This window comes from Bacillus sp. GM2 (assembly GCF_056155945.1).
Genome location: NZ_JBRKSZ010000008.1, coordinates 927,501 through 985,171, shown reverse-complemented (window position 1 = coordinate 985,171; position 57,671 = coordinate 927,501). Strand labels below are relative to the sequence as shown.

Annotated in this window: 54 protein-coding genes, 3 tRNA genes, 3 rRNA genes, 1 other RNA gene and 1 other annotated feature (2 of these 62 cut by a window edge); of the genes, 29 read left to right on the top strand and 32 right to left on the bottom strand. The window is 45.8% G+C overall.

Annotated elements, in window-relative coordinates; translation table 11 throughout:
* The 3 genes from ACVC9U_RS19715 to ACVC9U_RS19705 all read right to left on the bottom strand — a co-directional run.
* Window positions 1-1,545, bottom strand: partial view of a DHH family phosphoesterase gene (locus ACVC9U_RS19715; RefSeq protein ID WP_020453634.1) — the 5' portion only. It extends 438 nt beyond the left edge of the window; 1,545 of the gene's 1,983 nt are visible here — the first part of the coding sequence; its start codon is at window positions 1,543-1,545; its stop codon lies beyond the left edge, outside the window.
* A 35-nt stretch (window positions 1,546-1,580) separates the two neighbouring features.
* Window positions 1,581-2,510, bottom strand: a complete 930-nt coding sequence (locus ACVC9U_RS19710; protein ID WP_020453635.1) for a YybS family protein — start codon at window positions 2,508-2,510, stop codon at window positions 1,581-1,583.
* 216 nt (window positions 2,511-2,726) lie between these two features.
* Entirely contained in the window at window positions 2,727-2,867 is a 141-nt protein-coding gene (locus ACVC9U_RS19705; RefSeq protein ID WP_020453636.1) for a hypothetical protein, read from the bottom strand.
* Between the two features lie 159 nt (window positions 2,868-3,026).
* Between ACVC9U_RS19705 and ACVC9U_RS19700 the strand changes: the two genes are divergently transcribed.
* Window positions 3,027-3,503 (top strand): spore coat protein, encoded by a 477-nt coding sequence (locus tag ACVC9U_RS19700; RefSeq protein WP_144497491.1) that lies wholly within the window; start codon window positions 3,027-3,029, stop codon window positions 3,501-3,503.
* Between the two features lie 42 nt (window positions 3,504-3,545).
* Here the strand turns inward: ACVC9U_RS19700 and ACVC9U_RS19695 are convergent, their stop codons facing one another.
* Window positions 3,546-3,965, bottom strand: a complete 420-nt coding sequence (locus ACVC9U_RS19695; RefSeq protein ID WP_020453638.1) for a universal stress protein — start codon at window positions 3,963-3,965, stop codon at window positions 3,546-3,548.
* 17 nt (window positions 3,966-3,982) lie between these two features.
* Window positions 3,983-5,449, bottom strand: coding sequence for a SulP family inorganic anion transporter (locus tag ACVC9U_RS19690; protein ID WP_020453639.1), 1,467 nt, complete (start codon window positions 5,447-5,449; stop codon window positions 3,983-3,985).
* Between the two features lie 214 nt (window positions 5,450-5,663).
* On the opposite strand from ACVC9U_RS19690, the gene ACVC9U_RS19685 reads away from it, so the two are divergent.
* Window positions 5,664-6,965, top strand: coding sequence for an MFS transporter (locus ACVC9U_RS19685; RefSeq protein ID WP_025810494.1), 1,302 nt, complete (start codon window positions 5,664-5,666; stop codon window positions 6,963-6,965).
* Between the two features lie 77 nt (window positions 6,966-7,042).
* On the opposite strand, the gene rpsR is transcribed toward ACVC9U_RS19685, so the two are convergent.
* From rpsR to ACVC9U_RS19655, 6 genes are all read right to left on the bottom strand, one after another.
* Window positions 7,043-7,282 (bottom strand): 30S ribosomal protein S18, encoded by a 240-nt coding sequence (gene rpsR, locus ACVC9U_RS19680; protein WP_003178022.1) that lies wholly within the window; start codon window positions 7,280-7,282, stop codon window positions 7,043-7,045.
* Window positions 7,283-7,333: 51 nt separating this feature from the next.
* Window positions 7,334-7,846, bottom strand: a complete 513-nt coding sequence (gene ssbA, locus ACVC9U_RS19675; RefSeq protein ID WP_441391408.1) for a single-stranded DNA-binding protein SsbA — start codon at window positions 7,844-7,846, stop codon at window positions 7,334-7,336.
* A 46-nt stretch (window positions 7,847-7,892) separates the two neighbouring features.
* Window positions 7,893-8,180 (bottom strand): 30S ribosomal protein S6, encoded by a 288-nt coding sequence (gene rpsF, locus ACVC9U_RS19670; protein WP_020453642.1) that lies wholly within the window; start codon window positions 8,178-8,180, stop codon window positions 7,893-7,895.
* Between the two features lie 113 nt (window positions 8,181-8,293).
* Entirely contained in the window at window positions 8,294-9,394 is a 1,101-nt protein-coding gene (gene ychF, locus ACVC9U_RS19665; protein WP_145929910.1) for a redox-regulated ATPase YchF, read from the bottom strand.
* Between the two features lie 179 nt (window positions 9,395-9,573).
* Window positions 9,574-9,780 (bottom strand): DUF951 domain-containing protein, encoded by a 207-nt coding sequence (locus ACVC9U_RS19660; RefSeq protein WP_011201785.1) that lies wholly within the window; start codon window positions 9,778-9,780, stop codon window positions 9,574-9,576.
* An 87-nt stretch (window positions 9,781-9,867) separates the two neighbouring features.
* Window positions 9,868-10,881 (bottom strand): YkvI family membrane protein, encoded by a 1,014-nt coding sequence (locus ACVC9U_RS19655; RefSeq protein WP_023856802.1) that lies wholly within the window; start codon window positions 10,879-10,881, stop codon window positions 9,868-9,870.
* 303 nt (window positions 10,882-11,184) lie between these two features.
* On the opposite strand from ACVC9U_RS19655, the gene yyaC reads away from it, so the two are divergent.
* The gene (gene yyaC, locus ACVC9U_RS19650) at window positions 11,185-11,802 is read left to right on the top strand and encodes a spore protease YyaC (protein WP_441391407.1); all 618 of its coding nucleotides are present in this window, start codon (window positions 11,185-11,187) and stop codon (window positions 11,800-11,802) included.
* A gap of 36 nt (window positions 11,803-11,838) precedes the next feature.
* Here the strand turns inward: yyaC and ACVC9U_RS19645 are convergent, their stop codons facing one another.
* From ACVC9U_RS19645 to rpmH, 12 genes are all read right to left on the bottom strand, one after another.
* Entirely contained in the window at window positions 11,839-12,687 is an 849-nt protein-coding gene (locus tag ACVC9U_RS19645; protein WP_441391406.1) for a ParB/RepB/Spo0J family partition protein, read from the bottom strand.
* Window positions 12,680-13,441: a sporulation initiation inhibitor protein Soj gene (gene soj / locus ACVC9U_RS19640; RefSeq protein WP_011201786.1), complete on the bottom strand. Its 762-nt coding sequence runs from the start codon at window positions 13,439-13,441 to the stop codon at window positions 12,680-12,682. The genes ACVC9U_RS19645 and soj overlap by 8 nt, the downstream gene beginning before the upstream one ends.
* A 241-nt stretch (window positions 13,442-13,682) precedes the next feature.
* Complete coding sequence (locus tag ACVC9U_RS19635) at window positions 13,683-14,126, bottom strand: carboxymuconolactone decarboxylase family protein (protein ID WP_441391405.1); 444 nt, start codon at window positions 14,124-14,126, stop codon at window positions 13,683-13,685.
* A 66-nt stretch (window positions 14,127-14,192) separates the two neighbouring features.
* A complete protein-coding gene (locus tag ACVC9U_RS19630; RefSeq protein ID WP_441391404.1) occupies window positions 14,193-15,050 on the bottom strand; it encodes an RNA polymerase sigma-70 factor in 858 nt (285 codons plus the stop codon).
* A gap of 55 nt (window positions 15,051-15,105) precedes the next feature.
* Window positions 15,106-15,957 carry a nucleoid occlusion protein gene (gene noc / locus ACVC9U_RS19625; protein WP_145653701.1) on the bottom strand — a complete coding sequence of 284 codons (852 nt, stop codon included), beginning with the start codon at window positions 15,955-15,957 and terminating at the stop codon, window positions 15,106-15,108.
* Window positions 15,958-16,054: 97 nt separating this feature from the next.
* On the bottom strand, window positions 16,055-16,774 hold the full coding sequence (gene rsmG, locus ACVC9U_RS19620; protein ID WP_165428567.1) for a 16S rRNA (guanine(527)-N(7))-methyltransferase RsmG: 720 nt from the start codon (window positions 16,772-16,774) through the stop codon (window positions 16,055-16,057).
* A 13-nt stretch (window positions 16,775-16,787) separates the two neighbouring features.
* Window positions 16,788-18,674 (bottom strand): tRNA uridine-5-carboxymethylaminomethyl(34) synthesis enzyme MnmG, encoded by a 1,887-nt coding sequence (gene mnmG, locus ACVC9U_RS19615; RefSeq protein ID WP_035338138.1) that lies wholly within the window; start codon window positions 18,672-18,674, stop codon window positions 16,788-16,790.
* Window positions 18,675-18,690: 16 nt separating this feature from the next.
* A complete protein-coding gene (mnmE, locus tag ACVC9U_RS19610) occupies window positions 18,691-20,070 on the bottom strand; it encodes a tRNA uridine-5-carboxymethylaminomethyl(34) synthesis GTPase MnmE (protein WP_075751812.1) in 1,380 nt (459 codons plus the stop codon).
* 335 nt (window positions 20,071-20,405) lie between these two features.
* Window positions 20,406-21,029, bottom strand: a complete 624-nt coding sequence (jag, locus tag ACVC9U_RS19605) for an RNA-binding cell elongation regulator Jag/EloR (protein ID WP_075751813.1) — start codon at window positions 21,027-21,029, stop codon at window positions 20,406-20,408.
* On the bottom strand, window positions 21,026-21,826 hold the full coding sequence (gene spoIIIJ / locus ACVC9U_RS19600; RefSeq protein WP_142238580.1) for a YidC family membrane integrase SpoIIIJ: 801 nt from the start codon (window positions 21,824-21,826) through the stop codon (window positions 21,026-21,028). The genes jag and spoIIIJ overlap by 4 nt, the downstream gene beginning before the upstream one ends.
* Window positions 21,827-21,990: 164 nt before the next feature.
* Entirely contained in the window at window positions 21,991-22,350 is a 360-nt protein-coding gene (gene rnpA, locus ACVC9U_RS19595) for a ribonuclease P protein component (protein WP_075751853.1), read from the bottom strand.
* A gap of 84 nt (window positions 22,351-22,434) precedes the next feature.
* Window positions 22,435-22,569 (bottom strand): 50S ribosomal protein L34, encoded by a 135-nt coding sequence (rpmH, locus tag ACVC9U_RS19590; RefSeq protein WP_003178075.1) that lies wholly within the window; start codon window positions 22,567-22,569, stop codon window positions 22,435-22,437.
* A 639-nt stretch (window positions 22,570-23,208) separates the two neighbouring features.
* Here rpmH and dnaA point away from each other — a divergent pair.
* From dnaA to rrf, 12 genes are all read left to right on the top strand, one after another.
* A complete protein-coding gene (gene dnaA, locus ACVC9U_RS19585; protein WP_075751815.1) occupies window positions 23,209-24,549 on the top strand; it encodes a chromosomal replication initiator protein DnaA in 1,341 nt (446 codons plus the stop codon).
* A 177-nt stretch (window positions 24,550-24,726) separates the two neighbouring features.
* Window positions 24,727-25,863 carry a DNA polymerase III subunit beta gene (gene dnaN, locus ACVC9U_RS19580; protein WP_441391403.1) on the top strand — a complete coding sequence of 379 codons (1,137 nt, stop codon included), beginning with the start codon at window positions 24,727-24,729 and terminating at the stop codon, window positions 25,861-25,863.
* Between the two features lie 167 nt (window positions 25,864-26,030).
* The gene (gene yaaA / locus ACVC9U_RS19575) at window positions 26,031-26,246 is read left to right on the top strand and encodes a S4 domain-containing protein YaaA (protein ID WP_003178084.1); all 216 of its coding nucleotides are present in this window, start codon (window positions 26,031-26,033) and stop codon (window positions 26,244-26,246) included.
* A 16-nt stretch (window positions 26,247-26,262) separates the two neighbouring features.
* The gene (gene recF / locus ACVC9U_RS19570; RefSeq protein WP_003178089.1) at window positions 26,263-27,375 is read left to right on the top strand and encodes a DNA replication/repair protein RecF; all 1,113 of its coding nucleotides are present in this window, start codon (window positions 26,263-26,265) and stop codon (window positions 27,373-27,375) included.
* 17 nt (window positions 27,376-27,392) lie between these two features.
* Entirely contained in the window at window positions 27,393-27,635 is a 243-nt protein-coding gene (gene remB / locus ACVC9U_RS19565; protein ID WP_020449765.1) for an extracellular matrix regulator RemB, read from the top strand.
* Between the two features lie 60 nt (window positions 27,636-27,695).
* A complete protein-coding gene (gene gyrB, locus ACVC9U_RS19560) occupies window positions 27,696-29,609 on the top strand; it encodes a DNA topoisomerase (ATP-hydrolyzing) subunit B (protein WP_075751817.1) in 1,914 nt (637 codons plus the stop codon).
* A gap of 190 nt (window positions 29,610-29,799) precedes the next feature.
* On the top strand, window positions 29,800-32,274 hold the full coding sequence (gene gyrA, locus ACVC9U_RS19555; RefSeq protein WP_441391402.1) for a DNA gyrase subunit A: 2,475 nt from the start codon (window positions 29,800-29,802) through the stop codon (window positions 32,272-32,274).
* Between the two features lie 277 nt (window positions 32,275-32,551).
* Window positions 32,552-34,101: ribosomal RNA gene (locus ACVC9U_RS19550) — 16S ribosomal RNA — on the top strand.
* Window positions 34,102-34,203: 102 nt separating this feature from the next.
* Window positions 34,204-34,280, top strand: a tRNA-Ile gene (locus ACVC9U_RS19545).
* An 11-nt stretch (window positions 34,281-34,291) separates the two neighbouring features.
* A tRNA-Ala gene (locus tag ACVC9U_RS19540) sits at window positions 34,292-34,367 on the top strand.
* Window positions 34,368-34,448: 81 nt separating this feature from the next.
* A 23S ribosomal RNA gene (locus ACVC9U_RS19535) occupies window positions 34,449-37,378 on the top strand.
* 133 nt (window positions 37,379-37,511) lie between these two features.
* Window positions 37,512-37,627, top strand: a 5S ribosomal RNA gene (gene rrf, locus ACVC9U_RS19530).
* Together the 16S, 23S and 5S rRNA genes with 2 tRNA genes alongside form the textbook arrangement of a ribosomal RNA operon.
* A 16-nt stretch (window positions 37,628-37,643) precedes the next feature.
* Here rrf and ACVC9U_RS19525 read toward each other — a convergent pair.
* Window positions 37,644-38,621: a YaaC family protein gene (locus ACVC9U_RS19525; RefSeq protein ID WP_075752678.1), complete on the bottom strand. Its 978-nt coding sequence runs from the start codon at window positions 38,619-38,621 to the stop codon at window positions 37,644-37,646.
* Between the two features lie 121 nt (window positions 38,622-38,742).
* On the opposite strand from ACVC9U_RS19525, the gene guaB reads away from it, so the two are divergent.
* From guaB to serS, 5 genes are all read left to right on the top strand, one after another.
* On the top strand, window positions 38,743-40,209 hold the full coding sequence (guaB, locus tag ACVC9U_RS19520) for an IMP dehydrogenase (protein WP_075752680.1): 1,467 nt from the start codon (window positions 38,743-38,745) through the stop codon (window positions 40,207-40,209).
* 184 nt (window positions 40,210-40,393) lie between these two features.
* Window positions 40,394-41,689, top strand: coding sequence for a D-alanyl-D-alanine carboxypeptidase family protein (locus ACVC9U_RS19515; RefSeq protein ID WP_391509453.1), 1,296 nt, complete (start codon window positions 40,394-40,396; stop codon window positions 41,687-41,689).
* Window positions 41,690-41,875: 186 nt separating this feature from the next.
* Window positions 41,876-42,760, top strand: coding sequence for a pyridoxal 5'-phosphate synthase lyase subunit PdxS (gene pdxS / locus ACVC9U_RS19510; protein ID WP_020449771.1), 885 nt, complete (start codon window positions 41,876-41,878; stop codon window positions 42,758-42,760).
* Window positions 42,761-42,781: 21 nt separating this feature from the next.
* On the top strand, window positions 42,782-43,372 hold the full coding sequence (gene pdxT, locus ACVC9U_RS19505) for a pyridoxal 5'-phosphate synthase glutaminase subunit PdxT (RefSeq protein ID WP_441391401.1): 591 nt from the start codon (window positions 42,782-42,784) through the stop codon (window positions 43,370-43,372).
* A gap of 51 nt (window positions 43,373-43,423) precedes the next feature.
* Window positions 43,424-43,643: a binding site (T-box leader), on the top strand.
* Between the two features lie 57 nt (window positions 43,644-43,700).
* Window positions 43,701-44,978, top strand: coding sequence for a serine--tRNA ligase (gene serS / locus ACVC9U_RS19500; RefSeq protein WP_026579009.1), 1,278 nt, complete (start codon window positions 43,701-43,703; stop codon window positions 44,976-44,978).
* 228 nt (window positions 44,979-45,206) lie between these two features.
* On the opposite strand, the gene ACVC9U_RS19495 is transcribed toward serS, so the two are convergent.
* The 4 genes from ACVC9U_RS19495 to ACVC9U_RS19480 all read right to left on the bottom strand — a co-directional run bounded on the left by ACVC9U_RS19495 (window position 45,207) and on the right by ACVC9U_RS19480 (window position 49,290).
* Complete coding sequence (locus ACVC9U_RS19495) at window positions 45,207-46,337, bottom strand: glycerate kinase (protein ID WP_075752688.1); 1,131 nt, start codon at window positions 46,335-46,337, stop codon at window positions 45,207-45,209.
* Window positions 46,338-46,352: 15 nt separating this feature from the next.
* Window positions 46,353-47,621: a GntP family permease gene (locus ACVC9U_RS19490; protein ID WP_075752689.1), complete on the bottom strand. Its 1,269-nt coding sequence runs from the start codon at window positions 47,619-47,621 to the stop codon at window positions 46,353-46,355.
* Window positions 47,622-47,710: 89 nt separating this feature from the next.
* A complete protein-coding gene (locus tag ACVC9U_RS19485) occupies window positions 47,711-48,829 on the bottom strand; it encodes a CdaR family transcriptional regulator (RefSeq protein WP_441391400.1) in 1,119 nt (372 codons plus the stop codon).
* A gap of 29 nt (window positions 48,830-48,858) precedes the next feature.
* A complete protein-coding gene (locus tag ACVC9U_RS19480) occupies window positions 48,859-49,290 on the bottom strand; it encodes an SMI1/KNR4 family protein (protein ID WP_339327597.1) in 432 nt (143 codons plus the stop codon).
* Between the two features lie 120 nt (window positions 49,291-49,410).
* Between ACVC9U_RS19480 and ACVC9U_RS19475 the strand changes: the two genes are divergently transcribed.
* Together ACVC9U_RS19475 and comI are read left to right on the top strand one after the other, a co-directional pair.
* Window positions 49,411-49,503 (top strand) — tRNA-Ser (locus ACVC9U_RS19475).
* A gap of 274 nt (window positions 49,504-49,777) precedes the next feature.
* Window positions 49,778-49,873: a competence inhibitor ComI gene (gene comI, locus ACVC9U_RS19470; protein WP_222427441.1), complete on the top strand. Its 96-nt coding sequence runs from the start codon at window positions 49,778-49,780 to the stop codon at window positions 49,871-49,873.
* Window positions 49,874-50,234: 361 nt separating this feature from the next.
* Here the strand turns inward: comI and ACVC9U_RS19465 are convergent, their stop codons facing one another.
* The 4 genes from ACVC9U_RS19465 to ACVC9U_RS19450 all read right to left on the bottom strand — a co-directional run bounded on the left by ACVC9U_RS19465 (window position 50,235) and on the right by ACVC9U_RS19450 (window position 53,488).
* On the bottom strand, window positions 50,235-50,876 hold the full coding sequence (locus tag ACVC9U_RS19465) for a deoxynucleoside kinase (RefSeq protein ID WP_075752695.1): 642 nt from the start codon (window positions 50,874-50,876) through the stop codon (window positions 50,235-50,237).
* Window positions 50,873-51,496 (bottom strand): deoxynucleoside kinase, encoded by a 624-nt coding sequence (locus ACVC9U_RS19460; RefSeq protein ID WP_441391399.1) that lies wholly within the window; start codon window positions 51,494-51,496, stop codon window positions 50,873-50,875. Before ACVC9U_RS19460 ends, ACVC9U_RS19465 begins: the two co-directional genes overlap by 4 nt.
* An 86-nt stretch (window positions 51,497-51,582) precedes the next feature.
* Window positions 51,583-52,902 carry a glycoside hydrolase family 18 protein gene (locus ACVC9U_RS19455; protein WP_003178129.1) on the bottom strand — a complete coding sequence of 440 codons (1,320 nt, stop codon included), beginning with the start codon at window positions 52,900-52,902 and terminating at the stop codon, window positions 51,583-51,585.
* 37 nt (window positions 52,903-52,939) lie between these two features.
* Complete coding sequence (locus ACVC9U_RS19450; RefSeq protein WP_025805850.1) at window positions 52,940-53,488, bottom strand: cysteine hydrolase family protein; 549 nt, start codon at window positions 53,486-53,488, stop codon at window positions 52,940-52,942.
* Window positions 53,489-53,570: 82 nt separating this feature from the next.
* Here ACVC9U_RS19450 and tadA point away from each other — a divergent pair, with 82 nt between their 5' ends.
* The 7 genes from tadA to ACVC9U_RS19415 form a co-directional block, all read left to right on the top strand.
* Window positions 53,571-54,053 (top strand): tRNA adenosine(34) deaminase TadA, encoded by a 483-nt coding sequence (gene tadA, locus ACVC9U_RS19445; protein WP_009330054.1) that lies wholly within the window; start codon window positions 53,571-53,573, stop codon window positions 54,051-54,053.
* Window positions 54,054-54,143: 90 nt separating this feature from the next.
* Window positions 54,144-54,409, top strand: an RNA gene (ffs, locus tag ACVC9U_RS19440) — signal recognition particle sRNA large type.
* 129 nt (window positions 54,410-54,538) lie between these two features.
* Entirely contained in the window at window positions 54,539-56,239 is a 1,701-nt protein-coding gene (gene dnaX / locus ACVC9U_RS19435) for a DNA polymerase III subunit gamma/tau (RefSeq protein WP_003178135.1), read from the top strand.
* 26 nt (window positions 56,240-56,265) lie between these two features.
* Window positions 56,266-56,589, top strand: a complete 324-nt coding sequence (locus tag ACVC9U_RS19430) for a YbaB/EbfC family nucleoid-associated protein (protein ID WP_023856408.1) — start codon at window positions 56,266-56,268, stop codon at window positions 56,587-56,589.
* 13 nt (window positions 56,590-56,602) lie between these two features.
* Window positions 56,603-57,199, top strand: a complete 597-nt coding sequence (gene recR / locus ACVC9U_RS19425; protein ID WP_003178140.1) for a recombination protein RecR — start codon at window positions 56,603-56,605, stop codon at window positions 57,197-57,199.
* Window positions 57,200-57,219: 20 nt separating this feature from the next.
* A complete protein-coding gene (locus ACVC9U_RS19420; RefSeq protein WP_035337520.1) occupies window positions 57,220-57,444 on the top strand; it encodes a YaaL family protein in 225 nt (74 codons plus the stop codon).
* A gap of 64 nt (window positions 57,445-57,508) precedes the next feature.
* Window positions 57,509-57,671 carry the 5' portion of a pro-sigmaK processing inhibitor BofA family protein gene (locus ACVC9U_RS19415; protein WP_075752707.1) on the top strand. It continues 104 nt past the right edge of the window, so the window shows 163 of its 267 coding nt (coding positions 1-163); its start codon is at window positions 57,509-57,511; its stop codon lies off the right edge, out of view.

Below are 57,671 nucleotides of genomic sequence, written 5' to 3'. Positions count from 1 at the left end.
CGCCGCATCGAACGTACGGGAGCCGGTGCGCAGCGAGAAGCTCTTCGTATCGACAATAATCCCGGCCAAAAGAGCTGTTGCTTCGATCATGTTGATTTTTAAGCGCTTCGGCTGGTATTCGAGCAGCTCTGTCACAAGCTCCGCTGTAGATGAAGCGTACGGCTCCATATAGACAAGCAGCGGGTCTTTAATAAACTCTTCCCCTCTTCTATGATGATCGATAACGACGATATTTTCAATTTTATTGACCAGCCTTTCTTCAATGACAAAAGAAGGCTTATGCGTATCAACGATCACGAGCAGCGTGTCGTCTTTTGCGATCTCAAGCGCCTCTTCCGGCGTAATAAACCTGGACCACAGTTCTTCGTATTTTTTAATCTCCCCGATCAGTCTTTGAACACTTGAACCGATCTGATTGGAGTCGATCACGACAAAGCCGTCTTTGCCGTTTGCCTGTGCGACCTTCAAAATCCCGATGGCTGATCCGATCGAATCCATATCGGGAAACTTATGACCCATGATTATCACATTGCTGCTTTCAGAGACAATCTCCTTGAGCGCGTGTGAAATGACCCGGGCTCTGACGCGCGTCCGTTTTTCCATAGGATTCGTCTTACCGCCGTAAAACTTCACTTTCCCGTTCGGCTGCTTGATTGCCACCTGATCTCCTCCGCGTCCCAGCGCCAAGTCAAGGCTGGATTGCGCCAAATCGCCGAGCTCTTTCAAAGAGGCAACAGATGCACCGATTCCGATGCTTAACGTCAAGGAAATGGTATGAACGGATGTCTTCTCCCGAACTTCATCAAGAATCGAAAACTTTGATGCTTCTAGCTCGCTTAAAATATGTTCGTTTAATACGCCGATGAACCGCTCAGAGGAAACCCGTTTTAAGAAAATGCCGTACTCTTGGGCCCACTGGTTCAAAAGCGATGTTACTTCACTGTTTATCGAGCTTCTGGTCTGGTCATCAAGCCCTTGCGTCACATCGTCGTAATTATCGAGAAAGATGTAGGCAAGGACCGTTCTTTCATTTTCGTATTGTCTCTCAATCTGCGTCTGCTCTGTGACATCGAAGAAATAAAGCAGCTTTTCTTCCCGTTTGATAACCACATTAAATTTCCGCTCATTCAGCGTAATCGTTTCTGTGTCCACTTCCTGCTTAATCAAAGGGACGACAGATTCACAAGTATCATAAAGCGACCGGCCGACGAGCGTATTTTCATTAAAGCATGACGCCATAAAAGGATTGGCCCACTCGATATAGTACTGATCGTTAAACAGCATGATCCCGATCGGCATTTCGAGCAGCGCCTCTTCCCCGACTTTTTTCAGACGGTAAGACAGCGTCGATATATAATCGTCCAGCTCTTTTCTGATTTGGGAGTCCGCCCGTCTCAAAAAGTACAATATGACACCCAGAATCAGAACGCCGGCCGCTCCTGCCACCCAATTAAAATAAATGTTGATGAGGACAGAAATGATTGTGACGACGATTAAAGAATATATGGGGTATCGAAATAACGGTTTTTCATAAAAACTTGGCACTCAAATCAACTCCTCACCATTGGAGAACATCGTGGCTACGATTTTTTTACTCTTTCTCTCAAGTTAAAGCCTATGTCAATTATACCTAAGATGCGAACAAGGTACATCAGGGGCGAAAACAACCCGATAATTAAAAAAAGAACCGGCAGGACAGTTGGCAGTTTCTTGGCATGGCAAAAGTAAAACACAAATGAAAACCCTTGAATGATCAAGACAAAGCCCATGATGAGACTCGCATTTAGCAGAATGGAGTAATATATGCTGCCCTCTTCAACGGGAGCCAGCGACAGAAGAATCGTCAATAAATAGATCCAAATCATGCTTTGCGGAAGCCTCATATCCCTGAACGGTTTCAAAGACGGTATTTGGATGATGCGCCGAAGCACCGGCTTGGCGAGCAGGTGATTCAAAAACGCGGTGATTCCGGAAAATATCACAATGGCTGTCGGATATAAATATTGCGCCTGTTTGAATTGTTCATTCAGCAATTCGATCTGTTTAGCCGCTTCTTTATCATTTCCAAACTGTTTGATACTTGATTCAAAGGTTTTGATTGTTTCATTATATGCTTGATTGGCCGTCTCTATTAAGTTTAACCCGAGAAACTGAATGCTGATGAAAAGCAGCAGCACGATCGAAATCATGTATGTAACAGCTGATGCAGCAATCGCTTGGGCTGGCTCTTTTCTTCTGTAGAAAAAGCCCATGATCACACCCGCAGCACTTACTGGAATAGCAAACATCAGCCCGCCTAAGGAACCGGCAATCAACGAAACGGGTAAACTGACCAACCCTACCGAAATCCCGGGCTTTGGACCGTGCCTGATTGTTTGAACCATGGCAGGCAGCGGCAGCGTCAATAAAAGAATGGTTCCGATAAAAGGCATATAGAGGCTGATCATCAGCAAAACGGCAAAAATACTGACCATGATAGCGCCTTCTACTAAAGCTCTTGTTTGTTTCACTTGTTCACCTCGTATGTTTAAATGTCATGAATCAAAAAGAGCAGCATAGACGACTGCTCTTTTCTAACGCCGAAAATTTCATTTTCAAATAAAGACGATGAGATGAGCAGGTCTCGGCCTTCTCTCATTGTTTCTTTATTCTAACATAAGGTCAAATCGCAAGTAAAACGATCATAAGGCTTGAGAAAACGAGTAAATGTTCCATGTGAAACACTGTCAGTCGAGAAACCCCGACTTCTCTTTATTTTTCTTTCTCGCTTTTCTGATCAACAACAATATAATCAAAATTGCGATCAGAAGCGTCACGCGAAGCCCGCCACTCAAGAATAGAAAAAAGTCCTTCAACACATCCAACACATTGATCACCTCTCATTGTTGTCACTTAGATGCAAAAATCCCGTATTATTTGATTTCCCCTTTCCAAAACGGTCTAAAACGTCCCTCCGATTCTTCTATTAACCTTTTGACGGCAATGGGCATATGCTGACTAAGAAAAAGCAATAAAGGAGAATCTGCATGACAACAAAAACATTGGCTTGGCATGAAACGATGGAGTTGCATGAACTGATCGCGGCCCAGTCTGTCGGATTGGTCAAGATCAAAAAAAGCATAAAAAAAATCAGCGATCCTCAGTTAAGACAGCTTTACAGTGTTTCAGCGAAGGCATTGGAGCAAAATTTAAGGGAGCTTCTTCCCTTTTTGCCAAAAGCCCCGGCATTTCATCGGGAGGAAGAACGGGCCGACCTGTATTTTGATGCGGGTGATCTGTTGGTATTGGCGAAAACGACCGTTCGAAACTATGCGATTGCGATCACGGAAACGGCGACGCCTGAACTCAGGAGAGTGTTTGTTAAACAAATCAATGCGGCTATTAAATTGCATGAGCAAATTTTTTATTTTATGTACCAAAAAGGCTTATATCCCGCCTATAATCTCGTTGACCTGCTAAAAGGCGACGCCATGCACGCGCAAAAAGCGATATCGATGAGATAAAAAAGCCAGCAAGGATAGGATCCTTACTGGCTCTGTTTTAGGCTATTTTACAATTAAAACCGGACACTTCACTCTTTTCGCCACTTTATGGCTGACACTTCCCAGCACCATTTCCTGCAAAGTGTTCAGCCCCCTGCTTCCGATAATCACGATATCAACATCATGATGGTTGGCGTACGATACTATCGTCGGGCCCGGCTCCCCGTGCTGCATCGTCATTTGATAGGGAACGGCCGATTGTTTTAATTTATTTTCTATCGACAGCAGCCTGCTGCGCCGTTCACGTTCGAGTTCTGCACGGTTTTCGCTATGCAGAACTTCATGTTTTGCTTTCGCATAATCCAATACATAAATAACGTCAACGACCGCCTGCTTTGACATGGAAGCCAAATGAATCGCATGATCGGCCGCTCTTTCAGAATGCTTTGAGCCGTCAGCAGCCAGCAATATATTTCTATACACCCTTCATCACCCGTTTCTTAGTGATTTGACACTGAACGATGAGGCTGATCATAAGTTGCCAGTTTTTCGACCAGCTTCCAGCTGGACTCATTTAAACCAATCAAGTCAACGTCTATTCCCTGATCTTTCATTTTCAAAACGACTTTATCGATAGCCGCCACAGCGGAATCATCCCATATATGGGCCTCTGAAAAATCAAGAATGACCTTTTTCGTTTGCTCATCCGTTTTAAAAGACTTTACGAAATCTTGAACAGATGCAAAGAAAACTTGTCCTTTGATGATGTACTTGATCGCATGTTCTTCTGACGTTTCTTCAATCTTCAATTTAGAAATTTTCGCCACGAAGAAGATCGCGCTCAAAATAACACCGGCGAAAACCCCTTTTGATAAATCGTGGGTCGCCACAACGGTAATAACGGTCACAAGCATGACAATGGAATCCGTTAGCGGCACCTTTCTTAACATGCTGAACGAAGACCAGTCAAACGTACCGATCGATACCATAATCATCACACCGGCTAAGGCCGCCATCGGAATCTGTACGACCCAGTCGCCCAGCACCATGATCAAAAACATTAAGAAAACGCCGGCAACCAAAGTGGACAAGCGGCCTCTTCCTCCTGATTTCACATTGATCACAGACTGGCCGATCATCGCGCATCCCGCCATGCCTCCGAAAAACCCGGCGACAATGTTGGCGATGCCCTGTCCGCGGCTTTCCTTGTTTTTATCGCTTTCCGTATCCGTCATATCATCAACAATAGAAGAGGTTAATAATGACTCAAGCAAGCCGACGATGGAAAGCGCAAATGCTGTTGGAAAAATAATGGCCAACGTCTCAAAATTGAAAGGAATATTGGGGATCATAAAAGCAGGCAATGATTGCTTTATTTCTCCCAAATCACCGACAGTGCGCAAATCAAAATGGCCAAAAATAGCAAATGCAGTCATCGCAATAATAGCAACAAGTGCAGATGGAACGGCTTTTGTAAAGCGGGGAAGAACATAGATAATCAACAACGTAATCCCGACCACAACATACGTCATATTCGAAACTCCAACAAAATGAGGAACCTGCGCCATAAAGATTAAAATGGCGAGCGCATTTACGAAACCTACCATAACCGACCGCGGAATAAATTTCATAAAGCGCGCAATCTTCAGCACCCCAAATATCAATTGGATGATTCCCGTTAAAATCGTAGCAGCAAATAAATAATCAAGCCCGTGATCCCTGACCAAAGATCCCATCAAAAGAGCCATCGCCCCGGTCGCGGCTGATATCATCGCCGGACGGCCGCCCGTAAAGGAAATGACAACAGCAATACAAAAAGATGCGTACAAACCGACCATCGGGTCTACACCCGCAATGATGGAAAACGCTATGGCTTCAGGAATGAGAGCAAGCGCTACGACGATACCCGAAAGGATATCCCCCCGTACATTAGAAAACCATTCGCTATTTAATTGTTTAACATTCAAAGATTCAACACCTCGTTCGTAATCATTTGCTTCTAACTCTCATAGAAGCCATCTGTTTTTAACATGTTTCACTTTAGCAGACCTGTATCAAAATGTCTATATGGTTTTTTTTCCGCGGCCGTTTACTCCCCGCAATCCCGTGGAAATGAACACGAAGAAATTAAGAATGTAATTTTGAAAAGAGTCCAATCTAATCATTAGAGGAGGTTTCAATATGGCGCAAGAGCTGGAAAAACGACCGGGGCATACAAGATGGTATATTTCTTCTTTATTAAGCAGCATGATCATTTTAAATTACTTTGACCGTGTTGCTATTTCAGTCGCGGCTCCTGCGATACAGGATTCCTTTCAATTGACGGCAACCCAATTAGGCATTGTCTTTTCTATCTATACCTATTCATACACGCTGATGCAGATTCCGGTCGGGAGTCTCTTGGACAAGTACGGCGTTGCCTGGGTAACAAGGGTCGGAATGACCGTATGGAGTTTTCTAACCATTATATTGGCTTTTTTACAGGGGAAATTGCTTCTTTATATTGTCAGATTTTTAATCGGGCTGACGAGTGCTTCAGCATTTCCTGCCGCTTCCAAAGCCACGGCCTTATGGTTTCCGCAAAATGAGCGCGGTCTTGCCAATTCCCTGTTCGACTCAGCGGCCAAGTTCGCAAATGTCATCGGTGCGCCTCTCGTTGCCTTTTTAGTCACGACATTTGACTGGCGAGCCGCTTTTTTAACGATTGGAATCATCAATGTACTATTTACCGTATTTTTCTGGATGTACTATGAACAACCCGATCGGCACAAACGAATCTCAAAAGAGGAGCTCCATTACATTCAAAAGCATAATGCCGTATCAGAGGAAGACATCTCGGAACGGACGCTCATTGCTTTAAAAGCAATGCTTGCAAACCGCAAAGCATGGGGGCTGATGATCGGATTCACGGGTTATGGCTATACATTCAACCTGCTCTTAACCTGGCTCCCGACTTTCTTTAAAGAAACATACGGAATGGATATTATGTCATCGGGGCTGTTTACTGCGGTTCCCTGGCTGATATCGACGATTTCCGGAATCGTTGTGGGCGGATGGCTCGTCGATTTTTTAATTCAAAAGGGGCATTCGAATACAAAAGTATACCAGACCATTATCGCAATCGGCATGAGCCTTGGATTTGCCTTTTTGGGAGCTGTCTTCACGCACAACATCACGATCGCGATCATCTGCATTTCCGTCGGCTTAGCCGGAATATCTGCGACTGCGCCCGTTGGCTGGTCGATATCAGCTGATATTGCACCGGCTGGTTCCATCTCTCTGCTTAGCTCAATGGTCAATTTGGCAAATAACTTATTCGGAGGGATTATCGCGGTTTCTTTAACGGGTTATCTGGTCGATGTGACCGGTTCATTTACGCTCAGCTTTCTAGTAGCCGGGTTTGTTTTACTGCTTGGACTCGTGTTCTACCTTGCAGTCCTCGGCGACATCAAACGGATACAGATTGGTAAGCAGGAAACCTGAATACTGCAGGAAACGACCCGGTTTTTGATGAATAAAAAAAGAACAAGACCGTATTGGGTCTTGTTCCTTTTATCGGCTTACTCGCCTGCTACGTATGGAAGTAAAGCCATTTGACGAGCGCGTTTGATTGCAACAGTCAATTTACGTTGGTATTTCGCGCTTGTTCCTGTTACACGGCGTGGTAAGATTTTACCGCGCTCAGAGATAAATTTTCTAAGAAGATCTACATCTTTGTAGTCGATGTGCGTAATGCCGTTAGAAGTGAAATAACACACTTTACGGCGTTTCGCACGACCGCCTCTGCGTCCTCCTGCCATCGTTATTTCCCTCCTTTCTATTCTGGTTTTGTTTTATTCGTCCGTCATCCATTAAAATGGCAAGTCGTCATCAGAGATGTCAATCGGCTTTCCATCGTTTGCGAATGGATCGTCATTGAAGCTGTTGCCTTGATTGCGATTCTGATTGTTTTGACTGCCGCCGAATGGAGCCGGTTCATTCTGTCCGCCGCCAAAGTGTTGGCCTCCCTGGCCTCCGCTGTAACCGCCTGAACCAGAACCGCCGCCTTTAGGCTCCAGAAATTGAACACTTTCAGCTTGAACTTCCGTAACGTATACACGCTGTCCTTGCTGATTTTCATAGCTGCGCGTTTGCAAACGTCCATCTACACCCGTAAGACTTCCCTTTTTAAGGAAATTCGCAACGTTTTCGGCTTGTCTTCTCCAGACAACACAGTTGATGAAATCAGCTTCACGTTCACCCTGCTGATTCGTAAACGTACGATTGACAGCAAGCGTAAAGGTGGCAACAGCTGCACCGCTTGGAGTATAACGAAGCTCTGGGTCCTTTGTCAGTCTGCCGACTAAAACAACTCGGTTAAGCATATTGAGAGACCATCCTTTTGCTTTAGAGTATATAATTCAATTCTGTTTATTCTTCTTCTTTAACCACGATGTGGCGAATGATGTCATCACTGATTTTAGCTAAACGGTCAAATTCTTGAACTGCTTCAGCTCCAGCTTGAACGTTTAAGATTTGGTAGAATCCGTCGCGGAAATCGTTGATTTCGTACGCAAGACGGCGTTTTCCCCAATCTTTTGTTTCAGTGACCTCCGCACCGTTAGTTGTTAAAATGTTGTTAAAACGCTCAACAACAGCCTTTTTAGACTCTTCATCAACGTCTGGGCGGATGATGTACATGATTTCGTACTTTCTCATTTGTATTTGCACCTCCTTTTGGACTAAGCGGCCCATTATATTGGGCAAGGAGCAATAATCCTATTACTCACAATTTTATATTATATCAAAGCTCTTGTCCTATTTCAACCGTGTTATACATTAAAACGGAAATGAATGACATCGCCGTCTTTCACAATGTATTCTTTCCCTTCAAGGCGGACTTTTCCGGCCTCTTTTGCTGAGGCCATGCTTCCCGCCTCCAGCAGATCGTCGTAAGCAACAGTTTCCGCACGGATAAATCCGCGTTCAAAGTCTGTATGGATGATGCTCGCACATTCAGGGGCTTTCATTCCTTTTTTAAATGTCCAGGCTCTGACTTCCTGTTCTCCCGCTGTAAAATAAGTGGCTAGTCCAAGGAGGGAGTAAGACGCTTTAATCAGCTGATCCAGACCGGATTCTTCGATGCCGAGTTCTTCAAGGAACATCGCCTTCTCTTCGCCTTCAAGCTCTGCGATTTCGGACTCAATTTTGGCGCAGACGACGATGACTTCCGCTTTTTCAGCAGCAGCAAATTCCCGGACCTTCTGGACGTACTCGTTTCCTGAAGGATCAGCCACTTCATCCTCGCTGACATTCGCTACATATAAGACAGGTTTTGTCGTCAGCAGATGAAGCTGCTTCAACACCTTTTGCTGCTCTTCCGAGAACTCGACAGAACGGGCCGGCTTTTCCTGTTCAAATGCCTCTTTTAACTTTGTCAAAATCTCAAATTCAAACACGGCTTCTTTGTCTTTTTGCTTGGCCATCTTTCCGACCCGGCCGATCCGCTTCTCAACGGTTTCAAGGTCAGCCAGTATCAGCTCAAGGTTGATCGTCTCGATATCCGAAATCGGGTCTACTTTCCCGGACACGTGCGTGATATTGTCGTCGGCAAAACAGCGGACAACATGGCAGATTGCGTCCACTTGGCGGATGTGGGACAGGAACTTGTTTCCGAGCCCTTCTCCTTTTGATGCTCCTTTTACAATGCCGGCGATATCGGTGAATTCAAATGCGGTAGGGACCGTCTTCTTCGGATTGACGAGTTCTGTCAGCTTTTGCAGACGCTCATCAGGAACCTCTACGATTCCGACGTTTGGATCAATCGTACAAAACGGGTAGTTGGCCGATTCTGCCCCGGCCTGAGTAATTGCATTAAATAAGGTTGATTTCCCAACGTTAGGCAAACCAACAATCCCAGCTGTTAAAGCCATTGTTTCATCTCCTCTATAATAAACATCCATGTGTAGTCGTAAATGTTAAACCTGCAACAATTATAAGGATGATTACAGTAAAAGACAAGCTGACAAAACTTGCTTTTCAATCATACAAACTAGGTGAAAATTCATTTTTCGTTGTAATCGAAAAAAAAGCATGAGGGGGTCCGCTAAGATTAAGATTCGGACTCCTCATGCTTAACTAATATCTTTTTCAGCTTTCTTTGAAACTCTTTACGCGGGATCATGACACTGTGTGAACAGCCCTCGCACTTAATCCGGATATCCATTCCCATCCGAATGATCTTCCAGCGGTTCGTCCCGCAAGGATGCGGCTTTTTCATTTCGACCACGTCATTCAGGCCAAATTCTTTATCGGCCAACATCTTTCACCTCTTTGCTTCCTTGTTGTGATCTTATTGTACAAAAAACCACAGCGAAAGAGCAATTCTTCATAACCATAAATATATTTATTTCCATTTACTTAAAATTGGATAAAGTAAAATATTTACCAATAAATACAAATTTAATAACCCGTAAATTGGATATAAAAAAGCGATTAAATTTGAAAAGCCGATTGATGTAAAAGGCACCATGATCGAGAGGAGCAGGAGGACGATTACCCATCTCGGCCAGTTCACAAGTGACAGAAAACGGCTGGACAGCCCGAGAATGCTCGAGATCGTCGTTGTGTAGATCGCGACGCAAAGAACAGCCGTCATAAAAATAAAAATCGGAAAAGGCGCGCCCTCCAAAACCGCGAATAAAGGAATTTCATAATGGGCCAGTTCACCTGCAAGCTCTACAAGGGTCTCATTGTACATGTATGAAATAGCGCCAAACACCAGGCCGCTTAATATGCTGGCAATCTTCGCTTCTCCGACTCCCTTCATCTCTTTGCCGACCGCAGACAATACAGCGACAACAGATAATATGTTCAGCGAAGTGAATGCGATGCCGGCAGGCCAGTTGTATTGATGAGTCAAATTGAGCAGCCACGGCTGATGATGAGCGGTTTGAAAAGAAATCAGCGCATACAGCAGCCCAGCCACCAAAATCGGGATTAAGTAGCTGTTAACGGACAATATGCCATTAAGCCCCCAGAAAAACAACAACCCTGTGCATAAACAAAACAAGATGACGCCAGTCCAAAACGGGATATGAAAAATTTGCAGCGTTACCCCGCCACCTGCAATCATCACAATCGTCGTCGTAAACAAGTACAGGATGATCAGCACATCGTATACTTTAGCCAGCAGCGGACCGATTAATGTTTCGAGCACAGGCAGAAAATGCTCTGATTTTTGTTCGTAGCTGATCTTCATCACAATATAGGTTGACAGGCTGAACATGATCGTAAACAACAGGATAGCCAGTCCGCTTTCATCACCAAAAAACTGCCATATTTCCTGGCCGGACGCATATCCCGCACCTATTAAGCTTCCTAAAATAAGAAGCATCCACTTCATCCCGGCTCTCCACACGATTTGCTCACCCCAGCAATATAGTTTTTAAGCTTGTTTCTCCGCTTATGACACTATATTGCCGGTCCTCTATAAAAATTCATGAATCCCCTTTCGACTTTTCTCATTCAAATGAATTAATTATATCAATATAATAAAATGAATTATCATATCTTCTTTTAGTAAAGTATTTTTTCCAACTGACCAAATCGTTTCATCCAAAGCATAAAAAAAGAGACAGCTGGATATACTGTAAACAACCATTCATACTCGAAAAACACACCAAGGCACTGCTGTTACCATGATGACAAGGATGTGAAGCCTATGAATCGAAAAGGCGGAATTTTTTCTCAAGAACCAATAAATGAATATATTTCTCATTCGGATCCGCTAGCTGTGAAACAAATAGAGAAAGTTCTTTCCGTCTATTTAAAGGAAGCCGAAGACCGGCCCATCGTGATCGTTTGCATCGGTACAGACCGCTCCACAGGAGATTCGCTCGGTCCCCTCGTAGGAATGAAACTCTCCGCAAAACAGCTGACACGTTTTCATGTCTATGGAACGCTTGCCGACCCGGTTCACGCCGTAAACTTAAATGAAAAGATTGATCATATTCATCAGCAGCATCAAAATCCATTTATGATCGCGATCGATGCCTGTCTTGGACGAACCAAAAGCGTGGGATCTTTTCAAATCGGCAAAGGACCTTTGAAGCCGGGAGCAGGCGTTCAGAAAAGCTTGCCTGAAGTCGGCCACGTGCATATTAACGGAATTGTCAATGTCAGCGGCTTTATGGAGTATTTTGTCCTGCAAAATACAAGGCTCAACCTTGTCATGCGCATGGCGGATGTGCTCGCTGACGGGCTGTCGCACCTGGAGAAAGCCGGGTGGCAGCGGCGCCATGTGTCACCAATTCAAAGAATGACCGGAAGGATGTCATAAAAAAACCATCTGCACATGATCAGATGGTTTTTAAGCTTATGCGTCTTCTTGGGCCAGCAATTCGAGAATACGCTCCAAGTCTTCATTTGAGTAGAATTCGATTTCGATTCTGCCTTTTTTCTTTTGCTTTTTAATGGTCACCGGTGTTCCAAAATAGTTTCGCAAATACGACTCTCGTTCTTTGATCACTGCATCCTTTACTTGTTTCGGCTTCTTTGTTTCACGTGGAACATCAGCATTCAACTGTTGAATTAACTTTTCAAGCTGCCGGACGTTCAGCTGTTCAGACACGACCTTTTGAACAAGCGGCTCAAGCTTTTGCTTGTTTTTCAATCCAAGCAATGTTCGGCCATGGCCCATCGATAACGTGCCGTTGTCAATTAGCTTTTGAACGTCTTCAGGAAGTGTCAGCAGCCGTAAGTGGTTGGCGATGTGAGGCCTGCTTTTTCCAAGCCTTTTTGCCAGCTGTTCCTGGGTCATATCGAGATGTTCGAGCAAAGATTCATAGGCTTTTGCTTCTTCAAGCGGAGACAGGTCTTCTCGTTGAAGATTTTCCAATAGGGCAATCTCCATCATCAGGGATTCCGACAGCTCGCGCACAATCGCAGGAATGGTTTCCAATCCGGCTTTTTCAGCAGCCCGGTAACGGCGTTCTCCGGCCACAATGTCATAGCCTTTAATTGACTTTCTGACGATGATGGGCTGCAAAACACCGTGCTGCAAAATGGACTCCTTCAAATCTTTTAACGATTGGTCATCAAACGTTTTTCTTGGCTGATAAGGGTTGGGCCGCAAGTCTTGCAGCTTGATTTCCTCAACCGTTTCTTCGGATAAATCAACATTTGAAAACAATGCATTAATCCCTTTTCCGAGACCTTTAGGCATTCGCAGCCACTTCCTTTGCTAATTCTAAATAGACTTCCGCTCCTCTGGAACGGGGATCATATAAAATGATCGGCTTTCCATGACTCGGCGCTTCACTGAGCCGGACATTCCGGGGGATAACCGTTTTGTATACTTTATCGCGGAAGTACTTTTTCACTTCTTCGATGACCTGTATGCCTAAATTCGTTCTTGCATCAAGCATTGTCAGCAATACGCCGTCGATCATCAGATCCGTATTTAAATGTTTTTGCACGAGCCGGACAGAGTTGAGCAGCTGGCTCAGCCCTTCCAGCGCATAATACTCGCACTGGACCGGAATCACGACGGAATCGGAAGCCGTAAGCGCATTGATTGTAAGCAGCCCTAATGACGGCGGGCAGTCAATAATCATGAAATCATAGTTTTGTTTGACCGATTCCAAAGCCCTTTTCAGCCGGACTTCTCGGGAGATGGTCGGAACAAGTTCAATTTCCGCCCCCGCAAGCTGGATCGTTGCAGGAATGACATCCAAGTTTTCTACGGATGTTGTTTTGATGACATCTTTCACATCTGCATCATCTACTAATATATCGTACACACATTGATCAACATCAGCCTTTTCAACGCCGATACCGCTTGTTGCGTTTCCTTGCGGGTCTATGTCGACTAACAAAACCCTTTTCCCGATGTAAGCTAAGCAAGCTCCCAGGTTAACAGAGGTTGTCGTTTTACCAACGCCACCTTTTTGGTTTGTGATCGCAATAATTTTCCCCACAATGTCACCTACTTTCACATTGAACAAGTTTCTCTCATTTCTCTATTTTAACAAAAAAAGAATCGGCCGTTTGCTTTTTTTGAATTTTTGTTTTTTCAATGAGATCCGTTTTTTCTATTTTTCGACATAAAGAAACTATTTTTTTATCTCAGAAAAAAGAGAAGAGATATTCAAGTGAAATGAAAGATAGTTTCATTATTATATTAATATAAAAAATCCCCCTGTCTTACGGGGATTTTAATCAATCTGCTGCGGGCATTTTCCGGGTGGCGATGGCAATTCTGTTCCAGGCATTTATTGTGACGGCTGCCATGATCAGTTCGGCTGTTTCAGCTTCTGTAAAATGGGTCCTGACTTCGTTGTATACTTCATCCGGCAGCCCGTGCTCGCCGATTCGCGTAACGGCTTCAGTCAGCGCCAATACCGCCCGCTCTTTTTCCGTGAAAAAAGGCGCTTCCCGCCATGCATTGAGCGCATAGATCCGCTGTTCCGTCTCACCGTTCTGCCTTGCATCTTTCGTATGCATATTTAAGCAGAAAGCACATCCGTTCAGCTGTGAAGCCCGGATTTTGATCAGTTCCTTTAAAATGGGATCAATGCTTGAGGAAGCCTGCGCTTTTTCAAGCTCCAGCATTCCTCTGTAGCCCTCAGGGTTTACTTTTTCCATTAGAAATCTCGTTTCCATGTCTATTCCTCCTTTAAATGTTTCACTTATATAACAAGTGAGGAACGATGTTTGTGACAGAAAACGTTATATTTTAATGTTCTTCAGTTTATCGGGATTTGAAACGATAAACACATTTTTGACGGAATCGCCTTCCGGGTTCCAAGCAAAGCAAACAGCGTAAGCCGGGCGGTTGTTTTTTATGATCAAAACGCCCTTTTGGCCGTTGATATCGACAGGCATAAAGCGGCCGGAAAAGCTTCCCTTTGAAACAACTCCCGTAAAAAAAGCATAAATGCGGCTCTTTCCATAGATCGGTCTCAACGCGCTGCGTACTTTTCCGCCGCCATCCGTATACAATACGGCATCTTCAATCAATATTTTGGAAAACGCCTCAAAGTCACCGGTTTTCGCTGATTCGATAAACAGCCGGGCCAGTTGCTGTTCTTCGACCGGCTGTGATAATACCGAAATATCCCCATTTAGCTTCTGTTTCAGCCGGCTGTGGATTTTACGACAGTTCGCTTCCGACTTCCCGATTATGGACGATATTTCCTTATAGTGATATCCAAATACTTCCCTAAACATCAATACGGCTCTTTCCACAGGATTTAACCGGCTCATAACTACCAAAAATGCATAGGAAACCTTTTCTTTTTCTTCAACGTATTCCGCCGGACTTTGAGCTGAAAGCGCCACCTGCGGTTCCGGAAGCCATTCCCCGATATACACCTCTCGCTTCTTGCGGGCAGACTGGAGTTCATTTATGCAGCGGTTTGTGATAGATTTCGTCAAATAGGATTGAATATGGTCAATTTGACTGATATCTTTTTCCTGGAGGTCTGCGAACAATTCCTGGACGATGTCCTCTGCATCCTGCAGAGACCCGAGCATACGGTAAGCAATTGAAAAAAGCAAAGAATGATATTGTCGATAATATTCCATAGATGCTCCTCCATTGATATTTTGCCTAAAAAAATAAAAGCTCTAGAGGGAGCTTTTATTTCGGTATCCGGATCGTAAACTGAATATATTCTTCAAATTCCTCTTCTTCGGTATTCAGTTTGACGCCGCTGTCTTCCACCATTGATAAGGACTGGCGAATCGTATTCATCGCGATTCTCGCGTCTCTGCTGTACGCTTTTCTCTTCGGTTTCGGCTTGCGTTTATCCTGCTCAAGCATTTTGACGACACGGTCTTCGGTTTGCTTTACATTTAAATTCTTTTCAATGACTTCATGTAACAGCTTGACCTGAAGGTCGGGCTGTTTCAACGGTATGAGCGCTCTTGCGTGGCGCTCTGAAATTTCTTTTTTCAAGATCGCTTCCTGCACCTCTTCCGGAAGCTTCAACAGTCTGAGCTTATTGGCGATTGTTGACTGGCCCTTTCCAAGCCTTTGTGCAAGGGCTTCCTGCGTCAAATCGTGAAGCTCTAAAAGCCTTGCATAAGCATGCGCTTCTTCAATCGAAGATAATTCTTCCCTCTGAAGGTTTTCGATAAGAGCGACGGAAGCGGTCTCCGTATCTGAAAAATCCTTAATAATAGCGGGGACCTTCTCCCAATCGAGCGTTTGAACCGCCCGCCAGCGCCGCTCTCCGGCTATGAGTTCATATTGGCCTTCCCGCTCTGTTTTTCTGACGACAATCGGCTGGATAATGCCGTGTGTATGAATGGTTGCAGCTAATTCTTTAATTTTTTCTTCTGAGAAAATGGTGCGCGGCTGAAAACGGTTAGGAATTATATCGCCTACTGGAATCTCTTGAATTTCTTCTTTATTCGTATCATGTTCAGCAATCTCTGCTTCTTCTTCCTTGTCGCCAAGTCCGAAGAGACGAGAGAATGAATGCTTCATGTACCTACACCACCTTTAAACACTGCCATTTTTATAATTCTATTTTCTCATGAATTTTCCTTCTGTGACATCACGAAATTTGAAGAAAACGAATAATTTAACCTTCTATAGGAGATTTATTAGGTGTTCCAGGCTTTCTTGGAAATTTCTTCGGTGTCTGCGATTGTTTTTTGATGACAATGATGTTTCTGTCGCTTTCTTCAATTGGCAGCTGAAAAGAATGTACGGTTTCAATTTTGCCTCCAAGCATTTTGATGGCTTTTTTGCCCGTTTCAATTTCTTCATCAGCCGAAGCTGCTTTTAATGCTACGAATAAACCGTCTTTTTTCACAAGCGGAAGGCAGAGCTCGCTGAGAACCGAAAGGCGGGCGACAGCGCGTGCCGTCACGATGTCATAGCTTTCTCTATGGTCTTTCGATCTTCCGAATGTTTCCGCGCGGTCATGGTAAAAAGCTGTGTTTTCCAGCTTCAAAGCATCTGACAGCTGATTCAAAAAGTGAATCCGTTTGTTCAGCGAGTCAACAATTGTGACGTGAAGGTGAGGAAAACAGATTTTTATCGGAAGGCTTGGAAATCCGGCGCCCGCTCCAACATCACAGAGACTGTTCATCTTTTTGAAATCGACATAAAAAGAAGCGGCGATGGAGTCGTAAAAATGCTTTAAATACACTTCTTTTTTCTCGGTAATCGAGGTTAAATTCATTTTTTCGTTCCATTCAACAAGCCATTCGTAATAGGTCTCAAATTGCTCCAGCTGGAAGGAGGAAAGGGAGATGCCTTTCTCCTCCAAACCGGCTGTAAATTGCTCAATGTTCATGCCGTCACCCTTTCTATTCCGCAACCTTGGCAATCCGTCCCTGCTCTAAGTAGACGAGCAGAATGGAAATATCAGCAGGATTGACGCCGGAAATCCGTGAGGCCTGTGCGACCGACAGCGGTCTGACCTCTTTCAATTTTTGGCGCGCTTCCGTTGCTATGCCTTTGATCGCGTCATAGTCGATTCTGTCAGGAATCTTTTTGTTTTCCATTTTCTTTAGTTTTTCGACCTGCTGCAAGGACTTTTCAATATATCCTTCATACTTAATTTGAATTTCAACCTGTTCAGCAACGTCGCCGGCGACTTTTTGTTCAGGCGGCGCAAGAGCAGTAACGGTTTCATAATTCATTTCCGGCCGCTTCATCAGGTCGGTCGCGCGAATGCCGTCTTTGAGCTCGCTGCCGCCCAATGAACGGATATATTCCTGATTTTCCTTTGTCGGTTTGATAATAACAGAATGAAGGCGTTTTTTCTCTGCTTCAATGGCCGCTTTTTTCTCTTGGAACTTTTGATATCGTTCTTCAGAAATCAAGCCGATTTGATAGCCGATCTCGGTCAGGCGCAAGTCTGCATTGTCGTGACGCAGAAGCAGCCTGTACTCCGCACGCGAAGTCAGGAGGCGATATGGTTCGTTTGTTCCTTTCGTCACAAGGTCGTCGATCAATACGCCGATATAAGCATCAGAACGGCTGAGAATGACCTCTTCTTTGCCAAGCGCTTTCCGGCCCGCATTGATGCCGGCCATAATTCCCTGTCCGGCCGCTTCTTCATAGCCTGATGTTCCGTTAATCTGTCCGGCTGTGAAGAGTCCCGGAATTTTTTTCGTTTCCAGTGTCGGCCACAGCTGTGTCGGTACGATCGCATCATATTCAATCGCGTATCCTGCCCGCATCATTTGCACATTTTCAAGACCGGGAATAGTTGAAAGCATTTTTCGCTGCACATCTTCCGGAAGACTTGTCGACAATCCTTGAACATATACTTCCTGGGTGTTGCGCCCTTCAGGCTCAAGGAAGATCTGGTGTCTCGGCTTGTCGTTAAAGCGGACGACCTTGTCTTCAATAGAAGGACAATATCTTGGCCCCGTTCCTTTAATCATACCGGAATACATCGGTGAGCGATGCAGATTGTTGTCAATAATTTCGTGCGTTTCCGGACTTGTATATGTGAGCCAGCATGGAAGCTGGTCTGTAATATATTCCACCGTCTCATACGAAAAGGCCCGCGGCACTTCATCACCGGGCTGAATTTCCGTTTTGCTGTAGTCAATTGAGTGGCTGTTGACCCGCGGCGGCGTTCCTGTTTTAAAGCGGACGAGGTCAAAGCCGAGCTCTTCAAGATGCTCAGACAGCTTGATGGACGGCTGCTGGTTGTTCGGTCCGCTCGAGTATGACAGATCGCCAAGAATGATTTTTCCTCTCAAAAATGTCCCCGTCGTCAGAACAACGGTCTTAGAACGGTACTCCGCCCCTGTTTGGGTTACAACGCCCCGGCATTCCCCGTCTTCAATCAGAAGGCGTTCGACCATTCCTTGCAGCATGGTCAAATTCGGTTCATTTTCAAGTGTCTTTTTCATTTCATGCTGATATTGGAATTTATCAGCCTGAGCCCGCAGCGCCCGGACGGCAGGGCCTTTTCCAGTATTTAAGAGCCTCATTTGAATATGAGTTTTATCGATATTTTTAGCCATTTCCCCGCCGAGCGCATCGATTTCGCGGACGACGATTCCTTTTGCAGGTCCGCCGACAGACGGGTTACATGGCATGAAAGCAACCATATCAAGGTTAATCGTTAAGACAAGCGTTTTTGCGCCTTGTCTGGCTGACGCCAGCGCCGCTTCAACACCGGCGTGTCCGGCGCCGACGACAACGACGTCATATTGGCCTGCTTCATAGCCCATATGCTTTGTTCCTCCTTTATTTTCCTAAGCAAAATTGAGAGAAGAGCTGATCGATCAGGCTTTCGTGTACAGCATCGCCAATGATCTCCCCGAGAACTTCCCAGCATCTTGTTAAATCAATTTGAACCATATCGATCGGGACATCGTTTTCGATGCCCTCCAATGCGTCAGTAATGGCGCGCTTCGCCTCATGCAGCAGTGAGATGTGCCTTGTATTGCTGACATATGTCAAGTCGCCGCTCTCGATCGTTCCTGTGAAAAACAGCGATTGAATGGCTTCCTCCAGCTCATCAATCCCTTCCTCTTTCAATAAGGATGTCGTGACGACAGGCTGATTTCCCGCCAATTCCCGAACGCGATCAAGATCAAGTCTTTGCTCAAGATCGGTCTTATTGACGATGACGATGATGTCCATGCCCTTCGTTGCTTCAAAGAGCTTGATGTCTTCTTCCGAAAGGGTCTCGCTGTAATTGAGGACAAGCAAAATCAAATCGGCTTCTTTTAATACCTGTCTTGAACGTTCAACGCCGATACGCTCGACGATGTCTTCGGTCTCGCGGATCCCGGCTGTATCGACAAGGCGCAGCGGCACGCCTCTGACATTCACATATTCTTCAATGACATCCCGTGTCGTACCCGGAATGTCCGTTACAATCGCTTTTGTCTCATGGACGAGACTGTTTAAAAGCGAGGACTTGCCGACATTTGGCCGCCCGATGATAACCGTTGAGATGCCTTCTCTTAATATTTTACCCTGCTCTGAAGTCGTCAGCAGCGCCTCGATTTCCTTTTTGACCTTTGTCGCCTTTTCAATCAGCATCTTATGGGTCATTTCTTCGACATCATCGTATTCCGGATAGTCTATATTCACTTCAACATGGGCCAATGTTTCAAGAATCTCGGCTCTCAACCGTTTGATCAGTGAAGACAGCCTTCCTTCCATCTGATTCATGGCCACATTCATAGCGCGGTCTGTTTTGGCCCTGATGAGATCCATGACAGCTTCAGCTTGGGAAAGATCGATTCTTCCGTTCAAAAAGGCTCTTTTCGTAAATTCCCCCGGTTCCGCAAGGCGCGCTCCCTCTCTCAAAACGAGCTGAAGCACCTGGTTGACGGTTACAATTCCGCCGTGGCAGTTGATTTCTACAATATCTTCCCGCGTAAAAGTTTTCGGCGCTTTCAGTACCGAAACCATGACTTCTTCCACGACTTTTTCCGTTTCCGGATCAACGATATGACCGTAGTTAATCGTATGTGAATCGACGGAAGTCAGCCTTTTCCCGCGAGGTCCTTTATATACTTTATCGGCGATCGCAAGAGCCTCAGGGCCGCTCATCCGGACGATCGCAATCGCTCCTTCTCCCATCGGCGTTGAAATCGCGGCGATGGTATCCATGGCTTTCACCTCTCTTTTTCATTCCTCTATCTATTATCCCCATTTGTCCGGGTCATCTTCCAAACATCGTATATGGATGAAAAACTTTTATTGTAATCAAAATTTAAAGATATCATAGTTTCAATTGAAGTGGAAGTGACTTGAATCGTTATCCACAACCGTTCTAAGCCATCATTACTTACTTTAACTTATCCACATGTGAATAACAATTAAATTTCATTTTCATCAACAGCTTACACCGAAAAAACTAAAGCTTAAACCGATTTGGTCTGCATTCATCGATTTTGCAACGGCAAAAAACCGAAGCCCCAATTTTGGGAACTTCGGTTTTCATGTTATTTTTTATATGAGATGACAAGGTGCCGATTATGGTCTTCTCCAGTAGAATAAGTTTCGATATGCTGCGAGTAGCCCGCAAGCGTATCATGGATGACTTTGCGCTCACTGGAAGGCATCGGCTCCAGGTGAATGTCTTTTTTCTGCCTGGCCGCCTGGTCAGCAAGCTTCAATGCAAGCTGAGCGAGTGTTTCCTTCCGCTTTGCGCGGTATCCCTCGGCGTCAACCACCGCTTGGATATATCTGTCGGAATGACGATTGAGCACGAGCTGCGTCAGCGTTTCAAGGGCATTTAAAGTTTGTCCCCTTTTTCCAATTAAAAGGGCTGTTTTATCACCTTTTAACTGAAAGACCACTCGTTTTGACTCCTCTTCTGCCGTCACCTGGGCTTGTATTCCCATATTCGAAATCACATTTTCCAAATACTGTTTTGCTTCTTTAACCGGGTCTATTTTTTCCCGAATGTTCACGACTGCAGACCGATGACCGAAAATGCCGAATAATCCCTTTTTTCCTTCATCAACTACGTCGACTTCGACATCATCTGCATGAAGGCCCAGCTGTTCAAGCCCGGATTGCACTGCTTCATCGACGGTACGTCCAGTAGCAGTCAGTTTCTTCACTTTTTCTTACCTCCGGATTTTTTTCCTCCGGCTGCCGCTTCCTGCCTCTCTGCCTTTAAATCAGGCCCTTTGATAAAGAAGGTTTGAGCAATCATGAATAAGTTACCGACTACCCAGTACAGGGAAAGAGCCGCCGGGAAACTGACCGCAAATACAACGATCATGATCGGCATCAGCCAAAGCATCATCGCCATCTGCGGATTTTGCTGCGCTGTTCCCGCCATCATCAGCTTTTGCTGAATGAATGTGAACACACCGGCGAGAATCGGCAAAATGAAATACGGATCACGCTCCCCAAGGTCAAACCATAAAAAGCTGTGTTCTGCGATTTCCCGCGTTCTCATAATGGCATGATAGAATCCGATTAAAATCGGCATTTGAATTAAGATCGGGAAACATCCGGCAAGCGGGTTAACCCCGTGCTTCTGCATGAGAGCCATCGTTTCCTGTTGAAGCTTCTGCTGCGTTTTTTGATCTTTAGAACTGTATTTTTCGCGAAGTTTTTGCATTTCAGGCTGGAGAGCCTGCATCGCTTTCGAACTCTTCGTCTGCTTGATCATCAGCGGCAAAATTAAAAGTCTGACTAAGATCGTGACGATGATAATCGCGAGTCCGAAGTTTTTATTCGTTAAATTTGCTACATACGTGATCAGCTGTGACAGCGGGTATACGATATACGTGTTCCAAAACCCTTCGCTTTCTGCAGTGATCGGCTGGTTGATTTCCGTACATCCAGCTAACAGCACGATAACGCCGATCATACTGAACAATAATAAAATTCGCCTCTTCAACAATATTTCCTCCTAAATCTTCATTCTTCAACCGGTATTATTCGGTTATGACCATTAAAAAGACATACTTTCTCGTATTTTATCATCTTTCTCCCCGAATGGGCGACGACATTTTTCAGGAGCTAAAGGAAGCGCTTAAAAATGAGGGCCATAACATCTTTTTAACCGGACTATGATGGCTGATTCGGTTTTTTCCGGTAGACAAACGACTTTCTGAAAAGGTGCTGCAAACTTTTTTTCGCCTCTTCATATGACAATTCAGCTGCAGGTTTTCTTGCGATGATAATGTAGTCATTTTCTTGTTTTAATAGATCCCGCTCTTCCTGGATGACCTGGCGAATCAGCCGCTTTACCCGGTTGCGCACGACTGCGTTTCCGATTTTCTTGCTGACCGACAGTCCCACCCGAAACTCTTTCGCCTCAGGCTGGTGAAGCACATATAAAACATATTGCCGGTTTGCCATCGATTTGCCTTTTTTAAATACTTTTTGAAAATCTTCATTTTTCTTTAATCGATTTCGCTTTTTCATATCTTCTTTCACTCCGATAACAAGCTGGCAAATGGGCCTGGTCATTCCTCTATGTAAAAAAGACCACTGACATTATTCAGTGGCCTAAGCTGATAATACTTTTCTTCCTTTGCGGCGACGACGTGCTAATACAAGACGTCCATTTTTAGAACTCATACGGCTGCGAAAGCCATGAACTTTGCTGCGCTTACGGTTATTTGGTTGAAATGTTCTTTTCATGTATGACACCTCCCTCGAGGAATAGCTGTTAAAGACAGTCTAATTTATTATATTGGGATGAGCAGTTCATTGTCAACTTCGCTCACACATTTCTTTTTTGCACCATAATAGGATAACACATATCAATTTTCTTCGAAAGCCTAATTTCATTTTTCCTCAATTTTAGCTTAAAAGATTTTTTTGGAAGCGGGAAAATGGGAAGAGCGGAGCGAAAAAAAGCCAATGTGGATATCTTTCGCCTCGTTTTTTCTATCCACAATCATTATCGACAACATTTTCACAAAACTAACCGTTGTGGACAATATTTCTTCAACAGTTTGTATAGTGTGTGGATAAGTTCCTCGCAACCATTGCAACCACTCGCTTATTCTGATATTATATTTGTGTTTTAACTCTTGATAACAAATTGGCTGCCAATCCATTATCCACAAACTGTGGATAAGTTGTGGAAAGTTTTTTCACAGGGTGTGCAGAAATTTGTCCACATCTTGTGAAGAATGTCGAAAAGACGTTTTTCTACTATATTATATGTTTTCAACATTTCATTAACGAATGGACTCATCCATTTGCTCTTTTTTTGTGTTCTATAACAGGTTGGACAAGCAAATATTGCTGGTAAAGGAGGGACGAACCGCCATTATGAAAAACATATCGGATCTTTGGAATCAAGCTTTGGGGCAGATCGAAAAAAAATTGAGCAAGCCCAGCTTTGAAACATGGATGAAATCGACAAAGGCCCATTCATTGCAGGGCGATACGCTGATCATCACCGCACCGAACGAGTTCGCCAGAGACTGGCTTGAATCAAGATACCTGCACCTGATCGCCGATACGATCTACGATCTGACAGGAGAAGAATTGAGCATTAAATTTGTCATTCCTCAGAATCAAAATGAAGAAGATTTTATGCCTAAGTCTCCAATCAAAAAAATGTCGAAAGAAGAACCGGCTGATTTTCCGCAAAACATGCTGAATCCCAAATATACATTCGATACGTTCGTTATCGGTTCAGGAAACCGATTCGCCCATGCGGCGTCTTTGGCAGTGGCTGAAGCCCCGGCGAAAGCTTACAATCCGCTGTTTATTTATGGGGGAGTCGGACTTGGAAAGACTCACTTAATGCATGCGATCGGGCACTATGTCATCGATCACAATCCATCTGCAAAAGTGGTTTATTTGTCATCTGAGAAATTTACAAATGAATTCATTAACTCGATCCGTGACAATAAAGCTGTCGATTTTCGCAACCGCTATCGAAATGTTGACGTTCTTTTGATAGATGATATTCAATTTTTAGCCGGAAAAGAACAGACGCAAGAGGAATTTTTCCATACGTTTAATACGCTGCATGAAGAAACAAAGCAGATCGTCATTTCCAGCGACCGGCCTCCAAAAGAGATCCCAACGCTTGAAGACCGTTTGCGCTCCCGTTTTGAATGGGGATTGATCACAGACATCACGCCTCCTGATCTGGAAACAAGAATTGCGATTTTAAGAAAGAAAGCAAAAGCAGAAGGACTTGATATCCCGAATGAAGTCATGCTTTATATTGCCAATCAGATCGACAGCAATATCAGGGAGCTGGAAGGGGCATTAATCAGGGTTGTCGCATATTCTTCCCTGATCAATAAAGACATCAACGCCGATCTGGCTGCTGAAGCTTTGAAAGATATCATTCCGTCTTCAAAGCCGAAAGTCATTACGATCAAAGACATCCAAAGAATCGTCGGCCAGCAGTTTAATATTAAGCTGGAGGATTTCAAGGCGAAGAAACGGACAAAATCGGTGGCTTTTCCGCGGCAGATCGCTATGTATCTATCAAGAGAAATGACAGATTCTTCTCTTCCAAAGATCGGCGAAGAATTTGGCGGACGCGACCACACGACGGTCATCCATGCCCACGAAAAAATATCAAAACTGCTGAGCAATGATGAACAGCTCCAGCAGCATATTAAAGAAATTAAAGAGCAGCTGAGATAAATGGTGAGCGGGAAAGTGTGAATAACTTGAACATAGCCTTACACAGTCTGTCCACATGTGGATAGGCTGTGTTTCCGTTCGTTTTTAGCACTTATCCACAAATCCACAGCCCCTACTAGTACTTCTGCTATTTTTATAAAACATAATAATTAATAGATTCCCGCAAGGAGGATGATTATGAAGTTTACAATTCAAAAAGACCGCCTAGTCGAAGGTGTCCAAGATGTGTTAAAAGCCGTTTCTTCAAGAACGACGATTCCGATCTTAACCGGTATTAAAATTGTGGCCTCTGATGAAGGTGTCTCTCTGACAGGCAGCGATTCCGATATTTCGATTGAATCGTTTATCCCGAAAGAAGACGGCGATTTAGAGATCGTGACAATTGAACAGCCCGGCAGCATTGTGCTTCAAGCGCGTTTTTTCAGTGAAATTGTCAAAAAGCTGCCGATGTCAACGGTGGAAATCGAGGTTCAAAATCAATACTTAACGATTATCCGCTCCGGCAAAGCAGAGTTTAACTTAAACGGTTTAGATGCGAGCGAATATCCGCTTTTGCCGCAAATTGAAGAGCATCACGCTTTTCAAATTCCGACCGATCTGCTAAAAAACCTGATCCGCCAAACCGTTTTTGCAGTGTCCACCTCAGAAACACGCCCAATCTTGACAGGTGTAAACTGGAATGTCGCGGGCGGTGAATTAATATGCACTGCGACGGATAGTCACCGTCTGGCGCTAAGAAAAGCTAAGCTCGACATTCACGAAGACAGTTCTTACAATGTCGTCATCCCAGGAAAAAGCTTAACCGAGCTGAGCAAGATCCTTGATGACCACCAGGAGCTTGTCGATATTGTAATTACCGAAACACAAGTGTTGTTTAAAACAAAAAACGTGCTGTTTTTCTCCAGACTGCTTGACGGAAACTACCCGGATACAAACCGTCTGATTCCTCAGGAAAGCAAAACGAACCTGATCGTCAATACAAAGGAATTTCTTCAGGCGATTGACAGGGCTTCGCTCTTGGCGAGAGAAGGACGAAACAACGTGGTGAAACTTTCCGCAGCCGCCAATGAGTCGATCGAAATTTCTTCAAACTCTCCGGAAATCGGAAAGGTTGTCGAAACGGTGAATGCCGAGCAGATTGAAGGGGAAGACTTAAAGATATCCTTTAGTCCGAAATATATGCTGGATGCCCTTAAAGTTCTTGAAGGAGAGGACATTCACGTGAGTTTCACGGGCGCTATGAGGCCTTTTCTGATCCGTACGCCGAATGACGATTCGATCGTCCAATTAATTCTTCCTGTCCGGACGTATTAATTTGTTGGAATAGAAAGTTGCCGGCTGGTCCGGCAGCTTCTCTTATTTTTTCGGGAGAAAAGCGCTCTCGCCCTGCCTTGGTTGTTCATACCGCAAGTTTCCCCTTTCCTTCTTTCCCTGTTTTTTAGTACAATTAGATATTAGTGATATTGAAAGAGGTCGATATAATGACAAAGACGGTGGCTATTGATACAGAGATGATTACCCTCGGCCAGTTTTTGAAATTGGCGGATGTCATTCAGTCCGGAGGAATGGCAAAATGGTTTTTATCGGAATATGAAGTACTCGTCAATGACGAGCCGGATAACCGCCGCGGACGAAAACTGTATGTCGGAGATGTGGTGACGATTGAAGGATTCGGTTCATTTCAAGTCGTCGGCTAAAAGCAGGTGGTATTGATTGTATATCCAAAATCTAACATTATCGTCTTACCGTAATTATGAACGCCTTGACCTTCAATTTGAGAACAAAGTGAACGTGATTATCGGAGAGAACGCTCAAGGAAAAACGAATTTGATGGAAGCGATCTATGTGCTTGCGATGGCCAAATCCCATCGGACGTCAAATGATAAAGAACTCATACGATGGGATGAAGACTATGCTAAAATAGAAGGCAGGGTCATTAAAAAAAACGGTTCTGTTCCCATTCAGCTCGTGATTTCCAAAAAAGGAAAAAAAGGTAAAGTCAATCATATTGAACAGCAGAAGCTGAGCCAGTATGTCGGGGCTGTCAACACGATTATGTTCGCGCCGGAGGATTTAAACCTTGTAAAAGGAAGTCCTCAGGTCAGAAGAAGGTTTCTCGATATGGAAATCGGCCAAGTATCACCTGTCTATCTTCATGACCTTTCTCTTTACCAAAAAATCCTTTCACAACGGAATCATTTCCTGAAACAGCTTCAAACGAGAAAGCAAACCGATCAAACGATGCTTGACGTGCTGACGGAACAGCTTACGGAATTCGCAGCAAAGGTTGTTATGAAACGGCTTCAGTTTGTCGATCAGCTTGAAAAATGGGCTCAGCCCATTCATTCCGGAATTTCAAGAGGTCTGGAAGAGCTGACGCTAAAGTATCATACGTCTCTTCACGTATCAGATTCGCCCGATTTGTCGAAAATGATCAATAGTTATCAAGAAACGTTTTCTAAATTAAGAGATAAAGAAATAGAACGGGGGGTATCTCTGTCAGGTCCCCACAGGGATGATGTTCTCTTCTATGTCAATGGCCGTGATGTGCAGACTTACGGGTCGCAGGGCCAGCAGCGAACGACTGCATTGTCGCTTAAATTGGCTGAAATCGATTTGATTCAGGAAGAGATAGGAGAATATCCGATTCTGCTTTTGGATGATGTTTTATCAGAGCTGGACGACTATCGGCAGTCTCACTTGCTCCACACCATTCAAGGCCGTGTTCAAACATTCGTAACAACGACAAGCGTTGATGGAATTGATCATAAAACCTTAAACGAAGCGGAAATCTTTCGAGTTGAAAATGGCACGCTATCGGACTGAGAAAATGGGGTGAGGGATTGTATATCCACTTAGGTGACGATTTTGTCGTCTCAACGCGTGAAATTGTGGCTATTTTTGATTACAAGGCAAAGACATCGCCGATTGTTGAAGAGTTTTTAAACAAGCAAAAACAGCTGATTGTCTCTTCTAACAGCACGCCGAAGTCAATTGTTGTCACATTACAATCGATTTATTTTTCTCCTTTAGCCTCAGGCACGTTGAAAAAACGGGCGCAATCCAAGCCGGAAATCGATTCATAAAAGAATCTTAACTATAAATTTATTATGTTTGAAGAAAAGTGTAGGTGAATGTGCGTGGCAATGGAACAGCAAAATAATTACGATGAAAATCAGATACAGGTTCTAGAGGGATTGGAAGCCGTTCGGAAAAGACCCGGAATGTACATCGGGTCGACAAGCGGCAAAGGTCTGCACCATTTAGTATGGGAAATTGTTGATAACAGCATCGATGAAGCATTGGCCGGTTACTGCACTGAAATCAATGTCGAAATTGAAAAAGACAACAGCATCACTGTAAAAGACAACGGACGGGGGATTCCGGTCGGTATTCAGGAGAAAATGGGCCGTCCCGCTGTGGAAGTCATCATGACCGTTCTGCACGCCGGAGGAAAGTTTGACGGAAGCGGATATAAAGTTTCAGGTGGTTTGCACGGCGTCGGTGCTTCTGTTGTTAACGCCCTGTCAACAGAGCTTGATGTAACGGTTTACAGAGACGGAAAAGTCCATTACCAGGAATATGAACGGGGCGTTCCAAAAGCTGATTTGAAAGTCATCGGCGATACGGATGTGACAGGAACGACCACTCACTTCAAGCCTGATCCGGAAATATTCACGGAAACGACTGAATACGACTATGATACGCTTGCCACTCGTGTCCGAGAACTCGCTTTTTTGACAAAAGGCGTCAAAATCACGATCGAAGACAAGCGTGAAGGAAAAGAACGCAAGAATGAGTACTGCTATGAGGGCGGAATTAAAAGCTATGTTGAACACTTGAACCGCTCACGAGAAGTCATTCACGAGGAGCCGGTCTACATTGAAGGGTCCAAAGACGGCATTACGGTCGAGGTCGCTCTTCAATACAATGACAGCTACACGAGCAACATCTATTCATTCGCCAACAACATCCATACGTATGAAGGCGGAACGCATGAAGCAGGCTTTAAAACAGGCTTGACGCGGGTCATCAATGATTACGCGAGAAGGAACGGCGTATTCAAAGAAAACGACCCGAATTTAAGCGGGGAAGATGTCCGGGAAGGTTTGACAGCGATTATTTCAATCAAGCACCCGGATCCTCAATTTGAAGGGCAGACGAAAACAAAGCTTGGCAACTCAGAAGCGCGTACGATAACAGATGCGCTATTTTCAGAAGCGCTCGAAAAGTTTCTGCTTGAAAACCCGGATTCAGCGAAAAAAATCGTTGAAAAAGGGGTTATGGCCGCCAGAGCACGAATGGCTGCAAAGAAAGCACGCGAATTGACGCGCAGAAAAAGCGCCCTTGAAGTGTCGAATCTGCCGGGAAAACTGGCTGACTGTTCTTCTAAAGACCCGACGATTTCCGAACTTTACATCGTTGAGGGCGACTCTGCGGGCGGATCGGCAAAACAGGGCCGCGATCGTCATTTCCAAGCCATTTTGCCTTTGAGAGGGAAAATCTTGAACGTCGAAAAAGCACGCCTGGACAAAATTTTGTCCAACAATGAGGTTCGTTCTATGATCACCGCGCTTGGCACCGGAATTGGGGAAGATTTCAATCTTGAAAAAGCCCGCTACCACAAAGTCGTGATTATGACGGATGCCGACGTCGACGGTGCCCACATCCGAACGTTGCTGCTGACCTTTTTCTACCGCTACATGAGGCAGATCATCGAACAAGGATATGTCTACATCGCTCAGCCGCCGCTTTACAAAATACAGCAGGGGAAACGCGTTGAGTATGCGTACAATGACCAGCAGCTCGAAGAAATTTTAAAAGAGCTTCCGCAAAATCCGAAGCCAGGCCTGCAGCGCTATAAAGGTTTGGGTGAGATGAATGCGACACAGCTTTGGGAAACGACGATGGATCCTGAAACGAGGACATTGCTTCAAGTAACGCTCAAAGATGCGATCGATGCGGATGAAACCTTTGAAATGCTGATGGGCGACAAGGTTGAGCCGCGCCGCAACTTTATCGAAGAGAATGCCCGATATGTGAAGAATTTGGATATTTAATGATTGTAAGACCTTATTTTCGCTTAATTGAAATAAGGTCTTTTCTAGAATGAGCCTTTGGCGCTCTAGTCATTTGATGTGTATAAAATCAAGATTATTGATATAATGGAGAATAGCCTAATTCGTTGAAGAGTATAAATACAAATCTACTCCCACACAACTCATGTAGATTCTCCAGGGAGGTTTTTTAATGAGTGAACAACATAAGCCCCAAGTTCAGGAAGTCAATATCAGTCAGGAAATGCGCACATCTTTTTTAGATTACGCAATGAGTGTTATTGTTTCCCGCGCTCTTCCGGACGTAAGAGACGGTCTGAAGCCGGTGCACAGAAGAATATTGTATGCGATGAACGACCTTGGGATGACAAGTGATAAGCCGTATAAAAAATCCGCGCGTATCGTCGGCGAAGTTATCGGTAAGTATCACCCGCATGGTGATTCTGCTGTTTACGAAGCCATGGTCAGAATGGCGCAGGATTTTAACTATCGGTACATGCTCGTTCAAGGCCACGGAAACTTCGGTTCTGTCGACGGCGACTCGGCTGCGGCCATGCGTTACACAGAAGCGAGAATGTCTAAAATATCTATGGAAATTCTGCGCGACATCAATAAAGACACAATCGATTACCAGGACAACTATGACGGATCGGAAAAAGAGCCGGTTGTCATGCCCGCGAGATTTCCGAACCTGCTTGTCAACGGAGCGGCCGGTATTGCTGTAGGTATGGCCACGAACATTCCGCCGCATCAGCTCGGTGAAGTCATTGACGGGGTCTTGGCGGTCAGCAAGAACCCTGATATTACGCTGCCGGAATTGATGGAAATCATTCCTGGACCTGATTTCCCTACAGCAGGGCTGATCTTGGGAAGAAGCGGCATCCGGAAAGCCTATGAAACAGGCCGGGGATCCATTACGCTTCGAGCCAAAGCTCAAATCGAAGAAACATCTTCCGGCAAACCGGTAATCATTATTACGGAAATACCGTACCAGGTGAATAAAGCTAGGCTGATCGAAAAAATCGCCGATCTAGTGCGCGATAAGAAAATCGACGGCATTACGGATCTCCGCGATGAATCAGACCGAAACGGAATGCGCATCGTCATTGAACTGAGAAGGGACGCAAACGCTAATGTACTGTTAAATAACTTGTACAAGCAGACCGCTCTTCAAACATCATTCGGCATTAATCTTTTGGCGCTCGTTGACGGACAACCGAAAGTATTGAGCCTGAAGCAGTGTCTGGAGCATTATCTTGACCATCAAAAAGTCGTGATCAGAAGGCGTACGGCATTCGAGCTTCGCAAAGCGGAAGCGCGGGCCCATATTCTTGAGGGCTTGAGAGTGGCGCTTGATCATCTTGATGAAGTTATTTCCCTAATTAGAAATTCGCAAACGGCTGAAATCGCAAAAAACGGATTGATTGAGAAGTTTTCTTTGACCGAAAAACAGGCCCAAGCGATTTTGGACATGCGTCTTCAGCGTTTAACAGGACTGGAACGCGAAAAAATCGAAGAGGAATATCAAGGTCTTGTTGAGTTGATTGCCGAGTTAAAAGCAATCTTAGCAGACGAAGAAAAGGTTCTTGAAATCATTCGGGAAGAGCTCACGGAAGTTAAAGAGCGCTTTAATGATGAGCGCCGTACAGAAATCGTGACATCAGGCCTTGAGACGATTGAGGACGAAGATCTCATCACGCGCGAGAATATCGTTGTGACTTTAACCCATAACGGATATATCAAACGTCTGCCTTCTTCCACTTACCGCAGCCAAAAACGGGGCGGGAAAGGCATTCAGGGCATGGGGACAAATGAAGACGACTTCGTTGAACACCTGATTTCAACATCCACCCATGACACCATTCTCTTCTTCTCAAATAAAGGGAAGGTTTACCGTGCGAAAGGATATGAGATCCCTGAATTCGGACGGACAGCAAAGGGAATTCCGATTATTAACCTGCTTGAAGTGGAAAAAGGAGAATGGATCAACGCGATTATCCCGGTAAGCGAATTTGATGACGAGTCTTATTTGTTCTTCACGACAAAACACGGAATATCAAAACGCACGTCGCTTTCCCAATTCGCGAATATCCGCAATAACGGATTGATCGCCTTAAGCCTTCGCGATGAGGATGAATTGATGGCCGTCCGCCTGACGGACGGAAATAAACAAATTATTATCGGTACGAAGAACGGTCTGCTGATCCGTTTCCCTGAAACAGATGTAAGGCAAATGGGAAGAACAGCAGCCGGTGTTAAAGGCATCACTCTGACAGATGACGATGTTGTCGTCGGCATGGAGATTTTGGAAGAGGATTATCATGTGCTAATCGTAACTGAAAAAGGCTACGGAAAACTGACGCCGGCTTCAGAATACAGGGTTCAAAGCCGTGGAGGAAAAGGGCTGAAAACCTGCAAAATCACAGAAAATAACGGATCTCTTGTGACAGTGAAAGCAACAACAGGAGAAGAAGATTTAATGATCATCACAGCCAGCGGCGTGATCATTCGGATGGATATTAAAGATATTTCCACGACCGGCCGCGTCACTCAGGGCGTGCGTCTTATCCGCTTAGGTGAACAAGAGCATGTCGCGACTGTCGCTTTAGTTGAAAAAGATGAAGAGAATGATACAGAAGAACAGGATCAGGAAGCAGATGAATCATAAAAACATGCAGCCATTTGGCTGCATGTTTTTCTATTCAAACTTTCAAATATTATCTTTTCATTAGAAAGATCATGTGCTATAATTTCTTTTGATCGCTTATAAAAGCAACAACAAAAAATTTTTCAAAAAAAGTATTGACCGCTTGTCTCATAAATGTTATATTTAAGTGGTCGCTTTGAGAGCGGCAACGAAGTTCTTTGAAAACTAAACAAGACAAAACGTACCTGTTAATTCATTAAATAAATCGCACACATGTTGTGCGTAGTCATTATCAAACTTCATGGAGAGTTTGATCCTGGCTCAGGACGAACGCTGGCGGCGTGCCTAATACATGCAAGTCGAGCGGACCGACGGGAGCTTGCTCCCTTAGGTCAGCGGCGGACGGGTGAGTAACACGTGGGTAACCTGCCTGTAAGACTGGGATAACTCCGGGAAACCGGGGCTAATACCGGATGCTTGATTGAACCGCATGGTTCAATTATAAAAGGTGGCTTTTAGCTACCACTTACAGATGGACCCGCGGCGCATTAGCTAGTTGGTGAGGTAACGGCTCACCAAGGCGACGATGCGTAGCCGACCTGAGAGGGTGATCGGCCACACTGGGACTGAGACACGGCCCAGACTCCTACGGGAGGCAGCAGTAGGGAATCTTCCGCAATGGACGAAAGTCTGACGGAGCAACGCCGCGTGAGTGATGAAGGTTTTCGGATCGTAAAACTCTGTTGTTAGGGAAGAACAAGTACCGTTCGAATAGGGCGGTACCTTGACGGTACCTAACCAGAAAGCCACGGCTAACTACGTGCCAGCAGCCGCGGTAATACGTAGGTGGCAAGCGTTGTCCGGAATTATTGGGCGTAAAGCGCGCGCAGGCGGTTTCTTAAGTCTGATGTGAAAGCCCCCGGCTCAACCGGGGAGGGTCATTGGAAACTGGGGAACTTGAGTGCAGAAGAGGAGAGTGGAATTCCACGTGTAGCGGTGAAATGCGTAGAGATGTGGAGGAACACCAGTGGCGAAGGCGACTCTCTGGTCTGTAACTGACGCTGAGGCGCGAAAGCGTGGGGAGCGAACAGGATTAGATACCCTGGTAGTCCACGCCGTAAACGATGAGTGCTAAGTGTTAGAGGGTTTCCGCCCTTTAGTGCTGCAGCAAACGCATTAAGCACTCCGCCTGGGGAGTACGGTCGCAAGACTGAAACTCAAAGGAATTGACGGGGGCCCGCACAAGCGGTGGAGCATGTGGTTTAATTCGAAGCAACGCGAAGAACCTTACCAGGTCTTGACATCCTCTGACAACCCTAGAGATAGGGCTTCCCCTTCGGGGGCAGAGTGACAGGTGGTGCATGGTTGTCGTCAGCTCGTGTCGTGAGATGTTGGGTTAAGTCCCGCAACGAGCGCAACCCTTGATCTTAGTTGCCAGCATTCAGTTGGGCACTCTAAGGTGACTGCCGGTGACAAACCGGAGGAAGGTGGGGATGACGTCAAATCATCATGCCCCTTATGACCTGGGCTACACACGTGCTACAATGGGCAGAACAAAGGGCAGCGAAGCCGCGAGGCTAAGCCAATCCCACAAATCTGTTCTCAGTTCGGATCGCAGTCTGCAACTCGACTGCGTGAAGCTGGAATCGCTAGTAATCGCGGATCAGCATGCCGCGGTGAATACGTTCCCGGGCCTTGTACACACCGCCCGTCACACCACGAGAGTTTGTAACACCCGAAGTCGGTGAGGTAACCTTTTGGAGCCAGCCGCCGAAGGTGGGACAGATGATTGGGGTGAAGTCGTAACAAGGTAGCCGTATCGGAAGGTGCGGCTGGATCACCTCCTTTCTAAGGATATTATACGGAATATAAGACCTTGCGGTCTTATAGACAGGTGCGTTTGGATCTTGTTTAGTTTTGAAGGAACTTCCTTCAAATGAATCAAAAGATGGGCCTGTAGCTCAGCTGGTTAGAGCGCACGCCTGATAAGCGTGAGGTCGGTGGTTCGAGTCCACTCAGGCCCACCATCTTTATATACGGGGCCTTAGCTCAGCTGGGAGAGCGCCTGCTTTGCACGCAGGAGGTCAGCGGTTCGATCCCGCTAGGCTCCACCAACGTGTTCTTTGAAAACTAGATAACAGTAGACATCACATTCAATTAGTAATGCAAGATATCACGTAGTGATTCTTTTTAACGGTTAAGTTAGAAAGGGCGCACGGTGGATGCCTTGGCACTAGGAGCCGATGAAGGACGGGACGAACACCGATATGCTTCGGGGAGCTGTAAGCAAGCTTTGATCCGGAGATTTCCGAATGGGGAAACCCACTGCTCGTAATGGAGCAGTATCCGTATCTGAATTCATAGGATATGAGAAGGCAGACCCGGGGAACTGAAACATCTAAGTACCCGGAGGAAGAGAAAGCAAATGCGATTCCCTGAGTAGCGGCGAGCGAAACGGGAACAGCCCAAACCAAGAGGCAAGCCTCTTGGGGTTGTAGGACACTCTGTACGGAGTTACAAAAGAACGAGGTAGATGAAGAGGTCTGGAAAGGCCCGCCATAGGAGGTAACAGCCCTGTAGTCAAAACTTCGTTCTCTCCTGAGTGGATCCTGAGTACGGCGGAACACGTGAAATTCCGTCGGAATCCGGGAGGACCATCTCCCAAGGCTAAATACTCCCTAGTGACCGATAGTGAACCAGTACCGTGAGGGAAAGGTGAAAAGCACCCCGGAAGGGGAGTGAAAGAGATCCTGAAACCGTGTGCCTACAAGTAGTCAGAGCCCGTTAACGGGTGATGGCGTGCCTTTTGTAGAATGAACCGGCGAGTTACGATCCCGTGCAAGGTTAAGTTTGAAAAGACGGAGCCGCAGCGAAAGCGAGTCTGAATAGGGCGCATGAGTACGTGGTCGTAGACCCGAAACCAGGTGATCTACCCATGTCCAGGGTGAAGTTCAGGTAACACTGAATGGAGGCCCGAACCCACGCACGTTGAAAAGTGCGGGGATGAGGTGTGGGTAGGGGTGAAATGCCAATCGAACCTGGAGATAGCTGGTTCTCTCCGAAATAGCTTTAGGGCTAGCCTCAAGGTAAGAGTCTTGGAGGTAGAGCACTGATTGGACTAGGGGCCCCTACCGGGTTACCGAATTCAGTCAAACTCCGAATGCCAAAGACTTATCCTTGGGAGTCAGACTGCGAGTGATAAGATCCGTAGTCGAAAGGGAAACAGCCCAGACCGCCAGCTAAGGTCCCAAAGTATACGTTAAGTGGAAAAGGATGTGGAGTTGCTTAGACAACCAGGATGTTGGCTTAGAAGCAGCCACCATTTAAAGAGTGCGTAATAGCTCACTGGTCGAGTGACTCTGCGCCGAAAATGTACCGGGGCTAAACGTATCACCGAAGCTGCGGACTGTTCTTACGAACAGTGGTAGGAGAGCGTTCTAAGGGCTGTGAAGCGAGACCGGAAGGACTCGTGGAGCGCTTAGAAGTGAGAATGCCGGTATGAGTAGCGAAAGAGGGGTGAGAATCCCCTCCACCGAATGCCTAAGGTTTCCTGAGGAAGGCTCGTCCGCTCAGGGTTAGTCGGGACCTAAGCCGAGGCCGAAAGGCGTAGGCGATGGACAACAGGTTGATATTCCTGTACCACCTCCTCACCATTTGAGCAATGGGGGGACGCAGGAGGATAGGGTAAGCGCGGTATTGGATATCCGCGTCCAAGCAGTTAGGCTGGGAAATAGGCAAATCCGTTTCCCATAAGGCTGAGCTGTGATGGCGAGCGAAATATAGTAGCGAAGTTCCTGATTCCACACTGCCAAGAAAAGCCTCTAGCGAGGTGAGAGGTGCCCGTACCGCAAACCGACACAGGTAGGCGAGGAGAGAATCCTAAGGTGATCGAGAGAACTCTCGTTAAGGAACTCGGCAAAATGACCCCGTAACTTCGGGAGAAGGGGTGCTCTGTTAGGGTGCAAGCCCGAGAGAGCCGCAGTGAATAGGCCCAGGCGACTGTTTAGCAAAAACACAGGTCTCTGCGAAGCCGTAAGGCGAAGTATAGGGGCTGACGCCTGCCCGGTGCTGGAAGGTTAAGAGGAGCGCTTAGCGTAAGCGAAGGTGCGAATTGAAGCCCCAGTAAACGGCGGCCGTAACTATAACGGTCCTAAGGTAGCGAAATTCCTTGTCGGGTAAGTTCCGACCCGCACGAAAGGCGCAACGATCTGGGCACTGTCTCAACGAGAGACTCGGTGAAATTATAGTACCTGTGAAGATGCAGGTTACCCGCGACAGGACGGAAAGACCCCGTGGAGCTTTACTGCAGCCTGATATTGAATGTTGGTACAGCTTGTACAGGATAGGTAGGAGCCTTGGAAACCGGAGCGCCAGCTTCGGTGGAGGCATCGGTGGGATACTACCCTGGCTGTATTGACCTTCTAACCCGCTGCCCTTATCGGGCAGGGAGACAGTGTCAGGTGGGCAGTTTGACTGGGGCGGTCGCCTCCTAAAAGGTAACGGAGGCGCCCAAAGGTTCCCTCAGAATGGTTGGAAATCATTCGCAGAGTGTAAAGGCACAAGGGAGCTTGACTGCGAGACCTACAAGTCGAGCAGGGACGAAAGTCGGGCTTAGTGATCCGGTGGTTCCGCATGGAAGGGCCATCGCTCAACGGATAAAAGCTACCCCGGGGATAACAGGCTTATCTCCCCCAAGAGTCCACATCGACGGGGAGGTTTGGCACCTCGATGTCGGCTCATCGCATCCTGGGGCTGTAGTCGGTCCCAAGGGTTGGGCTGTTCGCCCATTAAAGCGGTACGCGAGCTGGGTTCAGAACGTCGTGAGACAGTTCGGTCCCTATCCGTCGCGGGCGCAGGAAATTTGAGAGGAGCTGTCCTTAGTACGAGAGGACCGGGATGGACGCACCGCTGGTGTACCAGTTGTTCTGCCAAGGGCATCGCTGGGTAGCTATGTGCGGACGGGATAAGTGCTGAAAGCATCTAAGCATGAAGCCCCCCTCAAGATGAGATTTCCCATTCCGCAAGGAAGTAAGATCCCTGAAAGATGATCAGGTTGATAGGTCTGAGGTGGAAGTGTGGCGACACATGGAGCTGACAGATACTAATCGATCGAGGACTTAACCTAAATGTTTGTGAATCGTCTGACCGTTATCTAGTTTTGAGAGAACACCTCTCAACAGCCAAAGGCAAGGAAACTCGGCTAAAAGCCCTCACATCCTGTGAGGAACGCCCAGTACCTTCGTCCTGAAGGCAAATAGTTTGGTGGCGATAGCGAAGAGGTCACACCCGTTCCCATGCCGAACACGGAAGTTAAGCTCTTCAGCGCCGATGGTAGTTGGGGGATTCCCCCTGTGAGAGTAGGACGCCGCCAAGCACTTGAAAAGACCAGCTTATATAAGCTGGTCTTTTTTGTTGTTTTCTTTTTTTTGAAGAAGCAGTTCAGCGATATAATAGGGGAACTTTGACTCGACTATATGTAAAAACTGCTGGATGATGACATAATCATCGCTAGCACTTTGAAGAAGAAGGTCATACCACCATTCAGTTTCATACCTGGCAATCATGCTTAAATTGTATGCAACCAAGTAATGTGCCAATATTTCCGGTAGCTTTAAAAAATGATCCCGTTCAGCCGGGAAATAATATCCGTCTTGCTCCAAATCATAAAGCAAAGTGGTCGAAGTGCTGGGACGGCATTCTTTATGATCGGCAGAAAAAACGATTCCCTCTTTTTCCTCACGGCAGAAAGACCAGTTTAAATGGTATTCGATATGTTCGATGAAACGCTTTGATGACATATTGTAAGCATTGGGTGTCTCTTCAGGCAGCCGAATAAGCCGGTCTTCGACGGCTGCTTTTACAATTGGATTTGGTTTTCTTTGAAATGCCAGCACTTTATTGATCTCCGGAATTTTCGCCAAAAGCTGCTTCATATTGAATCGTTCATCTTCCAATCCGGATAATTGGAAAAGGGATCTGATGACGTGCATACATAAGCCGTTCCTTTGGATTTTCACTTCGTCTTCATAAAAGCGGTAATTTTGTTTTTTTCGTTTTCTTGTGGTCACGCCATGAGCAAGCACTGAAGTATGGCTGGGATAGGAAGGATCTGTCGTTAACAGGCAGGCTTTCAATAGCTGTGCCATGCCGTAAAATAATAAAATCGGTTTGATTTCCATCGTAGCGATTTTGGCTTGCTTGTAAAAAGCTTCTGCATGCTTAAGAAAAAAAATAAACCGCTCTCCGTTTTTATAAGAATTTTTTTTGGCATCTTCCATTCCTTGATTTTTATATACCATTTCAAGAAAATGCTGGGCTGTTTCGATCGAATAAAACAGCTTTAAATCCTTCCATCCTTTATCTTGCATGTACTCCACTTCCCTTATGGTTATTTTCTAAAAATTACAACTGTTTCCCGCTTTCTTGACAGTGGGTATTCAAGTTGATAATCTACATATAATATTTTGCCGAAAAGAGGGGGATTTACTAATGTGGGAAAGCAAATTTTCGAAAGAAGGCTTAACATTTGATGATGTATTGCTCGTTCCGGCCAAATCGGAGGTACTTCCGCGCGACGTGGATTTATCGGTTGAGCTTACACCGTCTCTTAAGCTGAATGTTCCAATTATTAGTGCAGGCATGGATACAGTGACAGAAACTCAAATGGCCATCGCGATGGCACGGCAGGGCGGACTGGGCATTATCCACAAAAACATGTCGATTGAACAGCAGGCTGAGCAGGTTGACAAAGTCAAACGTTCAGAGCGGGGCGTCATTACAAATCCGTTTTTCCTGACGCCAGAGCACCAAGTTTTTGATGCAGAGCATTTGATGGGCAAATACAGAATCTCCGGTGTTCCGATTGTTGACAATGAAGAGGATCAGAAGCTGGTTGGAATTATCACAAATCGTGATCTGCGATTTATTTCTGATTACTCCATGAAAATCAGCGATGTTATGACAAAAGAAGAGCTTGTTACGGCTCCTGTTGGTACAACCCTGGATGAAGCAGAAAAAATTCTTCAAAAATACAAGATCGAAAAACTCCCTCTTTTAGATGATCAAGGTGTTTTAAAAGGGCTTATTACGATTAAAGACATTGAAAAAGTAATCGAATTCCCGAATTCAGCGAAAGATGTTCACGGGCGCCTATTGGTTGGAGCAGCGGTAGGTGTAACAGGCGACACAATGACACGCGTCAGAAAGCTTGTGGAAGCCAATGTCGATGTGATCGTCGTTGATACCGCGCACGGCCATTCACAAGGTGTATTGGATACCGTTAAGAAAATCCGCGACACTTATCCTGAATTAAATATCATTGCCGGCAACGTCGCAACTGCCGAAGGAACAAAAGCGCTTATCGAAGCGGGAGCAAATGTAGTTAAAGTCGGTATCGGACCGGGTTCTATTTGTACAACCCGCGTAGTGGCCGGTGTCGGTGTTCCGCAAGTGACAGCGATTTACGATTGTGCGACTGAAGCAAGAAAACACGGTGCTGCAATTATTGCAGACGGAGGCATCAAGTTTTCCGGAGATATTGTCAAAGCCTTAGCTGCCGGCGGCCATGCCGTCATGCTTGGAAGCCTTCTTGCCGGAACATCCGAAAGCCCAGGCGAGACTGAAATCTACCAAGGCAGACGCTTTAAAATTTACCGCGGTATGGGTTCAGTGGCTGCAATGGAAAAAGGAAGCAAAGACCGCTACTTCCAAGAGGAAAACAAAAAATTCGTTCCGGAGGGCATTGAAGGCCGTACGCCTTATAAAGGTCCGGTTGCTGACACAGTTTATCAGCTTGTCGGCGGCTTGAAATCCGGCATGGGCTACTGCGGAACAAAAGATTTGCACGCACTGAGGGAAGATGCGCAGTTCATCCGCATGACAGGTGCAGGCCTGCGGGAAAGCCATCCTCACGATGTACAAATTACCAAAGAATCGCCTAACTATACCATTTCTTAATCAAATATGACAAAAATTAAACCGTAGACAGAGTGATACTCTGTCTATTTTTTTTTGCTTCCTTATGATAAAATTTATAATGTTGTGTTTGAAAAATGTCTTAAAAGGCTTTGATATAGATTATTAGTCTGATGAAAAGCGGAGGTATCACGATTTGAAAAGCAAGAGAATAAAGCAGCTGATCATGTTGATCGTTGCTTTTGCCGTGACTGTAGGTGCATTTTCTCCTATGTCGACAGCAAAAGCCGCAAATGATCCAATTAATGTAGACGCGAAAGCAGCAATCCTGGTGGAAGCTTCATCGGGAAAAATTTTGTACAGCAAAAATGCCGATCAGCGTCTTCCTGTTGCCAGCATGGCCAAAATGATGACGGAGTATCTTCTGTTGGAAGCGATTCACGAAGGCAAAGTGAAATGGGATCAGAAGTACACGCCTGACGATTATGTATACGAGATTTCCCAAGATCGTTCATTATCGAATGTTCCTCTTCGTAAAGACGGATCATACACTGTAAAAGAGCTTTATCAGGCGACTGCAATTTACTCTGCAAACGCGGCGGCTATTGCACTTTCTGAAATCGTTGCCGGTTCTGAATCAAAGTTTGTAGAGTTAATGAATAAAAAAGCCAAAGAGCTTGGAATGAAAGATTTCAAATTTGTGAATGCTACAGGTTTGGAAAACAAGGATCTTCACGGCAAACATCCGAGCGGAACAAATGCCAATGAAGAAAATGAAGTGTCTGCGAGAGACATGGCGCTCCTTGCCGATCATTTAGTAAGCGATTATCCTGAAATTCTCGATACGGCGAGCATTGCCAAAACGAAGTTCAGAAAAGGCACAGACGATGAAATGGATATGCCGAACTGGAACTTTATGCTGAAAGGCCTAGTTCAGCAATATGAAGGTGTGGACGGGCTGAAAACCGGCTCAACGGACTCTGCCGGATCATGCTTTACGGCTACTGCCGAAAGAAACGGCATGAGAGTGATTTCTGTCGTTATGAATGCGAAAGGCGACCTTCATACGGGACGATTTAAAGAAACGAAAAAAATGCTTGATTATGCATTTGATAACTTCACCATGAAAGAGTTTTACGCAAAAGGCGCACAAGTGAAAGGCAACGAAACGGTCACAGTCGACAAAGGGAAAGAAACTGAAGTCGGCATCGTCACGGAAAAAGCTTTTTCAATGCCTGTGAAGAACGGTGAAGAAAAGAATTACAAGGCGAAAGTGACGCTGAACAAAGACGAGCTGACCGCACCTGTAAAAAAAGGTGAGAAAGTCGGTACCTTGACGGCCTCCTATAAGGGAGAAGAAAAGGACTACGGATTTCTCGGCAGCGATGTATCAGGTGTAAACCTCGTGACAAAAGAAGAAGATGAGAAAGCAAACTGGTTTATTTTAACGATGAGAAGCATCGGCGGCTTTTTTGCCGGTATTTGGAACAGCATTGTTGAAATGGTAACCGGCTGGTTCTAATCAATAAAGGGCTCTATCTGATAGGGCTCTTTATTGTCATATTCAGATAGAATTACCATTTACAATCCTAACGATTTGTTATTAAAATAGAAATAATCTTCGTGTTTTTCATATGAATTTGTGGAATTATAGGATACAATAGGATTAAATCTGACAATTCAATCTTTGATTAGGGGGATCCTTGAAATGGCTCAAACAGGTACTGATCGCGTAAAACGCGGTATGGCAGAAATGCAGAAAGGCGGCGTCATTATGGACGTTGTCAATGCCGAACAAGCAAAAATCGCAGAAGAAGCAGGAGCCGTCGCAGTCATGGCGCTGGAACGCGTTCCGGCTGATATCCGTGCGGCAGGCGGAGTTGCCCGCATGGCAGATCCGACAATTGTCGAAGAAGTGATGAACGCTGTTTCAATCCCGGTTATGGCGAAAGCGCGCATCGGGCATATCGTTGAAGCGCGTGTTCTTGAAGCGCTCGGCGTTGACTATATTGATGAAAGTGAAGTTTTGACTCCTGCGGATGAAGAATTTCATTTAAATAAAAACGAATTTACCGTTCCATTTGTATGCGGATGCCGCGACCTCGGAGAAGCGACGCGCCGGATCGCTGAAGGAGCTTCAATGCTTCGTACGAAAGGCGAACCTGGTACGGGCAATATTGTGGAAGCTGTCCGTCATATGAGAAAGGTGAATGCTCAAGTGCGTAAAGTAGTCGGCATGAGCGATGACGAACTGATGACAGAAGCGAAAAACCTCGGCGCTCCGTATGAGCTGCTGAAGGAAATTAAAGCCGAAGGACGCCTTCCTGTTGTAAACTTTGCTGCCGGCGGTGTGGCAACACCTGCTGATGCTGCTTTAATGATGCAGCTTGGCGCTGACGGCGTATTCGTAGGGTCCGGTATTTTTAAATCCGACAACCCTGCTAAATTCGCGAAAGCAATCGTTGAAGCGACGACGCATTACACGGATTACAAACTGATTGCCGAGCTTTCAAAAGAGCTTGGAACTGCGATGAAAGGGATTGAAATCTCAAATCTGCTGCCAGAACAGCGTATGCAAGAGCGCGGCTGGTAAACACGAAGGAGACGGATTGACATGCTGACAATTGGTGTACTTGGACTTCAGGGAGCAGTAAGAGAACATATTCTCTCAATTGAAGCATGCGGAGCAGCCGGAAAAGTCATTAAGTGGCCGGAAGAGTTAAAGGAAATCGACGGTTTGATTTTGCCGGGAGGAGAAAGCACGACGATGAGGCGCCTCATCGATACGTATCAGTTTATGAAGCCTCTTCAGGAATTTGCCGCATCCGGAAAGCCGGTATTTGGAACCTGTGCTGGGCTGATTATCCTGGCGAAGAATATCGCCGGAGCTAACGGTGCCCATCTTGGGGTTCTGGATGTAACGGTCGAACGAAATTCCTTTGGAAGACAAGTGGACAGCTTTGAAGCGGACTTAACCGTTAAAGGGCTTGACGAACCGTTCACAGGCGTATTTATCCGCGCTCCGCACATTTTGGAAGCGGGCGCAGATGTGGAAGTGCTTTCGGAGCACAACGGTAGAATCGTCGCTGCTAAACAAGGAAATCTGCTTGGCTGTTCTTTCCACCCTGAGCTGACGGATGACCACAGAATGACGAAATTATTTGTCGAGATGGCGGAAAAGTATAAACAGGAAGCCGTCGTATAAAACGGTTGAAAGCTGTTAAAACTTGTAGTACATTTATAAGACAATATAGATCGAAAAGCGTTGATAGGAAGCAGTAGGAAGCCCCTCTTTCCAAGAGAGCCGATGGTTGGTGCGAATCGGTGAAAGATGCTGTCCGAATCCATCCTTGAGCGAAATGCTGAACAGTCAAAGTAGGCATTTACGGGAGAACCGTTATCAAAACGAAGCGGAAAACAGGAGGAAGATGCCTGTTTTCAATCAGGGTGGCAACGCGAGAGCTCTCGTCCCTTATATTTAGGGGACAAGGGCTCTTTTTTTCGGTCAAATCAGTATAAAAGGAGCGAGGCAGATGCTTGATATCAAACTGCTGCGGGCAAATTTGGAAGAAATCAAACAAAAGCTTGCCCACAGGGGAGAAGATTTATCAGATTTTGATCAATTTGAGGAATTGGATACAAAGAGAAGAGAATTGATCGTCAAAGTGGAAGAGCTGAAAGGAAAGCGCAATGAGGTATCTCAGCAGGTTGCCGCTTTAAAGCGCGAGAAAAAAGATGCTGACCACCTCATTAAAGAAATGCGCGAAGTCGGTGAAGACATTAAAAAGCTTGATGAAGAGCTGAGAACGGTCGAATCTTCACTTGATAAAATCATGCTGTCTATCCCGAATATCCCCCATGAGTCTGTTCCGGTCGGAGAGACTGAAGACGACAACGTGGAAGTTCGCAAATGGGGCGAACTCCCCGGGTTTTCATTTGAGCCGAAGCCTCATTGGGATATTGCCGATCAATTGGATATTCTTGATTTTGAGCGGGCCGGCAAGGTTACGGGAAGCCGTTTCGTTTTCTATAAAGGGCTCGGCGCCAGACTTGAACGGGCTTTGTATAACTTTATGCTTGATCTTCACGTAGACGAGTACGGCTATACGGAAGTCATCCCGCCGTACATGGTGAACCGCGCAAGCATGACAGGCACCGGACAGCTGCCGAAATTTGAGGAAGATGCCTTTAAAATCAGGGAAGAAGATTATTTCTTAATTCCGACGGCGGAAGTGCCAATTACGAACCTGCATCGCGATGAAATTTTGTCAGCTGACGAGCTGCCGATCAATTATGCGGCGTTCAGTGCGTGCTTCCGTTCAGAAGCAGGATCAGCCGGCCGTGATACGCGCGGTTTGATCCGCCAGCACCAATTTAACAAGGTTGAACTGGTGAAATTTGTGAAACCTGAGGATTCATATGAAGAGCTTGAAAAGCTGACAAATCAAGCGGAGAAAGTTCTTCAGCTGCTTGAGCTTCCTTATCGTGTGATGAGCATGTGTACGGGCGATCTAGGGTTTACGGCCGCGAAAAAATACGATATCGAAGTATGGATTCCAAGCCAAAACACATATCGCGAAATTTCATCTTGCAGTAACTTTGAAGCTTTCCAGGCCAGACGGGCGAATATCAGATTCAGAAGGGAAGCAAAAGGAAAGCCTGAGCATGTCCATACGTTAAACGGCTCCGGCTTGGCAGTCGGCAGAACGGTTGCCGCATTATTGGAAAATTACCAGCAGGAGGACGGGAGCGTCATCATTCCTAAAGCGCTTCGTCCATACATGGGGAACAGAGACGTTATTCAACCATAAAAAAGTGCGCGCCAAGAGGCGCGCTTCAGCGTGTCGAGAAACCCTCGCATTCGTTGTCAGGCCTGCGCGTCGGTGCTCACGAATTACAACATTCGCTCCGCTCCGATGCTCGGCCTTCCTAGACTGCAAGGGTTTTCAATCACGCTGAAGGAATGACAAAATCGCAAAACAAAAAGCCATTTTGCGATTTTGTCAACAATCTGCTGCGCGCCAAGAGGCGCGCTTTTTTTATGCGAGTGACCAGACAGCGGCTACATTTCGGGCACAGCGCGTAAGATTTGAACTTCCATCGGCAAGGGCGTTCTCCAAGGAGCTGATCCCTGGCACGATCGAAAAGAGAGCGGAAATGCCGATATCATAAACAAGCTCACAGCCTTCACCGAGCGATCCGGCAAATGCAATAACGGGAATATTCTCGCTGCGGGCGCGTTTTGCGACGCCGGCCGGCGTTTTTCCGCTGACCGTTTGGCCGTCTATTTTTCCTTCGCCTGTAATTACAAGATCAGCTCCTTTAATACGTTCGGAAAAAGACAAAGTATCTAAAACAATGTCAACTCCGCTTTTTAATTCCGCTTTTAAAAAGGCACACAGGCCTGCTCCCAATCCTCCGGCCGCTCCTGCTCCCGGAATTGAATCGATTTCGCACCCCAGCTCTGCTTTGACTGCAGCAGCATAATGTTTTAAGTTTTGATCCAAAAGGGCAGTCATTTCACTGTTCGCCCCTTTTTGCGGCCCAAATACGGCGGAGGCTCCGCGAGGTCCCGTAAGAGGATTATCGACATCACAGGCGGCTTCAAAGTGGATATGCTTTAATTGAGGATTGAGGCCGCTCACATCGATCTTGGCAATCTCAGCTAATGCACCGCCCCCATTTTCAATCTCTTCTCCATCGCGGTTTAGAAACTTCACGCCCAGTGCTGCAGCCATTCCCGCTCCGCCGTCATTTGTCGCGCTTCCGCCGAGTCCGATGATGATGTTGGACACCCCTTTTTCCGCAGCATCGAGAATCAGTTCTCCGGTTCCTCTCGTTGTCGTTAACAGGGGATTCCGCTGTTCAGAGGGCACGAGGTGAAGGCCTGACGCTTCAGCCATTTCGATGACAGCCGTTTTTCCGTCGCCAAGCAGGCCGTAAGCCGCCTTTACCGGCTTCCCGAGAGGGCCTGTGACCGTTTGCTGTTCGATATCTCCTCCGGTCGCGTCAACCAAAGCCTGAACGGTTCCTTCGCCTCCATCGGCAACCGGAATGTTGACGTATTCGGCGTCAGGCAGAACCGCTTTAAAGCCTTTTTCAATGCTTCTAGCCGCCTCAAGCGATGTCATGCTTTCTTTAAATGAATCAGGTGCGATTACGATTTTCATGGTACCTGCTCCTTTTTAAATAAAGAATTGAAAAATTCCAAAAATCAAAGTTGAGATAATGGTTAGGATTAAGCCGATGACCGACTCATATGGAATCAGCTTTAAACGTTCTTTCATGGCCATGAAGACGCTGCCTCCCGTCGTATGAAAAAAGCTTCCGTGAGGCAGGTGATCGAGCACCGTTGCTCCGGCGTGAATCATTGCCGCACCTGCGAGGCCGGCGACGCCAAGATCAAGCAATGTCGGGCCGAATACGCTGCTGGCGACAGCTGTGCCGGCGGTTGTCGAGGCGGTTGCCATCGACATCAGCATGCCGGAAATGGGAGCTAAGAGAAACGACGGCAGACCCAAGCCGACAAGGGTGTCGGTAATGAAAGAATTGAGTTGGGAGTTGGCGATGATTCCCGCAAGCGTTCCAGTCCCGATCAGCATCACGGCAACGCCTGACATCTTCGACAATCCTGAAGCGGCAAAATCCTTCAGTTTGCCCGCTTGTCCCGATGCAATCGCAGTGACGAGGCCTCCCGCCGGCAAAGCGATAATTGGATCAATCGTAATTCCTGCCGCGGGCCTTAAGGCGAGCAACAGGATGGAGACCACCGGACCGCTGATCGCCGCCCAAAATGCCGGCAGTTGTTGAGCCGTTTGGGTTTCAATCTCATTTTCAGCTACTCCTGTTCCTTTATTTGAAAGGCGTTTTGCTAGTAAATAAGTGGCGCCCAGTCCGAATATAGCAGGGATGATCCCGGCGGCCATCACGGATGTCAAAGGGACGTGAAAGGCATCTGAAGCAGCAATGGCATTAGGGTTTGGCGACATGATATTGCCCGCTTTTCCTCCGCCGATCATCGCCAACAGAATGGCCGCTTTGCTGATAAAGGTCCGCCTCGCAATCGCAAGGGCGATCGGTGCGACTGTGATGACGGCGACATCGACGAATACGCCGACCGTTGTTAAGATGGCTGTCGCCAATGTTAAAGCAAGCAGCGCCCTTTTTTCTCCAATTTTATTGACAATGGTTTCCGCAATCACCGCTGCGGAGCCGGATTGAATCAGAACGCCGGCGAGCACGCCTGCTGCCAAGATGCGGAGCACAGCAGGAATCATGTTTTTAGCACCCGCTATCATCAAATCCGTCGTCTCTATTAAATCTGCGCCGCCGACTAAGCCTCCGGCCAATGCGCCGATCATCATGCCGTAAGCCGGCGGGACTTTTTTCAGAATGAGAAAGATTGATATGGCTAATGCGCATAAGGCGCCTATTGCATTGATTTGAATATCCATCTGCATACCCTCCCTTACGTCCAATTGTAAACGCTTTCTGTACAAGGGAGAATTGGTCAGGTATACGGATTTCGTTCCTTTATCCTATATTAAAATTGTTCATTTGCACAAAATGGCGAAAAAAGCGTAATGGCTGTATACAGTTTGAATAGGTCATCAAACCGTTTTGGATTGCATCCTGTCGCTATTTCAACCTTTCTGAGCCGGTAGTTTAATGAATTGCGGTGAATAAAGAGTCTTGATGAAGTTTCCCCGATTTCGCCGTTTTCTTCTATGTAGCAGAGGAGGGTATGGGTTAATTCGCCGTTTTGATCTGCTTGGGAAAGGCGATCCCAGATGTTTTGAAAATGAATCTCCTGATTTGGACGCTCTATTTTTGATAACAGAACGGGGATCGCAAACTCTCGATAGTCGTATAAACTAGAGCTGTTTTTCGCAATCTTGAGCGTTTGTTTTGCACTTTGATAGGAAAATGGCAGCTGCTGAAGCTGATCCGCCTGCTCGCCAAGCGCGCCTCTGACCGTTTTCCATTGGCTGAGCCAGCCGTTCCAAGATGAAAAGAGTTCGGACCTGCTTTTAGTGGGGGCGCCTGCCAGAATAACTGCGATCTCTTTTAATGAAATATTGGCGTACAAATCTTTCGCGGTTAAATGTTTTTCAAGTTTTTTAATAAATGCCGGCTTCATATCAGCGGATGGCAGCTCAAACACAAGGCAAGTACGCTGGCCGTCTAGCGGTATATTCAATCGCTCCGCACGTTCAAGGAAGTCAAGGGATGCTAGGTCGGCTCCCTGAATCATTTGGATGACCGTTTCTTCCCGAAGCCTTTGATCCCATGTCAGCTGTTTTGTTAAAAATGCCTGTTCGACAGTTAGCTCTGCCGCCATTTTAACAAGTTCACCATATCGGCTGACTTCAGAAGGCGGCCCCGTGATTCCAATAACGCCGATTATTTCATCATGAAATACGATGGGAAGGTTTACGCCGGGCTTTGTTCCCGTTAAAGCCGAGCATTCTTCGGGCGTGATGCTGATAACCCTTTCAGCTGCAAGTGCGTCCTTCGCTCCGGCGTGTTCATCACCGATTCTCGAGCGGTCTCCTGAGGCGATGATAACCCCGTTTTCATCCATCATATTAATGTTGTGCCGAATAATCGACATGGTTCTGTCGACAATTTCCTCCGCCAATTCTTTTGATAGATAATTCATTTCATCATGCTCCTGCCTAAGAACTTGTTTTAAATGGTGATTGTTCCGTCGATCCAGCCTTTTATGAATGGTTTTAAAGAAGATGCGACCCATCTTCGGCTGTCGTCTATATGATTCCAAACATAAATATCATTTTTCCGTATAGAGCCGTTTAAAATCGAATAAGCAAATAAATCGCCATTGCCCGCACCTGCAATAAATAACAGACAATCGAACGGCTTAAAACAGCCGGTGCTTCTCATGTCTCGATTCTCTTCTATCATTCTGTATGCAGGCCAAATGAGATGATCCCCGAATGTATCATTGATACCGTCTGTCTTTTTTAAAAGACTGACCAGTTCATCTGGAAAAGAGACACCGAGGAGTTCTTCTGCTCTCTGAAGCTCCTCTGTTTCAATCGGTCTGTTCAGCGTGTAATCTTGAGGCAAGCGGTCTATAAAATGTTTCCACAATGCTATCACCCTTTGCGTTTCTCATTATTTTTGCATATAATGAGAAGCGTGAACAATAAAATAAATTTTTTATGAAAAAATCCCTTGACTTAAAAAGATAGGACATGTTATATTAATTCTTGTCGATACGGAGGAATACCCAAGTCTGGCTGAAGGGATCGGTCTTGAAAACCGACAGGGGTGTCAAAGCCCGCGGGGGTTCGAATCCCTCTTCCTCCGCCATTATTGATTTGCATTTTAGTGATTGACTAAGCATAAATTGGAGATTGTGTTGCCGCTGCCTGGATAGGGCAGCGGTTTTTTTGTGTTTTAAAACATTGTGCTATGAATGGATAACCTGGGGAGCGGTATCAAAAAATATCTCCAATCAAATTTTGAAAAAGACAGTGGTCTTGAGTTTTCCGGAAAGTTCCTATAAAGTAAAAATAAGCGATAGATCGGCTTTTTGTAGGGGCGTTCGGCTCACCTCCATGCTTGGAAGAGAGGGGGTGAGAATATGGCTGTAGAAAGTGCAATTCAATTGATGCTTTCTTTTGGGATTCTTATTGTAGGAATCCTGTCATTAGCCTATAATTTCACGAAAAAAAAGTAAGAACGCCCCTGACCGTCACATCAAGGCGTTCCTACTCATAAGTTAGACTTAGAAAAAGCCGACTCCCTTACAGGAGCTATTCTATTGCCGATCGGAGATGTTCCAGCATCTTCGATCTTTTTGTATTTACAGTTTACTCTTATAGGATTAATTATATTCATATGTGCCTTTATTTGTGTACCGAAGTATACGGCTATATATTATCATTGTAGAACAACATACAGGCCTTGTCCACAGAAAATGCCTTTTTAAGGGAACATTCTGTCTGCGGTAACCAGCTCCGTCAAATTATAAGATCTGAATTTACTTCTTTCCGAAGGATCTTCTTATTTGCAGTCGGCTTTGTGATTTCAAACAAAACTTATCTTTGAATAGCTTCACTGATTTTTTCAATGATTGGATCGAGGGAGGCAGAGTTGTTGAACAGATCGTATTCATCAATATTGACTCTGACAACCGGACAGGCGTTAAAGCCGCTGATCCAGTTTTCGTACCTTGTGTACATTTCCTCCCAATACGATCTGTCGGTTAACATTTCCATTTCTCGTCCGCGTTTTTTGATGCGGTTGAGAATCGATTCCAAATCGCCCTCCAAATAGACTAAAACGTCGGGGCGGGGGAAGTAAGGCGTCATGACCATCGCTTCAAACAGGCTCGTATACGTCTTATAATCGACTTTTGACATCGTGCCTTTATCCGCGTGCATTTTGGCGAAAATGCCTGTATCTTCATAAATTGAACGGTCTTGAACAAATCCGCCGCCCGATTCGTAAATGTATTTTTGCTCTTTGAAGCGTTCCGCCAAGAAGAAAATTTGCAGGTGAAAGCTCCAGCGTTCAAAGTCTTGGTAAAAAGCCTCCAAATAAGGGTTGTTCACAACCTCTTCAAGAGAAGTTTTAAATCCGAGTCTTTTTGCAAGCTCTTTTGTCAATGTGGATTTCCCCACTCCTACCGTTCCGGCAACAGTAATGATAGCATCTTTCGGAATAGCATATACACTCATTCTATATACTCCTTTACTTGATCGGCAATTCGATTGAAAACGGCTTCGGAGATCACGAAGTCTTCCTGGTCTCCGTTAATTTCAATAACGGGCATTGGCGGATCGGATTCTTTAAATTGCTTAATGGCAGCCTCATAATCATTGATGAGCTGTTCCAGATATTGCTTGTCCATTTCCTGTTCAAACGGCCGTCCGCGTTTTTTGATCCGTTCCAATAACGTCGGAAGGCTTGCTTTTATGTAAATGATGACGTTCGGTTTCGGCAGATCTTCTGTAAGCAGCTGATAAATTTTTCTGTATTTCTCAAGTTTTTTGCCTTCCAGCGTCCGTTCGGCAAAAATGAGGTTTTTATAAATATGATAGTCCGAAACAACAGGTATGTGATGTTGCAAATACTTTTTTTCGGTATCTTCAAGCTGCTTATAGCGATTGCAGAGGAAAAACATCTCAAGCTGAAAGCTCCATTCATCTTTTTCATCATAAAATTTATCAAGAAAAGGGTTTTCTTCGACGATTTCTTTGACCAAAGAGAGTGAGAGCTTTTCGGAGAGCATGCTGGCCAAGGTTGTTTTTCCCGCGCCGATGGGGCCTTCGACAGCGATGAAAGGGGCTGTGTTCATAGGTGTCCTCCTACTAAAGAAATTCATTTGTGAACCATACATATTGTATCACATCATCATCCGCTGCCATGAAAAAAAACGTTCCTTTAACTTGGGAACGTCTCTTTCACAACATTAAATTGATCGGCTATCAAGAGCCAGTTTTGCGGGAAGGACAGGCCGAGCTTCCAATAGCTGATTCCCCTTAAATTCAATTCCCTAATCAGATCAAACTTTGCCTGAATCGAGCGGGCGTCTTCAAACCATACTTCATGCTGTTTGCCGGCATTGTCCGTATAGCGGAAGTTTGGAGCCTGAGCTGTTTCATCGTACTGTATCGCCGCATTGTTCTCGCTCGCGATCTCAATCGCCCGCTGGGGGCTGATTGCTCTGGCCAGCGGTCCGCCTGGCGTATAGGGGAGCGTCCAGTCATAGCCGTACAAGTTCTGTCCCATGACGATTTTGCTGGCGGGCATTTCCGTGAGTGCGTATTCGATCACGTCCCGGACGGGCCCGATCGGCGATACCGCCATCGGGGGCCCTCCGCTGTAGCCCCACTCATATGTCATCAGCACGACGAAATCGACAATTTCGCCGTGGGCCCGGTAATCATGGGCTTCATACCATTGTCCGGGCTGATCCGCTCTCGTTTTCGGAGCAAGCGCGGTTGAGATGAGCCAGCCTTCCTGCCTGAAGCGGGCCCGGGCATCCCGTAAAAACTGATTATAGGCTTCTCTATCTTCGGGCCTTAAGTATTCGAAGTCAAAATGGATGTCTTTAAAACCGTATCTTCTGGCCGCTGCAACGATGTTATCGAGCAATCTGTTTTTTACATTCTGGTCCGTCAGAATGATCCTGCCGAGTTCGTCGCTGAAAGCTTCATTTTCGAGATTGGTGACAATCATCATCATCGTAGTCCGATGTCTGTCGGCAATTTCTTTTAAGTTGTTCAGCGGCGGTTCTTCGAGTGTGCCGTCCCGCTTCGCCTGGAAGCTGAAAGCGCCCAGATAGGTCAAGTATGGCGAAGCCTCTCTTGCCGCCTGCTGCAAAGCGGGGCTTACGCTTTCTCCCCGAGGTTCGATATAGGCGTTTGTTTCAATGTTCCGTCTTGGCCGAGGGGGGATGTAAAGCAGCAGTCCGACCGGTAAAACGGCGCTAACCTGAATGCGGTTGATCCTCGCCAGTTCAGCCGGAGAAATATTAAAGCGTGCTCCGATTGATGCTAATGTATCTCCCTGTCTGACCTCATAAAACTCGCCGGCGATCGGGATCACGATGGTTTGTCCGACAACAAGCCGATTCGGGTTCGGAATTTCATTCGTCGCGACAATTTCATTAACTGTTGTTCGGTAACGATTCGCGATTTGGTAAAGGGTATCGCCTCTTTTCACGACATAAATCTGAATGGGAAACGCCTCCTTTCTCATTGCTACCACTATATGATGAAAGGAAGTGTTTCATGCTCTAAGTTTCGGAGGTAATCGCCTTAGCCGTCGTGATATTGGCGAACAGAACATTTTCCATCATCGTCAAGGCGTATTTGTTGTCTTTTTCATTGTTTGAGGCGATGCAATCGCGCGGAATCGTAATCTCGTACTCCCGCATATAAGCATCGTTTGCCGTAAATAATACGCAGATATTGCCTGCGATCCCAGTGATGATCAAATGATCGACATGAAGTTCATGCAGCAATGTTTCAAGAGCAGTGCCGTAAAAGGCTGAGTGCTTTGGTTTGATTAAAAAATAATCGCTGTCATTCGGTGCAAGCCGGTCGATGATATATTCGCTCCTGCCGTTTTTGCATTTCTTGATAATGGCAGCAATATCCGCTTGCCAAATTCCAAAATGGTCATTAATGTATATGATAGGCCATTTCATTTTGGCTGCGTGTTCTTTTAATGCCAGAAGATGCTCGGTGATATTTCTGGTCTTTTTGGAAAGAACGTCACCCATATCGAATTGAAAATCATTAATGATGTCGACTATAATGAGAGCTGAATTGGACAATGCGATTGTCTCCTTTCGGATTTTATATTCCTTTAACTATAAGTTAGCCTATTCAGTTTGGCGAAAAACATTGAAAGAGTGCATGCGGATGACACAAGACGAGTTTTATATGAAAGAAGCGGTCAATGAAGCGAGAAAAGCCGAAGAAAAAGGCGAAGTGCCGATTGGTGCTGTACTCGTTCTGGATGGGGAAATTATCGCCCGCGCCCATAATCTGAGGGAAACCGAGCAAAGGTCGGTTGCCCACGCGGAGATGCTCGTCATTGAAGAGGCATGCCGGAAGCTGGGGACCTGGCGGCTGGAGAGAGCTGTTCTTTACGTTACCCTTGAGCCATGTCCGATGTGTGCCGGAGCGGCCGTTCTTTCCAGAATCGACAAAGTGGTGTTCGGAGCGTCTGATCCGAAAGGCGGCTGTGCAGGGACTTTGATGAATCTCCTGCAGGAGGAGAGATTCAATCATCAGGCTGAAGTCGTGAGCGGCGTAATGGAAGAAGAATGCGGCAGGATGCTGAGCGATTTTTTCAGAAAGCTCCGCGCGAAAAAGAAAGCAGAAAAGCAAAGCGAGCTGTGATGACGGAAATTTGCAATTTAGGATGAAACAAGTTATACTAATGAGTGCGTCACATCAAGACGCAGCTTAAATAATTTGATATTTATTTTGCCGTGCTAAGCGGGGAGGTAGCGGTGCCCTGTACTCGCAATCCGCTCGAGCGAGGCCGAATCCCTTTCTCGAGGTTCGTTTACTTTAAGGTCTGCCTTAAGCAAGTGGTGTTGACGCTTGGGTCCTGCGCAATGGGAATCCATGAACCATGTCAGGTCCGGAAGGAAGCAGCATTAAGTGGAACCTTCCATGTGCCGCAGGGTTGCCTGGGCTGAGCTAACTGCTTAAGTAACGCTTAGGGTAGCGAATCGACAGAAGGTGCACGGTAAATCAATCATCAAATTAAGAACTCATCTATTTGAATATAGATGAGTTTTTTTCTTAAGAAGAGCTTTTGGATTTGAAAGCCGCATCATGTATAATGGAAATGATGAAAACAAGAGGAGGGCGTGTTTGTGAGTTACCAGGCTTTATATAGAGTGTTCAGGCCGCAGTTGTTTGAAGATGTAGTCGGTCAGGAGCACATCACGAAAACGTTGCAAAATGCCCTTTTACAAAAGAAATTTTCGCACGCTTATCTGTTTTCCGGACCGAGGGGAACGGGAAAAACAAGCGCCGCAAAACTGTTTGCCAAAGCTGTCAACTGTGAGCGCGCTCCGGTCAGTGAACCGTGTAACGAATGCTCCGCGTGCAAAGGCATTACAAACGGTTCGATTTCAGATGTGATCGAAATTGACGCCGCTTCTAACAACGGTGTAGATGAAATACGCGACATCCGCGACAAGGTGAAATTTGCCCCGTCTGCCGTCACGTATAAAGTATATATCATAGATGAAGTACATATGCTTTCTATCGGCGCATTCAACGCCCTTCTAAAAACGCTTGAAGAGCCGCCGGAGCATTGTATCTTTATTCTCGCAACAACAGAGCCTCATAAAATTCCTTTAACGATTATTTCTAGATGTCAGCGATTTGATTTTAAGAGGATTACCTCGCAGGCAATTGTCGGACGAATGAAAAAAATCGTCGAAGCTGAACAGTTCAAGGTGCAGGACGGAGCCTTAGACATCATCGCCAGTGCCGCGGACGGCGGCATGAGGGATGCGTTGAGCCTGCTCGATCAGGCCGTATCATTCAGCGGAGAAGAGCTGACGGTGGATGATGCGCTGCTGATAACAGGCGCCGTTTCACAGCACTATATTGGAAAGCTCGCCTCAACCCTTCACGAAAAAAATGTTTCCGGTGCTTTGGAAACATTGAACGAACTCCTTCAGCAGGGGAAAGATCCGGCAAAATTAATCGAGGATATGATTTTCTACTTCAGGGATATGCTTCTTTATCAAACGGCGCCCGATTTAGAAGGCGTTCTTGAAAAGGTGAAGGTGGACGAAGAGTTCCAAACCCTATCCCGGCAAATTCCCGCATCAGACCTTTACGAAATGATCGATATATTAAATAAAAGCCATCAGGAAATGAAATGGACGAATCATCCGCGTATCTTCTTTGAAGTTGCGGTTGTGAAGCTCTGCCAGGGACCAAAAGCAGGGGCATCCGCGGCCGCCCAGCCGGAAGTGGACAATCTCGTCAACAAGGTTCGGCAGCTTGAACAGGAGATTGAGAGGCTTAAAACACAAGGTGTGCAGGTCTCTTCTGCTCCCGCCCAGGCTAAAGAAGCGTCCCGTCCGCAAAAAAGCATAAAAAGCGCGTATAAAGCGCCTGTCGGCCGCATTCATGAAATATTAAAGGATGCCACAAGACCGGATCTCGAAAAATTAAAGGGCTGTTGGGGACAATTGCTTGCCCAGCTGAAACAGCAGAATAAAGTATCACATGCGGCCCTTTTAAATGACAGCGAACCGGTGGCTGCATCTTCAAAAGCATTTGTCCTCGCATTCAAATACGAAATTCACTGTAAAATGGTAGCTGAAGACAACAACGGAGTCAGGACAAATCTGGAACAAATTTTGGACGGAATGCTCGGCGGAAGGATAGATATAGTTGGCGTTCCCGAAGCCCAATGGGGTAAAATAAGAGAAGAATTTTTGCAGGATCACCAGCCGGAAGATTCTGAAGCAAACGAACCGAAAGAAGAAGATCCGCTCGTAGCAGAAGCTAAAAAACTGTTCGGAGCGGAACTGATTGAAATTAAAGAATAAAAACATGAAAGAGAGTGGATTTGAGTATGCGCGGTGGAATGGGTAACATGCAGAAAATGATGAAGCAAATGCAAAAAATGCAAAAGGATATGCAAAAGGCGCAGGAGGAACTGGCAGAAAAAGTACTCGAAGGTACTGCGGGTGGCGGAATGGTGACTGTTAAGGTAAACGGCCAAAAAGAAGTCATCGACGTCATCATCAAAGAGGAAGTCGTAGACCCTGAAGATGTTGAAATGCTTCAAGATCTTGTTCTTGCAGCGACAAACGATGCTTTGAAAAAAGTCGACGATGTAACAAATGAAACGATGGGTAAGTTTACAAAAGGAATGAACATGCCGGGTTTATTCTAGGAGGAAAATAAGAATGCAGTATCCTGAACCAATATCAAAGCTGATTGACAGCTTTATGAAATTGCCAGGAATCGGACCCAAGACGGCGGTCCGTCTGGCTTTTTTTGTTCTTAGTATGAAAGAAGACGTCGTGTTAGATTTTGCAAAAGCATTGGTAAACGCAAAGCGCAATTTGACATATTGCTCGGTTTGCGGACATATAACAGATCAAGATCCCTGCTATATTTGTGAAGATACGAGAAGAGACAAATCGGTCATATGTGTTGTTCAGGATCCGAAAGATGTCATTGCTATGGAGAAAATGAAGGAGTACAACGGGCTGTACCATGTTTTGCATGGAGCGATTTCTCCGATGGACGGCATCGGTCCGGAAGATATTAAAATACCCGAATTGCTGAAACGGTTGCAGGATGATCAAGTGACTGAAGTCATTCTCGCGACAAACCCGAATATAGAAGGAGAAGCAACGGCCATGTACATTTCAAGGCTTTTAAAGCCGTCTGGTATCAAGCTGTCACGAATTGCCCATGGACTTCCGGTCGGAGGCGATTTGGAGTATGCAGATGAAGTCACTCTTTCTAAAGCGCTTGAAGGCAGACGTGAAATGTAGAGGGAGGAGATTGCATTACCATGGGTTTTCTTCGGAAAAAGAAGCTTAGAAAAGAATTTGATAACAAGCTGATTGAACAGCTGATCCATCAAAAGGAAGAATGGAACAGGCAAAAGCGGCTGATTGAAAACAGTCTTGAGCCTTCGCCAGAAGTTCTTTACGAATTAAAGGTTGCCGAGGCAAAGTACTTTTTTTATTTGCGGGAAGCAAAAAAAAGAAATTTAAGGATCGGCAGCTGGAAGTAGCAGGTCTATTCGCATGATTCCCATCATATGCTTGTACAAGAACGAGCGAGGAGTGATGGAATTCATGGGATCTGTTATCTTTATCGGGGCAATTGTCGCTTTGGTTGCCCTGTTGTTTTTTTCAAAAGCATCATTTAAACCTTTGCGATTAATTGGAAGAATAGCGGTTAGATTTATAGTCGGCGCTTTGTTTTTGTTCTGTGTGAATCTGTTTGGCGAGAGCGTGG

Coding starts and splice junctions, on each gene's coding strand:
- ACVC9U_RS19700 (WP_144497491.1), top strand. CDS start 3,027: ATGACAACAAAAACATTGGCTTGGCATGAAACGATGGAGTTGCATGAA.
- ACVC9U_RS19685 (WP_025810494.1), top strand. CDS start 5,664: ATGGCGCAAGAGCTGGAAAAACGACCGGGGCATACAAGATGGTATATT.
- rpsR (WP_003178022.1), bottom strand. CDS start 7,282: ATGGCAGGAGGACGCAGAGGCGGTCGTGCGAAACGCCGTAAAGTGTGT.
- ssbA (WP_441391408.1), bottom strand. CDS start 7,846: ATGCTTAACCGAGTTGTTTTAGTCGGCAGACTGACAAAGGACCCAGAG.
- rpsF (WP_020453642.1), bottom strand. CDS start 8,180: ATGAGAAAGTACGAAATCATGTACATCATCCGCCCAGACGTTGATGAA.
- ychF (WP_145929910.1), bottom strand. CDS start 9,394: ATGGCTTTAACAGCTGGGATTGTTGGTTTGCCTAACGTTGGGAAATCA.
- yyaC (WP_441391407.1), top strand. CDS start 11,185: ATGAATCGAAAAGGCGGAATTTTTTCTCAAGAACCAATAAATGAATAT.
- ACVC9U_RS19645 (WP_441391406.1), bottom strand. CDS start 12,687: ATGCCTAAAGGTCTCGGAAAAGGGATTAATGCATTGTTTTCAAATGTT.
- ACVC9U_RS19635 (WP_441391405.1), bottom strand. CDS start 14,126: ATGGAAACGAGATTTCTAATGGAAAAAGTAAACCCTGAGGGCTACAGA.
- ACVC9U_RS19630 (WP_441391404.1), bottom strand. CDS start 15,050: ATGGAATATTATCGACAATATCATTCTTTGCTTTTTTCAATTGCTTAC.
- noc (WP_145653701.1), bottom strand. CDS start 15,957: ATGAAGCATTCATTCTCTCGTCTCTTCGGACTTGGCGACAAGGAAGAA.
- rsmG (WP_165428567.1), bottom strand. CDS start 16,774: ATGAACATTGAGCAATTTACAGCCGGTTTGGAGGAGAAAGGCATCTCC.
- mnmG (WP_035338138.1), bottom strand. CDS start 18,674: ATGGGCTATGAAGCAGGCCAATATGACGTCGTTGTCGTCGGCGCCGGA.
- mnmE (WP_075751812.1), bottom strand. CDS start 20,070: ATGGATACCATCGCCGCGATTTCAACGCCGATGGGAGAAGGAGCGATT.
- rnpA (WP_075751853.1), bottom strand. CDS start 22,350: ATGAAAAAGCGAAATCGATTAAAGAAAAATGAAGATTTTCAAAAAGTA.
- rpmH (WP_003178075.1), bottom strand. CDS start 22,569: ATGAAAAGAACATTTCAACCAAATAACCGTAAGCGCAGCAAAGTTCAT.
- dnaA (WP_075751815.1), top strand. CDS start 23,209: ATGAAAAACATATCGGATCTTTGGAATCAAGCTTTGGGGCAGATCGAA.
- dnaN (WP_441391403.1), top strand. CDS start 24,727: ATGAAGTTTACAATTCAAAAAGACCGCCTAGTCGAAGGTGTCCAAGAT.
- yaaA (WP_003178084.1), top strand. CDS start 26,031: ATGACAAAGACGGTGGCTATTGATACAGAGATGATTACCCTCGGCCAG.
- gyrB (WP_075751817.1), top strand. CDS start 27,696: ATGGAACAGCAAAATAATTACGATGAAAATCAGATACAGGTTCTAGAG.
- gyrA (WP_441391402.1), top strand. CDS start 29,800: ATGAGTGAACAACATAAGCCCCAAGTTCAGGAAGTCAATATCAGTCAG.
- ACVC9U_RS19525 (WP_075752678.1), bottom strand. CDS start 38,621: ATGCAAGATAAAGGATGGAAGGATTTAAAGCTGTTTTATTCGATCGAA.
- guaB (WP_075752680.1), top strand. CDS start 38,743: ATGTGGGAAAGCAAATTTTCGAAAGAAGGCTTAACATTTGATGATGTA.
- ACVC9U_RS19515 (WP_391509453.1), top strand. CDS start 40,394: ATGTTGATCGTTGCTTTTGCCGTGACTGTAGGTGCATTTTCTCCTATG.
- pdxS (WP_020449771.1), top strand. CDS start 41,876: ATGGCTCAAACAGGTACTGATCGCGTAAAACGCGGTATGGCAGAAATG.
- pdxT (WP_441391401.1), top strand. CDS start 42,782: ATGCTGACAATTGGTGTACTTGGACTTCAGGGAGCAGTAAGAGAACAT.
- serS (WP_026579009.1), top strand. CDS start 43,701: ATGCTTGATATCAAACTGCTGCGGGCAAATTTGGAAGAAATCAAACAA.
- ACVC9U_RS19495 (WP_075752688.1), bottom strand. CDS start 46,337: ATGAAAATCGTAATCGCACCTGATTCATTTAAAGAAAGCATGACATCG.
- ACVC9U_RS19490 (WP_075752689.1), bottom strand. CDS start 47,621: ATGGATATTCAAATCAATGCAATAGGCGCCTTATGCGCATTAGCCATA.
- ACVC9U_RS19485 (WP_441391400.1), bottom strand. CDS start 48,829: ATGAATTATCTATCAAAAGAATTGGCGGAGGAAATTGTCGACAGAACC.
- comI (WP_222427441.1), top strand. CDS start 49,778: ATGGCTGTAGAAAGTGCAATTCAATTGATGCTTTCTTTTGGGATTCTT.
- ACVC9U_RS19465 (WP_075752695.1), bottom strand. CDS start 50,876: ATGAGTGTATATGCTATTCCGAAAGATGCTATCATTACTGTTGCCGGA.
- ACVC9U_RS19460 (WP_441391399.1), bottom strand. CDS start 51,496: ATGAACACAGCCCCTTTCATCGCTGTCGAAGGCCCCATCGGCGCGGGA.
- ACVC9U_RS19455 (WP_003178129.1), bottom strand. CDS start 52,902: ATGAGAAAGGAGGCGTTTCCCATTCAGATTTATGTCGTGAAAAGAGGC.
- tadA (WP_009330054.1), top strand. CDS start 53,571: ATGACACAAGACGAGTTTTATATGAAAGAAGCGGTCAATGAAGCGAGA.
- ACVC9U_RS19430 (WP_023856408.1), top strand. CDS start 56,266: ATGCGCGGTGGAATGGGTAACATGCAGAAAATGATGAAGCAAATGCAA.
- recR (WP_003178140.1), top strand. CDS start 56,603: ATGCAGTATCCTGAACCAATATCAAAGCTGATTGACAGCTTTATGAAA.
- ACVC9U_RS19420 (WP_035337520.1), top strand. CDS start 57,220: ATGGGTTTTCTTCGGAAAAAGAAGCTTAGAAAAGAATTTGATAACAAG.